The organism is Lysinibacillus sp. ZYM-1 (assembly GCF_001308875.1).
Classification (GTDB): domain Bacteria; phylum Bacillota; class Bacilli; order Bacillales_A; family Planococcaceae; genus Lysinibacillus.
Genome location: NZ_KQ465116.1, coordinates 1 through 57,671, shown reverse-complemented (window position 1 = coordinate 57,671; position 57,671 = coordinate 1). Strand labels below are relative to the sequence as shown.

Here is a 57,671-nt window from a genome sequence, read left to right as displayed (position 1 = left end):
CAATGCAAACCGAGAAATATATGCATGAGTTATATCGATTTTATCAACATGAGCTGCATTCATTATACGCAAGTCAAAAACGTCATGATCAATTTATGAATCAGTGGGTGCATCAGATGAAAACACCTATTTCTGTGATTGAGTTACTTTTGCAAGACGATCGGCCTCTTGATAAGAAGAATGTGCAGGAGGAAATTGATCGTTTACGTAGAGGCTTAGACATGGTGCTTGTGAATGCGCGATTAGAAAACTTTGAAGATGATATGCAAGTAGAACAGGTAGCGTTAAAGGCTATCGTGACTGCAACTGTTAATGAAAATAAACGTTTATTTATTACGAAAAGAGTTTTCCCTGAAATTCATATAGAGGATGATCTTATTGTTGCTAGTGATTCGAAATGGCTTCGCTTCATTCTCGGTCAGTTTGTAACCAATGCGGTGAAATACACATTTGAAGCCAATAAAAAAATAGTCATTTCTGCCATTGAAAAAGATGACTATGTACAACTAGCCATTTGCGATGAGGGAATTGGTATTCCAGCTTCCGATCTTTCACGTGTTACGAAAGCCTTTTTTACTGGTGAAAATGGGCGGAAAACAGGGGAATCTACTGGGATGGGCCTTTATTTAGCCAAGGAAATTTGTGAAAAGCTTGGACATGAATTGGTTATTACATCAGAGGTAGGAAAAGGGACAATCGTTACAGTGACATTTACAAATTAGGGGGAGCTAGGATGACAGAAGTAAGCATTGATGGTTGGCTATTAAATATTGATAAGGAGCAAACAAGGTCTCTTTATATGACACATATGCAAGAGGGCGATCGTTTATCCTATCAAAATTTCGTCATGGCAAATGAAGTACTAGATGAAGAACTATTACATTTTTCAAATATCCTTGGGTTAAACTTACAACAACCAACATTATTGAATGCATTTCCCGTCGAAGGTCAACAGATTATGTATAGTGGTCATTACACTGTATGTGGTGAAATTATAGAGGGGGAAATGGATGCTTGGGATGTCATTATAGGTGAGCATTGTTTTAGTTTGGTAGAGGAAGAGTCCATTTTAGAATTTACTGAGCCCCATTTTCAAATCGGCTTTGAGGTTGTATTACAGTGGCTTTTACCACAATCCTTAGAATTAATGAAGAAATAAGGTGAATGAAGTATGCCTATTTTACAAATTAAAGATGTGACAAAAGTTTATGAGGGCAAGGTCACACATCGTGCCTTAAATCAATTGAGTTTTGAGGTGGAGGAGGGTGAGTTTTTAGCAGTAATGGGACCTTCCGGAAGCGGCAAAACAACATTATTAAATATTATTTCTACTATCGATGAACCAACGAGTGGTGAAATAATTTTAGATGGTATGAACCCACATAAGCTCAATGCTACAGAGCTAGCTTATTTTAGAAGAAGGCAGCTAGGTTTTGTGTTTCAGGACTTCAATCTTTTGCATATGCTGACGGTTGAAGAAAATATCGTGCTACCATTAACATTAGACCAACAGCCATTAGAGGTAATGGAGGAACGTCTAGCTAGTATCGTCGAAAAGTTAGACCTAACGCCCTTCTTGCACAAACGTCCAAATGAAATTTCTGGTGGCCAAGCACAAAGAACGGCCATTGGTCGAGCGCTTATTCATAATCCAAGCCTCATTCTGGCAGATGAGCCAACAGGTAATTTAGATTCGAATTCTTCACGTGACGTCCTTGAACTTTTGACGAAAGTAAATAAGGATAAACATACGACGATTGTGATGGTCACACATGATCCAATTGCAGCAAGTTACTGTGATCGAGTGTTATTCATCAAGGATGGCGAATTTTTCAATGAAATTTATCGAGATGACCGTCGTCAAATGTTTTTCCAACGTATATTGAATGTATTGAGCTTACTAGGAGGAGGGCAAGTAGGTGACCTTTCGACAATTCGCTTACCGTAATGTCGTACGGAACAGCCGGATATATGGTGCCTTTTTCATGGCGAGCTTTTTTTCTGTGGCTGTATTTTTTATCTATTCAATGCTGATGTTTCATCCTGATATTGAACGCGGGATATTAGGAGAAGTATCACTTATTGGCATGGTGGGTGCTGAAATTGTACTCGTGCTTTTTACGTTATTTTTTTTATATTATTCCATGAGTGCCTTTTTAGAGGCTAGATCACATGAATTTGCGATTTTATTGCATTTAGGAATGGAAAAGCGTCAGATGAATAAACTTGTCTTTCTAGAGACAATGATTATTGGGGCGGGTTCCATCATTGTGGGAATTGTTTTTGGTTTCTCCTTTTCGAAATTCTTTTTCATGATTGTGCGGGAAATTTTGCATTTGGATGAGTTACCACTGTATGTTTCTTGGCAGCCATTCCTACTGACAATAGGTGTTTTCACAAGTGCCTTTGTCGTGATTTCCTTTATTAGTGTGTATTTTACAAGAGAGAGAAAATTGCGAGATCTCATTAAAGGCAGTGATTATTTAAATAGTTTAACAACCTATTCCAAAATTCGTGCTGTATATGGAATTACTTTAATATTAACGACGTATATTCTAGCATTTGTTGTGGGACATACTTCCTTGATAGGACTCACGCTATTGATACCATTTTCAGCAACATTTGGGACTTATTATTTTTTTAGCGACTCTGTTCCATGTTTTTTAGATTTAGCACGTGGCAAACGTAAATTTCATTGGCAACGATATCGTCTTCTTTCACTTGCCGAGCAAACACATATTATGATGGATAATGTGAAAATGTTTTTTGTTGTCACTATGGTATCCACACTCGCTTTTTTATCTGTAGGTGTATTAGCAACAATGTCCTCCTATACAACCCAATATGATCGTTTAAATCCACTAGGATTAGTTTATAAGGGAGACATTGATAATCCTTATGAACGGGAGCATATCAATTCATTGCGGCTACAATTAGAAGAGAAGGGTTTATCTTATCAGCTGTCCCGCTTTGTTGTTGTTAAGCAAACATCTTCTTTCACACAAAATGAAGTGGAAGTTTTTCGAGAGTCCGATATGAATGTCTTGCTATCTTCCTATAGTTATCCATTATTAAATATGGATTCTGGAGAGGCAGTTTTTATTCCTTATTCAGAGGATTCCCTAAAAAAATTAAAAGATAGAGTTGTGCATACTGTACTTGAAGAAAATTCGATACCGATTACGATCGATAGTGTCTATCCGAAGATAGTGTTTCCTGGTTCTATTGTAAGTGTTAATTCTATCGTTATTAGTGATGAGGATTTTGCAAATCTTATTAATCCGATTTCTGAAAAGAACATCATTCAACCAAGCTATCATTTATTTACATTTGTGATTCCACAGTGGATGGAAACAAAAGAAATCGGTAAGGATATAGATTATTTAGAATCCAATTTATATTTTCTTAAGAAGGATAAATTTAGTCCATTCTACTTTGAAAATGCTGGTTTAAATTATTCTTATATATTAGCTACCTACTCATTATTTACATTAGTGGGTGTTTTAGTAGCTACCGTATTCTTACTAGCTGCGGGAAGCTTTATCTATTTTAAATTGCATACTTCACTAGAACGAGAAAAGCGTAAATTTGATGTGTTAAAGCGCATGGGTTTAACAGATACAGAGTTAAAGAAGCTTGTTAACCGCCATTTATTTCCACAATTTTTCTTACCTTGGGGCGTTGCTATGATGCATAGTGCCTTTGCTTTTCTGATGGTACAGGGCATTTTGAAAGATATTGCGAATATTTCCATAGTTAAAGAGGTATTCTTTGCTTTTGGCTTTTTTGTTTTAATACAGGTAGTGTATTTTTATTTAATTCGTTGGCGATACATTTCTCATATTCGTTCGTGATGTATTTGTTTGAAAGAGAAAAAAATGAATTATTTGACGTAATTTATGACATGAAATAAAAAGACTCATTGTTTTTTAGATATATTTCTTATATAATATTACTGAATAACGATTCATTTTATACGATAAGGGGATGGTGTAATTGAATTTAGTTTCACGTGTTCGCCAACAGGCAACAGAACAACCGGATAAAGTTGCGTATCATTTTATGGGGAAGGATACGACATACGGGGAATTCGAGCATACAGTTGGTCGCTTTGCAAAGGGGTTACAAGATTTAGGGGTTGAAAAAGGGGACCATGTGGCGTTTTTACTCGGCAATACACCACATTATTTAATTGCGTTGTATGCAACAATGCGTTTAGGGGCAACGGCAATTCCAGTTAACCCAATTTATACACCAGATGAAATTTCTTATATTTTGCATAATGGGGATGTAAAAGCGGTCATTGCGCTGGATCTTTTGCTGCCATTGGTAGAGAAAGGTGTACAAGCATTTCCACAAGTAAAAGCATTTGTAGTCTGTGAAACAACGGCGGATATCGCGGAAAAAGTAGCATCTTTATCACCAACAGCACAAGAAAAAACACATTTATTTACACAAATCGTCGCCAATACCTCTCAATCTTTACAACCTGTTGAAGTGGCAGATGATGAAAATGCTATTATTTTATATACTTCTGGCACTACGGGCAGTCCAAAAGGGGCTATGCTGACACATGGGAATGTGTATTCAAATGCTCGTGATGTTGCCCATTATTTGGGAATCAAAGAAGATGATCGTGTCATTGCCACATTGCCAGTATTCCATGTCTTTGCCTTAACAGTTGTAGTAAATGCGCCATTATTAAGTGGAGCAACGATTTTACTAGCACCAAGATTTAGCCCTACAGAAATTTTTGCTTTAGCACGAGAGCAAAAAGCAACAGTATTTGCTGGGGTTCCAACTATGTATAATTTCTTATATCAATTACCTGAAGGCAATCCGGAAGATTTCTCGACAATTCGTTTAGCTATTTCAGGGGGTGCCTCTTTACCTGTTGCACTATTACATAATTTCGAGCAGAAATTTAATGTGCGTGTATCAGAAGGATACGGGCTTTCAGAAGCTTCTCCCGTGACATGCTTTAATCCATTAGATCGTGATCGTAAAGCTGGATCTATTGGTACATCAATTAGCAATGTAGAGAATAGAGTAGTTGATGTGAACGGTCAGGAAGTACCTGTTGGTGAGGTTGGGGAGCTAATAGTACGTGGTCCTAACGTTATGAAGGGTTATTATAAAATGCCAGAGGAAACGGCGATGGCGATCCGCGATGGCTGGCTCTATACAGGGGATTTAGCGAAAGTTGATGACGAAGGCTATTTTTACATTGTCGATCGTAAAAAGGATATGATTATTGTAGGAGGCTATAATGTCTATCCTAGAGAGGTTGAGGAAGTATTGTTTGCCCATAATAATATTGTGGAGGCAGCAGTGGTTGGGTTCCCTGATCCTAACTTAGGGGAGGCTGTTCATGCATATGTTGTATTAAAAGAAGTTGCAGCCACTACGACTGAAGATCTTTTATCATATTGTGGCAAGCATATGGTGAAATATAAGGTGCCAAAGGTGATTGAAATTATGGATGAACTACCTAAAAACACGACTGGAAAAATACTTCGCCGCTCTTTAAAAGAAAAGGTATAAACGAAAAAAGCTACTATTGAAAAATGGTAGCTCTTTTTTTGTACATTATTCGTATAATAGTAAAATGAGTTGAGCGTAGCTATCTGTAAGTGATAAAATCAAACTTGTGAAATCTTCTACATACTTTTCAAGAGCTTGCCATATAGTGAGGAAGTAATGTAAAAAGACGTACAAAACTGGAACCCTTTGATGTAAGGCTACGTCAAAGCTTTTAGGCAAAAATACTATTGAAAGAGAGCATACAAAAACATGATAGAACTCATTAAGGAGTTAATAAGCTTTATTATGCATATCGATGTGCATTTAGAAGAAATTATTCGTGATTTTGGCAATTGGAGTTATCTTATTTTATTTGCAATTGTTTTTGTAGAAACAGGAGTCGTTATTTTCCCATTCTTACCGGGTGATTCATTGCTATTTGCAAGTGGTACATTGGCTGCTGCAATGGGGGCCTTTGATATGTGGATACTAATTCCAGTATTTTTAGCAGCGGCCATTCTAGGTGATACAATGAACTACCATATTGGACATAAAGTCGGAACATCCATTCCTCCAAAGAGTCTTCTTGGAAGAGTTGTTAAAAAAGAACGTATGGAAGCAGCTGAAAAATTCTTTAATACACATGGTGGAAAAACGATTGTTATAGCTCGTTTTATGCCATTTATCCGTACATTTATCCCATTCGTAGCGGGTGCAAGTAAAATGAATTATAGCTACTTCTTACTTTATAATATTTTAGGTGCAGTATTATGGGTATTCAGCTGTACATTACTTGGTTACTTCTTTGGTAATATTCCTATTATTAAAGATAACTTCTCTGTTGTGCTCATATTGATTATCTTTATCTCTGTCGTGCCTGCAGTAATTGGTGCGATTAAAGCCAAGGTTGGCAAATAATTAGGACAGTCCTAAAGTGGTGCAATATCACTTGGACTGTCTTTTTTTATGAAAAATAAGGATCTAGTAAATCCTAAATGGTGATGATAAATTATATTGAAGTATAAGCATCAGGTCGTAAAAAATGTTATACTATTAATTACTAGAATATGGAGAAGTGGGGGCAACGAAATGGAAGTATTTATTGGCAGGCAGCCTATTTTTAATCTTCATGAACAGGTCGTTGCGTATGAATTATTATATCGTGGCAAAAACGTAAATGCCTTTCCAATGGTTGATTCAGATGCAGCAACTATTGATGTACTTGTGAACTCATTTCTTTCAATTGGTTTTGAAGAGGTAACGAAAGGTAAGCCAGGCTTTGTTAATTTTACTGACAACTTACTCATGAGCTCCATTCATGAATTTTTAAATCCTTCACAGGTTGTAATTGAAGTTTTAGAGGATGTTCCACTGACATCTCAATTAGTGGAACGAGTGATGGAGTTAAAAAAATATGGTTTTCAAATTGCATTAGATGATTTTATTATGGATGAACAAGTTGAAATATATGATGAATTATTTAAACATATTGATTATATTAAAGTAGATTTTCTAGCAACATCTATGGTCAAAAGAATGGAGATTGAAAATAAGGTAAAGGAAAATTTTCCACACATTCAATTGCTCGCTGAAAAAGTAGAGACTCGTCATCAATTTGAAGTGGCTAAATCTTCAGGTTACGTACTATTTCAAGGCTATTTTTTTGAACAACCTCAAATTATAAAAGCAACAGACATCCCTGCTAATGCGATTCAGTATATTCATATAATCTCTTTGTTAAAAGAAGAAGAACCTAATATTCAATTATTAGCAGAAAATATCGAACGAGATATTTCTTTGACGTATAAATTATTACAAATGATTAATAATTCTTCTAAGCGTTCAAAATCTAAAGTACGCTCCATCAAACAAGCAATTGTGTTATTAGGAATATCCAATTTACGAAAATGGATTTATCTATTAGCAATGCGAGAAATTGATATCGATGCAGATTCTGATCTTTTTAAAGAAGTGATGTGTACTTCGTTATTCCGAGCAAAAGTTTGTGAGAAGTTAGCCAAGCTATCTTACAAAAAGAATTTCTCAGAATATTTCTTAGTAGGCATGTTCTCGCTTATTGATACATTGCTACAAAGACCAATGTGTGTCATATTGCAGCAGCTACCATTTTCAGAAGATATTACAAATACAATCTTAGGTAATGAAACGGACATGACGCCTTTTCTAGAATTTAGTATCGCACTTGGTAAATTAGATTGGGTACGACTAGAGGAGTTAGGTGCACAATTGAATATCCCACTTGTCGATATGGATCTTTTATATTATGAGGCAATGGAGTGGGCAGAAAAGTCATTTTAAACCCCTAAACTTAGAACAATAAGCTATCTTACATTCAGTTGAAGATAGCTTATTTTTTATCTTCCGCAATAGCAGATCCCTTCATCAAGATGAAGTTCTCAATGGAGAAAGGATTTGCTATAATCATCTAGTCTTTAAAAAATTCTGATAGTTGAAGTGGGCGTGGGGAAATGAAACATGATGTTAGGGAAAACATTGTGGAGTATGTATATGTTATTGTAGGGGCGGCAGTGATTGCTATTGGTTTTAATGTCTTTTTATTACCAAATCAGGTTGCTTCAGGTGGGGTAAGTGGAATAAGTACGATTTTGCATGGCTTATTTGGTTGGAATCCAGGTATTGTTCAATATGCTTTTAATGTTCCGTTATTTATAGCGGGTGTCTTATTTCTCGGCAAAAAATTTGGCATAAAATCATTTATTGGGACGATTACTTTACCGTTTATTGTCTTGCTAACAAATAGCTGGGAGCCTTGGACTGATAATCCTTTGCTTGGAGCTCTTTTTGGCGGAATTGTTGTTGGATTAGGAATAGGACTTGTCTTTAAAGGGAATGCTTCTACTGGTGGCACTGATTTACTAGCGCAAATCATTACGAAGTTTACTGGATTATCGCTTGGTACAAGTGTACTGTTAATAGATGGCATCATTGCGATTAGTGCAGCAGTTGTTTTTGATTTAGAAAAAGGTTTGTATGCCCTAATTGGACTTTATGTAACAACTAAAACGATTGATATTATTCAGCTAGGTTTTAGTCAATCTAAAATGGTCTATATCATTACGTTGAAACAAGATGAGGTACGTGAAGCCATTTATGCTGAAATCAATCGTGGTGTAACCAAGTTGCAAGCATTTGGAGGCTATACAGGAGAGGCACGACCAGTTCTTATGGTTGTTGTTTATCAGACAGAATTCACAAAGCTGAAACAACTCATTAAAAGCGTTGACCCATCAGCGTTTGTAATCGTTTCGGATGCCTATGAGGTATTAGGAGAAGGTTTCAAACGTGCATAATTTTGGTATAATGGCGGCGTAAGGTTTTTATCGATTATGAGGAGGGGTACTAATGAAAAAAGCAATGTTAACATTAGTGTTCGGTTCAGCAATTTTCTTAGCAGCATGTGGTGGCGGAAATAAAGAGGCAACTAACAATGAAAGTGCTACTGCTCCAGATGGAGAAGCTATCGCAATGAAATCATGTGTTACATGTCATGGTGGCGAACTACAGGGTGCGAATGGACCAGCATTAAACAATGTAGGTTCTCGTTTATCGGAATCGGAAATTTTAGATATTATTAATAATGGTAAAAATGGTATGCCTAAAGGACTTGTAAAAGGGGCAGATGCTGAGGCAGTTGCTAAATGGTTAGCTACTCAGAAATAATACTTTAAAAACTAGCGGGCTGGAGAGCCGCTAGTTTTTTTGTTAAGAGTAAATACATTTCTTTTATACATAGACATGCTAAAATAAGGAGAACCTTATCCATTGATTGGAGGCTTTTTCATTGGTCGTAGTATTAACGAGAGATGTTATGGAGAAATTTAAGTTAGAGTTATTAGCTGGTGAGGAAGGAATCGGCAGAACGATTGTAACAAGTGATATTTCAAGACCAGGACTTGAAATGGCAGGGTATTTCACGCACTATCCAGCCAATCGGGTACAGTTGCTTGGCAAAACGGAGCTGTCCTTTTTTGAAATGCTACCAGCAGATGTCAAGCTTGATCGGATGCGTTTACTTTGTTCCCAAGATACACCTGCTATTATAATTTCTCGGGATTTAGTAGTACCTGAGGAGCTGATTCAAGCTTCCAACGAAAAGCATGTTCCTGTTTTTAAAACACATATGACAACAACTAAATTTTCAAGTAGATTGACAAATTATTTAGAGGGCCGCTTAGCACCAATGACAGCTGCACATGGTGTACTTGTCGATGTGTATGGTATTGGTATTCTGATTATTGGTAAAAGTGGTGTGGGTAAAAGTGAAACAGCCCTTGAACTCGTCAAAAAAGGTCACCGTTTAGTAGCGGACGATTGTGTTGAAATTCGACAAGAATCAGAAAATTTATTAATTGGTAGTCCACCTCCTCTTTTAGAGCATCTATTGGAGATACGAGGCATCGGCATTATTGACATTATGACACTATTTGGTGCTAGTGCGGTACGTCCGTATAAACGTATTACACTCATTATTGAACTAGAAATTTGGGATCCGCAAAAAGTTTATGATCGATTAGGCTTAGAAGAAGAGAAAATGAAAATAATTGATACAGAGTTGACAAAATTAACAATTCCAGTAAGACCGGGACGAAATGTATCGGTTATTATCGAAGTAGCAGCGATGAATTATCGATTAAAGAAAATGGGCGTAAATGCGGCTGAAGAATTTTCAAGACGTTTAGATGAGGTCATTTCGTCAAACGATGTGTTAGATGATTAAAAGTTAAACGTTCTTTGGTAACAGATAGTTGGAGAGGAGTAGAAGATGGATTTATTACTTTTACAGATTAACCCGATTGCCTTTCATTTAGGGCCAATTCCAGTTCGGTGGTATGGATTGCTCATCGTATCGGGTATTATTTTAGCTTATGTGGTGGGGCAAAGAGAGGCAGTAAAACGAGGACTGCCTGAAGACTTTCTTGCAGATTTATTATTGTGGGCAGTTCCAATATCCATCATTTGTGCGCGTATTTATTATGTGTCAATGCGCTGGGATTACTATAGTGAAAATCCAGGCAAAATCATTGAGATATGGAATGGCGGTATTGCCATTCATGGTGCACTCATCGGAGCATTTGTCACAGCTTACATATATACTCGTATAAAAAATGTAAGCTTTTTACGAGTAGCGGATATTGCAGCACCTAGTATTTTAATTGGACAGATTATAGGTCGCTGGGGCAACTTTATGAACCAAGAGGCTTATGGAGGAGAAGTATCAAAAGCATTTTTAGAAAATCTAATGCTCCCAGATTGGATTATTAATCAAATGTATATCGAAGAATTGGGTTCGTATGTACATCCAACATTTTTATATGAATCCGTTTGGAACCTAATTGGGCTTATCATTTTATTAGTTTTACGTAAAGTAAACCTAAACCGTGGTGAAATTTTCTTTAGCTATTTAATTTGGTATTCTATTGGTCGCTTCTATATTGAAGGCATGCGTACAGATAGTCTCTACCTAGTAGGTGATTTACGCTCTGCACAGGTTGTATCTATTATTGGTATCGTAGTTGGATTAGGTGCCATTATCTATCGTAGAATAAAGGTGAAACCAGCCGTAAAATACTTGGATAATAAATAAGGGGATGTAAAATATGGCTGTTAAAGCACTATTGTTTGATTTTGATGGCACGTTACTTAATACGAATGATCTAATCATTCAAACATTTATGCATGTATTAAATGAGCGATTTCCCGGGCAATATTCGCCAAAAGATTGCTTGAAATTCATTGGACCATCACTCAAACAGACATTTAATGACATTGCTCCTGGTGAAGAGGAAGCTTTGATCGCAAATTATCGCGCTTGGAATATAAAGCACCATGACGAACTTATTAGCGAATATCCTGATGTTGTATCAACATTAGAGCAATTAAAAGCACAAGGTATTCGATTGGCTATTGTTTCGACGAAACGAAATGATACCATTGATCGTGGACTTTCTATTATGGGAGCGACACATTTATTTGATGTGCGTATTGGCACAGATGATGTAACAAATGTGAAACCTGATCCAGAGCCAGTATTACTTGCATTGAAGCGTTTAGGAATAGACAAAGAAGATGCCATTATGATTGGTGATAATTCGCATGATATTGAAGCGGGACATCGTGCTGGTGTAAGAGCAGCAGGTGTTGCTTGGGCAATTAAAGGTGAGGCATATTTAAAACAGTATCAACCAGAATATATACTGCAACATATGACAGATTTATTGGATATTGTGAAAGAGGGGTAATGGTAGATGGCACGTAAAACAGAACGCTACCGTGTTGAAGGAGCCAACTCACTTTGGAATATATACGACACGGTGTCCTTTTGGAAGGTGATGAAGTGTTTCATTGTCATTCAAATTGGACGCTTCACACCATTTTTACGTGTGAAAAACTGGCTGTATCGTACATTTTTAAACATGACAATCGGCGAGCGAACTTCGATAGCCTTAATGGTCATGCCAGATACCATGTTTCCCGAACGTATTTTCATTGGCAAAAATACGGTGATTGGTTTTAGTACTACAATCTTAGCACATGAATATTTAATAGAGGAATATCGCTTAGGTGATGTTCATATTGGAAATGAAGTAATGATTGGTGCAAATTCAACGATTTTACCAGGTGTAACAATAGGAGATGGTGCCATTGTTTCAGCCGCCACCCTTGTACATAAGGATGTGCCAGCTGGCTGTTTAGCAGGAGGCAATCCTATGCGAATTATTTATACTGCTGAACAAATGGCAGAGCGTAAGCGCAATGAGGTTGTAGAATGGTGTACACCAAAAAAATAATAAAAACGCACGTTGTATGGTTACATACTTTCGTGCGTTTTTTTTGTAGTAAAAGCTACCACAATTTTGGAGTAGCATTTTTTTTTATGGTTTATGCAAGAGCTGTGTCATAGTCTGATTTGAATTCGCAATTGTCATGATTGCCTAAGCAAGTTGATTCGACAAAGGTTGATTTAATTGCAGTCCCATCAATGTCTTCTGTTGTGTGAAGTGTTACTTTGTCACCAGGATAAAACTCACCTTTACAAATACTAACGATCATTTGCTCACTAAGTTGTACGAATGGACATGCCATCATAAATCCCTCCAATGTGTAGAGTATATGCTGTTTTATTATTAATGTTATTCTATATTAAGCTTTTTGAATTGTAAAAGAAAAAATAGAATGAGAGTAATAATCAATGAAAATATTGATATTATAGTGTTTATATTGATAATGAGATTGAGAATCATTTTAATTGCTTGTCCCGTTTTAATTATTTTAGCATAATTTATATTTTGTGTTATTGAGAATAGGTAACGGAATAATCAGTATCTTTGTCAACTCGAGAATCATTATCAATTTTTTACAGAGAATCTTATACAGCTATTAATTCGCTTGTCACATTTTAGACATATTCTCATTCTCATTTAATAAATTCGGTAGAATTTCATGAGTAGAATACTTATTGAAAGTTATGCTATGTATATAATTGACAGAATAATAAGTATTTAAAGATTTAGATAATTACAAGGATAATATTGACTGTTTAAATGAAATAAGTTAGAATTCTTTCATAATCTAATTCTCTAATACTCTAGTGAATTAAAGTGAATTGTAAGGAAGTGTTCAGATGTCGTCGATAAAAATGTTTGAAAAACCTCTTGGAATGCGTGATACATTTCCGCAAATCTTTGAAAAAGTTGAAGCAGTAAGACAGGCTGGCAGAGATTTTTTATGCAAAAGAGGATATGAGTTTATCAAAACACCTGCTGTGGAGTATTTCGATACAGTCGGAAAAGCTTCTGCGATTGCTGATACTCATTTATTTAAACTTGTGGATAGTCAAGGAAATACATTAGTGCTGCGACCAGATATGACTACCCCTATTGCTCGAGTGGCTACTTCGAAATTATTGAAAGAAATGATTCCTCAACGTTTAGCTTACTTCGCAAGTGTTTTTCGTGCACAAGAAGCAGAAGGTGGTAGACCAGCAGAATTCGATCAAATGGGTATTGAATTAATAGGCGACCAATCTGTATTTGCCGATGTAGAAGTCATAGTGACGGCAATGGAGCTTTTAAAGCATTTACAATTAGAATCATTTAAAATGACGATTGGCCATGCAGGAATACTAAACTGCATTTTACAAGATTACACAGAGAGTATTGACCAGCAAGCCACACTTAGAACATTGCTTGTACAGCGGAATTATGTCGGATTTGAAGAGGCTGTGGAGTCATTTGATTTGCCTAAAGCTAAATCAGATACGCTCTTACAATTTATTGAAGAAGCAATGGACGTGAAGCATATCCGCGATATCGAAAAATATGTACGTAAAAATGATGCATTAGAATACATGCAACAGCTTGCTCAACTATTAGAAATGGCCGACTTAGCAGATTATGTTGCGTTTGATTTTACACTATCTAGTCATATGAGTTATTACACAGGTATGCTTTTTGAAGTATTTGCCTCAGGCAGTGGTTTTCCATTAGGAAATGGTGGCCGTTACGATGGATTATTAGAAGTGTTTGGGTCAACTGTTGGCGCGACAGGTTTTAGTATTCGAGTCGATCGTTTATTGGAAACATTAAATGGACAGTCAGAGAAGCAACAAGACGCAACTGTTGTGCTCTTTGAGGAAGAACAATTCGAGGTAGCTTTATTAAAGGTAAAAACATTACGGGCAGCAGGGAAATTAGCTACATTACAGTTACGTAGTAGCCTTGTCGATGAAGAAGCCTTTTTAGCATACTTTACAGAAGTAGTTGTAGTTAGACAGGAGGAAGTTGGCAGTGAATGATTTAACGATTGCAATGCCAAAGGGGCGAATCTTTGAAGAGGCCTATCAAGTGCTGTTAGAGGCAGGTTTTAATTTACCGGAAGAGGTAGAAATGTCGCGTAAATTAATGATTGAAATACCAGAAGAAAAAATTCGCTTTATTCTATCAAAGCCAATGGATGTGCCTGTCTATGTTGAACATGGTGTAGCCGATATCGGTATTGCTGGGAAGGATGTATTGTTAGAGCAACAGCGAGAGGTGCATGAATTACTTGATTTGAAAATTAGTAATTGCTATATCGCGTCAGCAGGTTTACCAGATACTGAGATGAATGAAATTGCTCCTAGAATTGCTACGAAATATCCGAATATTGCGATGAAATACTATAAAGGCATAGGGGAGCAAGTCGAAATAATTGAACTTAATGGATCTATTGAATTAGCACCAATGATTGGTTTAGCTGATCGAATTGTCGATATCGTTTCTACGGGACGTACATTAAAAGAGAACGGGTTAGTTGAATATGAATTCATTACGGCTGTTTCCTCTCGGTTAATTGCCAATCCAGTAAGTTATCGCATGAAGGGTGAACGCATTATGGACCTTGTGAGGCGGCTAAAGAAGTGTGTGAATGAACAAAAAAGTAATCGAGTCTAGCTACATTTGAGTAACTGAAGGGGTTTAATTCAATGAAAATAAAAAAACTGGTAAAAGGCATTTCCTTAAAAAGACCACTTGAAGGAGGAAATGAGGAACAGCTAAAAATTGTGCGACAGGTGCTATCAGATGTGAGAGCACAGGGAGATGTAGCGTTACGTGCCTATACAGAACGTTGGGATGGATATATTCCTACAAACTTGCGTGTCACGAAGGCAGAGATACAAGAAGCAGTAAATGCCCTTGACCCCCAACTCTATCAGGACTTATCAGATGCGGCTAAAAATATTCGCCTTTATCACGAACAACAGGTACGTTCTGGTTATCGCTTAGAGATAGGGGATGGTTCTTGGCTGGGACAACGCATTACAGCTTTAGATGCAGTAGGGCTGTATGTTCCAGGTGGTACAGCCGCATATCCATCATCTGTGTTAATGAATGTGATTCCAGCACAGGTAGCAGGCGTGAAGCGCATCGTGATTACTTCTCCAGCAGGACGCGATGGGAAATTGCCAGCAGGTGTGCTAGTGGCCGCTCAGCTATTGGGGGTTGAAGAAATCTATAAAGTTGGTGGTGCACAAGCGATTGCCGCTCTTGCATATGGCACAGAAAGCATTGCGCCAGTCGATAAAATTACAGGCCCCGGAAATATTTATGTGGCACTTGCCAAACGGGAGGTATTTGGGGAGGTTGCGATTGACATGATTGCAGGACCGAGTGAAATTGCTGTGCTAGCTGATGACACAGCATTTCCGGACGAAATCGCTGCAGATCTTTTATCACAAGCCGAACATGATCCATTAGCTTGTGCCATGCTTGTCACGCCATCAGAGCAATTGGCCAAAAAGGTAGCTGAAGAGGTAGAAAAGCAATTGAACACTTTGCCACGTCAAGAAGTGGCACGTGCTTCAATCGAAAATTTTGGGGTCATTTATCTAGCTGAAACGGTTTCAGATGCAGTAGAAGCGATTAATTCATTGGCACCTGAGCATTTAGAAATTGTGACCAAAAATGCTGAGGCTATTGCAGAGCAAATAAGGCATGCAGGTTGTATTTTTATGGGTCGTTATAGTTCAGAGCCTGTGGGTGATTATTTTGCGGGGACGAATCATGTGTTACCAACTAATAGCACAGCCCGTTATGCAAGTGGCTTAACTGTAGATGATTTTGTGAAAAAATCAAGTATTGTTTACTACAGTGAAAAAACCTGGAAAGACAATGCACCAAAAATTGCACGTCTTGCACGGATGGAAGGCCTAGAGGGGCATGCACGTGCAGTGGAATCTCGTGGATGGGAGAAGGAATAGCACAATGATTGAAAAGAAACGATATGCAAAAGTAGAGCGTTCAACCAATGAAACGCAAATTTCAGTAGCCATTGATTTAGATGGTGAGGGGAAGGCAGAGATCAAAACAGGCGTGGGCTTTATGGATCATATGCTAGATTTATTTATCAAGCACGGTCTTTTTAATGGGATCATCCATGCAAATGGAGATACCTATGTAGATGATCACCATACAACAGAGGATCTTGGCATTGTCTTAGGACAAGCAATTCGAGAGGCTCTTGGTGATAAGAAGGGCATTAAACGCTATGGAACGGCATTTGTGCCGATGGATGATGCACTTGCACAGGTGGTAGTAGATTGCTCGAATCGTCCACATTTAGAATACCGTGTGCCTACTTTAAAAGAAAAAGTGGGAACTTTTGATACAGAGTTAGTGCATGAATTTTTGTGGAAATTTGCACTTGAAGCAAGAATGAATGTACACGTGATTGTACCTTATGGACATAATACACACCATATCATTGAGGCGATTTTCAAAGCATTAGCAAGGGCGATTGATGCTGCGGTAGAAATTGATCCACGTGTTAAAGGGGTACCATCGACTAAGGGGCTGTTAACGTGAAAATAGGTGTGATTGATTATGGCATGGGGAATTTATTTAGTGTAGAACAAGCATTAAAACGATTAGGCTGTGAGGTGATTGTGACAGCTGATGAAAAAAAGTTAGATGTTACGGATGCGCTTTTATTACCAGGAGTTGGTGCATTTCCGGATGCTAGAAGGCGTTTAGCTGAGACAAAATTAGATCATTATTTAAAAAATGCCCAAAGCCAAAATCGCCCTCTTTTAGGAATCTGTCTGGGGATGCAATTATTATTTGAGCAAAGTGATGAGGTTATACCAACAAATGGTTTAGGTTTCTTTAAAGGACGTATTAAGCGTTTTAGCGGAACGAATGACGGTCAAGTATATCGAGTACCACATATGGGCTGGAACGAATTGATGATGAAGAATCCTCCTGCTTGGTTAGAAACTAGAGCACCTGCGAAACATGTCTATTTCGTTCATTCGTTTTATGCGACAGGTATAGAGGAGTCAGAGCTTGTTGCCTATGCAGACTATTATGGCATTCAAGTACCGGGCATTGTAGCCAATGGTTCCGTGACTGGGATGCAATTTCACCCTGAAAAATCGGGAGAATTGGGCGTATATTTATTAGAGCAATGGTTGAAAGGTGTGAAAGCATGCTAACTAAACGGATTATTCCCTGCTTGGATGTGAAGGAGGGGCGCGTTGTAAAAGGTATACAATTTGTATCCATTCGAGATGCGGGTGACCCGGTGGAACTTGCAAAATTCTATGATGAACAAGGAGCAGATGAGCTTGTTTTTTTAGATATATCTGCTTCACATGAAGGTCGGGAAACAATGATAGATGTTGTTCGACAAACAGCAGCTACGCTTGCGATTCCTTTTACAGTTGGCGGCGGTATTCGGACGTTAGATGATATGAAACGTATTTTACGCGCTGGTGCTGATAAAGTGTCAGTGAATACATCCGCTTTAGAGCGTTCTGCCCTTATTCAAGAAGGCGCCGAATTCTTTGGTGCCCAATGTATAGTTGTGGCTATTGATGCTCGTTATAGTGAAGAGGACAGCACGTGGATGGTTTACACCCATGGTGGGCGCAACAAAACTACTTGGTCAGCTATTGAATGGGCAAAGGAAGCGGTGCGCTTAGGAGCAGGTGAAATTTTGTTAACCAGTATGAATCAAGATGGAGAAAAATCTGGATTTGATTTGGGGTTAACGAAAGCGGTACGAGAGGCCGTGACAGTCCCTGTGATTGCAAGTGGCGGTGCAGGACATGCCGAACATTTTTATGAAGTATTAGCAGACGAAGTTGATGCAGATGCAGCGCTTGCAGCTTCTATCTTCCATTACAAAGAAACAAGCGTAGCCCAAGTGAAAGAATACTTACGTGAAAAAGGAGTGGCGGTAAGATGATAGAGCGTATTCAATTTGATGAGAGAGGTCTTGTTACAGCAGTAGTACAAGATGCCAATACGAAAGAAGTGCTAACAGTGGCCTATATGAATAAAGAGTCATTGGCCAAAACAATTGAATCAGGTGAAACTTGGTTTTATTCTCGTTCACGTCAAGAGCTTTGGCATAAGGGTGCTACAAGTGGCCATAAACAAAAAGTAGTGTCGATTAAAACAGACTGTGATCAAGATGCATTAGTTGTGGAAGTTTTACCTGCTGGCCCAGCTTGTCATCATGGTACAACTTCTTGCTTTACGGAGATTGTTCAACAAAATGCTGAGGTTGGCTCTGTAGAGATGATCGCAAAACTTGTCCAAGTTATTGAAAAGCGAGAGCAGGAAATGCCAAAAGGAGCTTATACTACATATTTATTTGAGAAGGGCATCGATAAAATCTGTAAAAAAGTTGGTGAGGAAGCGACAGAGGTGGTCATTGGGGCCAAAAATCGCGATGCAGAAGAAGTAAAATGGGAGGCAGCTGATTTAATTTATCACCTTCTAGTTTTACTGCAAGAACAGAAGGTAAGTATTTTTGATGTCTTGTATGTGTTGGAAAAACGTCACGAGGAGAAATAACAGCATATTATTAATTGTATGGTATAATAGGGTTTACTGTGTAAAGGAACGTTTAATACGTTCCTTATTTCTTGTTTCGGAGGAAATGTATTGGAAAAGAAACGTCAAAATGAGAACCAATCGAATGTAGTATCGTTCATTCCAACAGGCGACTATTATTATAAAAAATCAATTCAAGCTATGAACAGTGGACAAATGAATAAAGCCTATAAATATTTGCAGCGTGCAGTAGATCTTAGTCCCGATGATCCAATGATTATCTTGCAGCTAGCCATTGTAGAGTTAGAAGGTCAACGTTTTGAAGAAGCGTATGATCTGCTTCGTCATGCATATCAAATTGATCCGGATAATCCAGAAATTATTTTTTATATGGCAGAAGTGTCAGGTTGTGTGGGAATCATGCAGGATGCTAAACGCTTTGCTGAGGAGTATTTGCAGCTTGAACCTGAGGGTGCTTATGCGGATGAAGCAGCAGAAATATTAGAATTTGTCGCATTCGAGCAAGATGATTTTGAGGAGCTTGAAGGATCTGGTGAGGATTTATATCGTCAGGAACAAGCTCGCCGCCATATGGAAAAAGGCGACTTTCCTGAAGCTATTAATATTTTAGAAGATTTAATTGAAGATCGGCCAGCCTTTTGGTCAGCCTATAATAATCTTGCACTTGCTTATTTTTATGTTGGGGAAGAGGAACAGGCGAAGGCTCTCTTACATACGGTACTGCGTGAAAATAAGGGAAACTTACATGCACTTTGTAACTTAACGGTAATTGCCTATTACGAAAAGAATGAAGAGGATCTACAGGAACTATTAAATATCCTTGTTAAAATTCAGCCATATACATGGGAGCATCGTTATAAACTAGGTGCTACATTAGCCTTAATAGGGCAATATGAATTAGCCTTTAAATGGTTGCGTAGTATGCAAAAAAGAGGGTATGTAGGAGATGCAGGATTTTACTTCTGGTTATCACATGCTGCTTATTTTTCAGGGCATGAGGAGATTTCCAAAAGTGCTTGGGGTCAACTACTAGAGTTAGACCCAGATAAAGAAGGCTTTGAACCTTGGCGCCAACATGACAATGAATTTGCGCTTGACGCATTAGAACATGATCGCGATTTTATAGTTGGAAAATTAGAAAGTAGCTATTCAAGTGAGCGTATCTTTGGATTGTTTTTATTGAAGGAAACAGCTCATAAGCAAGAAATAATCGCCCATCCTAAATTGGTCAATATTGAACAATTAGGTTCATTTGAGAAATTATTTTTAGCTTATGCACTTGGTCATGAATTTGATAAGAAAAACAAAATAGAGGCAAGCTTTTTACGTGCTGTTCATGTGCCGGAAATTTTATTAGAGCAGTATGGCAAATTATCAACAATGATTGTACCAATGTTTCAAATGTGGTTTGTCCTGTGCGAACAAGCTCTAAATAAAAATTACCGTTTCACAAATCCTGTAGCGATTGCAGGTGCAAATGATTATTTATTTAGATCTTCACAGATGCTTAAAGTGACAAAAAAGGAAATAGCTCAACAATATGGAGTATCTGTTGCCACTTTAACGAAGTATATTGATGAAATGTTAGCCTTTTTACCAAACAGTCATAATTAGTGTGTGAGCAACATAGTTGAATAACTTTATACTTTCACATACGATGAACATACTAACGTTATCATTAATTTGCCCTGGCGGCATTGCATTTGAATTTTTATCCTTGCTAGTTGCCAAGGGTTTATCTTCATCCCCTTTATTGTAAGTTGGGATCTTAAGTAGGTGACGTTACACTTTCACTACTATTTGTTGAATGAAGATAAAAAGTATTCTGTTTAGGGGGAAGTATTTATGTCGGAAGAAAAAATTTATGATGTAGTAATCATTGGTGCAGGTCCAGCTGGGATGACTGCTGCTGTCTATACATCACGTGCCAATCTGTCAACACTTATGATAGAACGAGGAATCCCTGGTGGGCAAATGGCCAATACAGAGGAAGTAGAAAACTATCCTGGTTTTGATACAATTTTAGGGCCAGAGCTTTCTACTAAAATGTTTGATCATGCTAAAAAATTTGGTGCTGAATATGCCTATGGTGATGTAACAGAAATCATCGATGGGGAAGAATATAAAACAATTAAATCAGGTACAAAAGAATATAAAACACGTGCCATTATTATTACTACTGGTGCAGAGTATAAAAAAATGGGTGTGCCTGGTGAAAAAGAACTTGGCGGCCGTGGTGTCAGCTACTGTGCAGTTTGTGATGGTGCGTTCTTTAAACAAAAAAATCTTGTAGTTGTTGGTGGGGGAGATTCTGCTGTAGAAGAGGGCGTATATTTAACACGCTTTGCTGATAAAGTAACAATTGTCCACCGTCGTGATAAATTACGAGCACAAAAAATTCTACAAGATCGTGCCTTTGCAAATGACAAAATTGATTTCATTTGGAATGCAACAGTAAAAGAAATTAATGAAGCTAATGGTAAAGTTGGCAGTGTAACACTGCAATCTACTTTAGATGGAACTGAATCAGAGTTTGAAACAGATGGTGTGTTTGTGTATATTGGTATGCTACCTTTAACAAAACCATTCGAATCTTTAGGGATTTTAAATGATGCTGGGTATATTTTGACAAACAATAATATGGAAACAACAATCCCAGGTATTTTTGCAGCTGGAGATGTACGTGAAAAATCACTTCGTCAAATTGTTACAGCGACTGGTGATGGCAGTATTGCTGCACAAGCTGTACAGCATTATGTAGAAGAGCTATTAGAGAAAATTAATGCATAACATGGCTATTTTTAGGAAAAAAATACAATTTTAATGTGGTTTTAATATTGTTGTAACTTGAATGACATATAAAAGGTGTATGATTAAAAATGTAATTAGCAATCCCCCTTTTATTTTGTTTAGTAGGTTGTTTCCACCTCAATTGGGTGGGAGCAACCTACTTTTTTATTTGTATGGATCGTGAAAAAAACGTGAGCTTTGCACCCAATTAATGTGTAGCTCTTGAATAAAACTAAATTGTTAAATGTCTAGGTATGAGAGTTGTAAATGAGGACAAATCTTGCAAGGTCTTGCTATAATGGAGAGTAGAATGCAAAAGTGATTAGAGGTGTGCCTATGCAAAGAATTGCAAATTTAATTGCCGTAAAAGACGGTAAAGTATTATTACTCCAAAAACCAAGACGAGGTTGGTACGTTGCTCCTGGTGGAAAAATGGAAAGCGGAGAGTCAATCTTTGAAGCAGCTATACGTGAATTTCAAGAAGAGACAAATGTTATACCTCTAAATGTTCACCTAAAGGGTGTTTATACGATGGTCATTATAGAAAATAATGAAGTCGTAGATGAATGGATGCTTTATACATTCGTTGCTAAAGATGTAGAAGGTATACCATTTGTAGAAACTAGAGAAGGTAAACTTGCATGGCACCCAGTTGAGGATTTAGCACATTTGCCAATGGCTGAAGGAGATCGCACTAATTTACAATTTGCTGTTTCGCAATCAGGTATTCAGTATGGCACGTTTGACTATACAACGAATTTTGAATTACTACATCAAAAAATACAAATATCAAAAGAACAATAAAGGAGTTGCATGACAGTGGTGGTTGAAGGCCAACAAAGTACACATGAATTGGTTATTATTACAGGAATGTCTGGGGCTGGAAAGACCGTAGCTATTCAAAGCTTTGAAGATTTAGGGTATTACTGTATTGATAATTTACCACCGGCGTTACTTACAACTTTTTTAACTCTGCTAAGAGATTCTGGAAAAAATAGTACGCGTATTGCGGCTGTAATGGATATGCGTGGAGGCAACTTTTTTGATGCGCTTATAGGGGCATTAGACCATATACTAAAAGAAGGCGATATTGTTGCTCGTATTTTATTTTTAGATGCTGACGATGCCACACTAGTAAGACGCTATAAAGAAACAAGAAGGGCCCATCCATTGGCAGTAAACGGTTTACCTTTAGATGGCATTAAACAAGAACGAGCGCTTTTATCGGTAGTAAAGGGCCGTGCTAATTTTGTTTATAACACATCTAACATGAAACCAAAGCAATTGCGTGAAAAGATTGTCAAGGAATTTGCTAGTGATGCAGATACTATTTTTACCGTTAACATCATGTCCTTTGGCTTTAAGCACGGTATGCCAATTGATGCAGATTTAGTATTTGATGTTCGTTTTCTTAAAAATCCATATTATGTGGAAGAGCTACGTCCAAAGACAGGTCTTCAAACAGAAGTATCCTCTTATGTTTTAGCTTTGGAAGATACGCAAATACTCATACAAAAACTAACAGATTTGTTCGACTTTATGATTCCTCTTTATCGACAAGAAGGTAAATCGCAACTTGTCATTGCTTTTGGTTGTACAGGCGGTCAACATCGTTCAGTAACCTTAGCAGAATTTTTTGGGGCCTATTTAGCCGGCAAAGAAAATACGGTTATTACGCATCGTGATATTAATCGTAGAAAGGAATGAGTGAATGGGGAAAAAGCAAACAAAGCTTGTGGTAATAGGTGGTGGCACAGGTCTATCTACATTACTTCGTGGACTGAAGCACCACCCGTTTGATATCACTGCCATTGTGACAGTAGCAGATGATGGGGGCTCTTCAGGCCGTTTACGCGATGACTATGATATCCCACCACCTGGTGATGTTCGTAATGTCATTGCAGCATTATCAGATATTGAACCGCTAGTGGAGCAGATGTTTCAATATCGTTTTTCAGCATCAGAGGATTTACGTGGTCATTCCTTAGGAAACTTAATGCTAACGGCACTTACTGATATTACCGGAGATTTTAGTCATGCTATAAGTGAGATGGGGAAGGTTTTAAAAGTGCATGGCCGCGTGATACCAGCAGCCAATAAAAAAATAAACTTACATGCTGTGCTAGAGGATGGTTCAATCATTGAAGGTGAATCAAAAATTCCAACAGCGACAAAACGCATTGATCGCGTTTTTTTAGTACCTGAAAATGTGAAACCGTTACCAGAAGCTATTCGGGCAATTCAGCGTGCAGACTATATATTAATTGGACCAGGAAGCCTATACACAAGTATTATTCCAAACCTGCTTGTGAAGGCGATTGGCGAAGCTGTTGTAAAAGCAAAAGGAAGAAAAGTGTACGTTTGTAATTTAATGACACAAAAAGGTGAAACAATCTCTTATACAGCAGGTGACCATGTAACAGCCATACATAAGCATGTTGGCGCTTCCTTTATTGATTCGATTTTAGTAAATGATGAAGAACTGCCGAATCCTGTTAAAGAATTGTATAAAGAGGAAAGAGCAGAGCCAGTGACATTTGATGTGGCAAAACTTGAAAGTATGGGATTAGAGGTTATTAGACGTGATATTGCAACAATTCGTCCGGATGGGACGGTACGACATAATGCTACGAATGTTGCAGAGTGGCTGGTAGATTATGCTGGTCTTTACCATCAACCAGTAAGAGGACCAATAATAGAAACATAAAGTGTTAATTGTATATGGTAAGATGAACATATACATAGAAATTATGATTGAAAGGGGGGCGTGATATGTCTTTTGCTTCTGAAACCAAAAAAGAATTAACCCAAATAGAAGCGGACGATCATTGTATGAAAGCAGAAGTATCTGCCCTAATTCGTATGAATGGTTCATTATCCTTTGCTAATAAACAACTAAGCTTGGACGTGCAAACTGAAAACGCTGCAATTGCAAGAAGACTATATACGATTATGAAAAAGTTGTATCCGTACAATGTAGAATTACTAGTTCGCAAGAAAATGCGATTGAAAAAAAATAACGTATATATTTGTCGTGTAAGAGAAGGGGCACGCGAGCTGTTAATTGATTTAGAAATCATCTCAGACGACTTTCAATTTAATCATACGATCTCTAGAAAGCTCATTAAAAAGAATGGTCAAAAAAGAGCCTATTTAAGAGGTGCATTTTTAGCAGGAGGCTCTGTCAATAACCCAGAAACATCAGCCTACCATTTAGAGATCTATTCTTTATATAAAGAACATGGTGAGGCATTGATGGATTTAATGAATGAATTTGAACTCAATGCCAAAACAATCGAACGCAAAAAAGGCTTTGTTACTTATTTAAAGGAAGCGGAAAAAATTTCAGATTTCCTTAATATTGTTGGTGCCCATCAGGCAATGATGAAATTTGAGGATGTTCGGATATTGCGAGACATGCGCAATAGTGTTAACCGTATTGTGAACTGTGAAACGGCCAATTTAAACAAAACAATAGGAGCAGCATTACGACAGGTAGAGAATATTCGATTTATTGAAAATTCAATTGGTCTTGACCAACTACCAGAGAAGCTTCGTGAAATAGCACGATTACGTGTAGAGTACCAAGATGTTACGCTAAAAGAGCTTGGTGAAATGGTTTCCAGTGGTACTGTCAGCAAATCAGGTGTAAACCATCGATTAAGAAAAATCGATGAAATTGCGGATGCATTAAGACGCGGTGAAAAAATAGGTGGTTAAGTTTTCATACTTTTCAGGTATGAATGTCATGCGTAATCGCTTATTGTTCTTTTGCTAGTAAGTAAGGTAAGATAAAACTAATAGATGAACGGTAGTGAAGGGGAGTTTTGAGAATGATCGAGAGAAGAGTCCAGGTTAAATTAAAATTAGGACTACAAGCTAGACAAGCGGCACTATTTGTGCAGGAAGCAAATCGTTTCAGTGCGGATATCTTCCTAGAAAAAGATGAAAAAAAAGTAAATGCCAAGTCGATTATGGGTGTCATGAGCTTAGCTGTTGCTAAAGGTACAGAAGTTACTTTAAGTAGTGAAGGCAATGATGCTGAGCAAGCGGTTTCAGCGTTAGCAACCATTATTGAAAATGAAGATTAACCATCAATCGTATGTTAATCAAATAAAAAAGACCTCACAGAGCTATTCTGTGAGGTCTTCTACTATTATTTAGTATCGCTACGGTGCATAATGTGATCGATTAAACCATATTCTTTTGCACGTTCAGCTGTCATGAAGTTATCGCGGTCAGTATCTCTTGCAATGACTTCAAGTGGTTGACCAGTGCGTTCAGATAAAATGCCGTTTAATTTTTCACGTAAGAATAGAATACGTTTAGCAGCAATTTCAATTTCTGTTGCTTGACCTTGTGCACCACCTAGTGGTTGGTGAATCATTACTTCCGCATTTGGTAATGCAAAACGTTTACCAGGTTCACCTGCAGCAAGTAGGAATGCACCCATAGATGCTGCCATACCAATACAAATTGTTTGTACTTGTGGCTTAATAATTTGCATTGTGTCATAAATAGCCATACCAGCCGTAATTGATCCACCTGGTGAATTAATGTAAAGAGAAATGTCTTTATCTGGATCTTCTGCTTGTAGGAAAAGGAGCTGTGCGACAATTGAGTTAGCAACATTGTCGTCAATAGCACTTCCTAAAAGGATAATACGGTCTTTAAGTAGACGTGAGTAAATGTCATATGCACGTTCACCACGACTTGTTTGTTCAATAACTGTAGGAATTAAATTCATGTTAAATCCTCCTTCAAAAAACTAAATTCGAATACCTTTGCTGAAATTTTCATTGTTATTTCAGCTGTAACCTTATCATACACATTATAGTCAGGGAAGGTCAAATATTAACCCTGCTAAAGTGAAATTAATTAAATAAAAAAAAATCCATTCTTTTTGCATTCTATGGTTGAATTATATGTGATACGTTTGTATAATGAGTAAGGTTATAAGTTTAAAGTACAAGTCACTGTTTTGCAGGTATGCTTCAAAATGAGGATTATCTACATCATGCTTTTTGGAAGCCTAGAGTGAGTACTTTTTTTTTTGCCCTCGTGGTGTAATGGATAACACGTAAGATTCCGGTTCTTGCACTGGGGGTTCGATTCCCTCCGAGGGCGCCATTTTACTGAATATTTATATACTGTTATAGCTCAATCTCCTAATAAGTAGTTTAGCAGCCTGCTTAGTGGGGATCGAGGGGAAAAGTAATGGGAATGCTGCCCTAGTTGGCATTATTCCCCTATTTATTCCTTTCAAACCTTCAAAAAAGCAACAACTCCAAATTATTTTTTAGTGAACATACTGTACGTGGTGGCTAGTAATAGTCGAAAAAAGGAATCCTTTCTGAGGGGATTCCTTTTTTTTTGCCAAAATTTATCGAATTTCGGCATTGTTTTAATTGTATATATATTAGTTTTAGGTTTAATTTCTTGTTATTTATACTTATTTTTTCTATTTAAATGATTTAATCATTAATTAATATGAAAAAATATTTAGTTTTATGCGAAAAGTTGTTGTGTAAATACTATAATGTTAATATAATTGACCTAATAGTCTAACATTTCCGAATTGCGAAAAATAATACGCATGTTGGAAAATATCGAAATAGGGGGAAATGCAATGAAAAAAACAGTATGGATGTTACTTATGGTTATAGCAGCTCTAACTTTAGCACTTGCAGGATGCGGCACAAAAGACAATTCATCTTCGGGTAGTACACCTTCAGAAGATGGTGGAGATGGCAAGAAAGTTTATAAAGTAGGTACAGAAGCAACTTTTGCACCGTTTGAGTCTGTTAACGATACAGGTAAAATTGTGGGGATTGATGTTGATATTTTAAATGCAATCGCTGATGAAATGGACTTTGAAGTAGAATGGAAAAATATTGGCTGGGAGCCAGTTTTCCAAACAATTAAAAACGGTGAAACAGATATTGGTGCTTCAGGGATTACAATTACAGATGAGCGCAAAGAATCATTTGACTTTACTGACCCTTACTATGAATCTCAATTACTAATTGTTGTGAAAGAAGATTCAAAGATTAAATCATTAGATGAATTAAAAGATAAAAAGGTTTCTGTACAAATTAATGCTACTGGTCATATGGCAGCTAAAAAGCTACAAGGTGAAGCAAGTACAAATATTATGGCTTTTGAAAGCCAACCAATCGCGATTCAAGAGATGTTAAATGGTAACGTTGATGCAGCTATTGGAGATAATGCAGTAGTGTACGAATATATTAAAGCGCATCCAGATCAAAAAATTAAAATCATTCAAGATGATGCATTCGAAAAAGAATACTATGGCTTTATGGTTCAAAAGGGGAACAAAGAACTATTAGACAAACTAAATGAAGGTCTAAAAAAGATTAAAGAAAACGGTAAATTAAAAGAAATTACAGGCTCTGATTTCGAGTAATAAAATGGTGATGTCCTAGCATAGGTCACTATGCTAGCGGCTCATTTAATTTACGTAACTTTAAAGGGGAAATGGGGTTTTCGGATGGACATCTTTGACCTACGCTGGGACATTGTCTGGAACTACCGAGATATGTTTATACGAGGTATTGGCGTAACACTTATTTTGACACTTAGTGGTTATTTTGGCGGTATTCTTTTAGGACTATTTTTAGGACTAGGAAAATTATCAAGTAAAAAATGGATATATTGGCCATCAAAGTTATATATCGATTTATTCCGCGGAACACCAATGCTTGTTCAAATTTTATTAATACACTTAGCCGTTATTCCAACAATTTTTGGTCATTCTTTAGGGTATATGGTTTCAGGGATTGCAGCGCTTATTTTAAACTGTGCTGCTTACAACGCGGAAATTTTCCGTGCAGGTATTCAAAGTATTGCAAAGGGACAAATGGAGGCTGCTCGTTCTCTTGGACTAACACATAACCAAGCGATGCGTAAGGTTATTTTACCACAGGCATTTAGACGTATGATCCCGCCATTAGGGAATGAATTCATAGCATTATTAAAGGATTCCTCACTAGTAACAGTTATTGCAGCACCAGATATTTTATACGCTAGTAAAGTAGTAGCAGGTGCAAGCTTCCGCTTCTGGGAACCGTACATTGTTGCTGCATTATTATATTTAATATTAACTTATGGTGTAACGAAGATTGTCGCATTTATTGAGAAACGATTTAGCAATAGTTATGTCCCTCGTAAGGCAGAAGGGCGGGAAGCAAGATGATAAAAATTGAGAACCTACACAAATATTTTGGTAAGCTAGAGGTATTAAAAGGAATCGATTATGAAATCCAAGAAAAACAAGTTGTTTGTGTAATTGGACCTTCTGGTTCAGGAAAAAGTACTTTTTTACGTTGCATTAATATGCTAGAAGAAGTAACGGATGGTGCTATTTATATTGAAAATGTGAAGATCAATGATCCGAAAACAAATATCAATGCGATTCGAGCAGAAGTTGGTATGGTGTTTCAACAATTTAACCTCTTCCCGCATATGAACGTCATCGATAATGTCACGATGGCACCTATGCAAATTCGTAAAATGAGTCGTTCAGAAGCTGAAGCGCTTGGACATGAGCTGTTAAAAAAGGTGGGTCTCGACAGTAAAGCCTATAATTATCCTGAACAGCTGTCAGGTGGACAACAACAACGTGTAGCCATTGCACGTGCTTTAGCGATGAAGCCAAAGGCCATTTTATTTGATGAGCCTACTTCTGCACTTGATCCTGAAATGGTAAAAGAGGTGCTAGATGTTATGAAAAATCTAGCTGCTGAAGGGATGACAATGATCGTTGTCACACACGAAATGGGCTTTGCTCGTGAAGTTGGTGATCGAGTAGTCTTTATGGATGGTGGCTATATTGTGGAAGAGGGTTTGCCTGAGGAACTATTCGGAAACCCACAAAATGAACGTACTAAAGCATTTTTAGGAAAAGTACTATAATTAGAAAAGGCAGTCCATGATGAGAACTCATCACTATGGACTGCCTTTTGATGTTTAATGAAGGGGATTAGAGGTTGTATCGTATGCATTAAGCATTGTTTGCATATCTTGTTGAGAGTACTGAGGCACTTGATAATAGCCATTTTTATTTTGGTAAATGGATAGTTCGTATGCCATTTCAATACAGTTGGGAATACTATCAGCAACAACACGACGAACAACAGGGTTTGTCGTTTCTGTTGCAGCAGCCGTCATACATTTTGCTGCTCCTTTTTGAGCGCCTAGTAAGAAGCCGGAAATTGCTTCATCATTTATTTCATTGGCATTTTGCATCGGCTTTTTTGGTTGTCCCGGAGATAAGCCGTATTTGAAGTCATTCCCTGTTTCCATTTGGTAACGCCCTGTAGGAACTGATGGATCATGACCCGTTTTAAAGGACTCAACTATTGTGTTATACATGCCCAATGTAAAATTATATTGGCGATCCAAAATGCTGAGTAATTCTTGATCCTTTACATGTGGACGTAAAATAATGGCTTGGTTCATACCGGCGATAATTTCGCCAATTACTTCATGCATGTCCATCATTTCGTGGCCACCATGATTTAGGCTATGTTGTTGATTGAAATTTGTTTGATTTGATGATTCGTTGTAAAACGATTGTGACAAAAAAAACGCCTCCTCATTTAATTTTTGTTGCAGTATTTAGTATGTCAAGCCAAACGAATTTCATACGGTATAAATTCAAAGTCGAAATTGTAGACTAACTATAGGAAATGCAAGTCAAGGAGGTTTTTAAAATGAAGAAATGGTTTGGACCAATTGGGATAATTGTCATCATTCTTATAGTATTTGCACTACTATTGATCCCTAAATATAACAGTTTAGTAACTGGAGAGGAAAATGTAGATTCAAAATGGGCACAAGTTGAAAATCAGCTCCAACGCCGCTATGATTTAATTCCTAATTTGGTTGAATCTGTGAAAGGCTACACGAGTCATGAACAACAGGTGATTGCAGATATTACAGATGCACGAGCTCAAATGGGCAGTGCGAATACACCAGCGCAGCAAGCTGGAGCGAATGATGCTTTAACTGGTGCACTAAGTCGTTTACTGGTAGTCGTTGAAAACTATCCAAACTTAAAAGCAGATGCTAATTTCCGTCAGTTAATGGATGAACTTGCAGGCACTGAAAATCGATTGGCAGTGGCACGCGAAGATTACAATAATGAGGTACAACAATTTAATAAACATGTCAAACGTTTTCCTGGTAATTTAATTGCAGGAATGTTTGGTTTTGAACAAAAAGAATACTTTAAAGCCGCAGCGGGTGCTGATCAAGCACCATCTATTGATTTTAGTCAATCGGGTACACAGTGATGAAGCGTTGTATTATACAGTTAATTATCGTTTGTTCAGTGCTTCTTTTTTGCACGGATCAGACGAAAGCGGCAATGCCGTCACCGATGAAAAATACGTATATACATGATTTTGCTAATGTCTTATCTACAGAGGTAAAACAGGAATTAAACCATTATTCGGAGCAGCTAGATAAAGGTACAGGTGCTGAAATCATGGTCGTAACCATTGACAGTCTTCATGGGCAGGAGCCGAAGATGTATGCTACAAAATTGCTTCGCTCATGGGGCATTGGCGATAAAGAGAAAAATAATGGGGCACTTATACTCGCTACATTTGGACAGGGTGAAGGGAAAAATGATGTGGTGATAGCTGTTGGTCAAGGTTTAGAGGGTCCGTTACCAGACGGTAAATTAGGGCGTATTTTAGATAATGCTTTTTACCCTTTTGCAAGTGAAGGTAATAATGATCAAGCCTTTCAAGCTACATATGCTGAGCTATTTCGTGCTGTCGCAGAAGAGTATAATTGGAATGGTGAATTACCAGCAGGCGCAAATGAGGATGAAGGGATGCCAGTTTGGCTTATGATTGTCATCATTATCATTGTCATCATTATTTCTTCATTCTTTTCGAAAGGTGGCGGAGGACCCCGGGGTAGAGGATACGGTGGTTACCCTGGCGGCTTTGGCGGAGGACGTTCGAGTGGAGGCGGTTTTGGAGGGTTTGGTGGTGGATCTTCAGCAGGCGGAGGGGCAAGCCGGAAATTCTAATACAAATCACAAGCGAGCTAATTGTTTAGTTCGCTTTTAAATATGGATATGAAAATATTGACAATAATACTAAAATTGGTATAATTTAAATGTATCGACCATCGATATAGCGTAAACTGATATAGGGAGGGATCATTTTGAAAAAAAGATTTTTAACTGCATCATTAGCAATTATTTTAACAACTTCTACGGTTATTCCTGCAACCATGCAAGAAGTACGTGCTGCAAATGAAACAAATATCGTCATAGCACAAGAGGAACATCTTTCAGCGCAAGAATTTCTAAATTTAGCAGTAACAGCTTTAACATTCCAGCACGGCTCTGATTCAATGCGTCAACAAATTAAGGATCAATGGGTAAAGGCTGGGGAGATTACAGATTTAAGCTCTTCTATTAAACGTGATCAAGCAGCTCGGATTTTAGTAAGAGCTGTCGATAAAGAAGAAAAAGAAACGTCACTGGAAGAGTATTTAGAAAAAGCCAATAAGCTTGGTTTCTTTAATGGAGTAACATCAAGCACAGATTTTATTACGAAACAAGATGTTGCTAAACTTCTTAACAATGTTAAAAATATAAAAAATGGTTCCAATAATGAAGGGGTAAAAGAAATTTCCGTCGAAGATTTCATGAAAAATCCAGGGAATTTTGGCTACGAGCTTTCCCCTGATGGTAATTATATTACATTTGCCTCTGCATGGGAAAACCGCTCGAATGTATTCGTGAAAAAAATGAATGATGATAGTGAGCCAGTTCGTGTCTCAGGATCTAAAGATCGAGATATCGCAGGTTTTTTCTGGAAGGATGATGCTTTACTTTATTTGAAAGATAAAGGTGGAGATGAAAACTTCCATATTTATTCTACAACATTTAACGGCTCTGAGGAAAAAGATTTAACGCCATATCCTAACGTGACAGTAGGAGTATTGGACAGCCTACAGGGTGTGAAAGATGAAATTCTTATTATGATGAATAAAGAGGATGCGACCGTTTTTGATGTGTACAAGCTGAATATAAAAACGGGTGAAATGACTCACGTTGCCAAAAACCCAGGCAATATTACAACTTGGTTGGCAGATCGTAATGGCGATGTACGTATAGCTGTTGCTACTGATGGAGTGGAAGGAGCTATCCTTTATCGAGACTCAGAAAAGGATGAATTCAGACCATTTATTGAAATGGGAGCTGGGGATGAAGTACGACCACTATCCTTCTCAAAGGACAATAAATTTATATACGCTACTTCGAATAAAGGCCGAGACAAAGTAGAAGTGGTGAAGTATGATTTACAGGGTAATGAAGAAGTAATAATGTCCAATGATGAAGTGGATGTTTCAGGTGTAATGTATAGTGCTGAACAAGATAAATTATTGTATGGCGCTTATGCTACGGATAAAATTCATTATCAATTCTTTGATCAAGACTTTGAAAAGTTATTCCGTAAAATTCAAAACAAACTTGGTGTTCATGAAAGCGAATTTGGTATAAATGACTACAATAAAGAGATGACAAAATTTATTGTGAGTGTCTCGAGTGACACTGTCTATGGAAAATATTATTACTATGATTCAACAACAGATGAATTAACAGAATTAGCGACATTAAGTCCTTGGTTAAAAGCTGAAGAACTTGCCGAAATGCATCCTATTTCTTATAAGAGTCGTGATGGGTTAATCATAAATGGCTATTTAACTTTGCCGAAAAATAAAGAGGCTAAAAATCTTCCTCTTATCGTAAATCCGCACGGTGGACCATGGGCCCGTGACATGTGGGGCTTCAATCCAGAAGTACAGTTATTAGCAAACCGTGGCTATGCAGTGCTACAAGTAAACTTCCGTTCTTCGACTGGATATGGGAAGGAGTTTCTTCAAGCCGGTAATAAGCAATGGGGTCTAAAAATTCAAGATGATATTACAGATGGTGTCCAATGGGCGATTGACCAAGGCATCGCCGATCCTGAACGAATCGGTATTTACGGTGCATCATTTGGTGGTTATGCAACATTAGCTGGTATTACGTATACACCAGATTTATATGCAGCAGCAGTTGATTATGTAGGAGTGTCTAACATTTTTACATTATTAGATACAATTCCACCATACTGGGAAACTATGCGCGACTTGTTTTATGAACGAGTAGGTCATCCAGAGAAAGATAAAGAATTATTAACAGCTGCTTCTCCTGTCTTCCATGCTGATAAAATTAAAACACCTTTATTTGTTGCGCAAGGTGCAAATGATCCACGTGTCAACAAAGCAGAATCCGATCAAATCGTAGAGGCTTTACGTGCTAGAGGTGTAGACGTAGAGTATATGTTAAAGGATAATGAAGGACATGGCTTCGCGAATGAAGAAAACAGAATCGAGTTCTATAATGCCATGGTGAAATTCCTCGATCAACATTTAAAATAACATAATAGCCAAAAGGCATTGATGTGCTTGTCATTCGCACTCAATGCCTTTAATTTTTTATAAGTAGGTAGATAGTGTTAGTCTTCTTACGGTCGTATGAAGAAATACAATGAGCTAACTCAAAAAGATTCTATTCCTACAACAAAAGCAATCAACGAGTAAAAGCACTTCGTTTATAATGGAGCCAGGAGGTGCGATCAATGATTGTTCAATTTTTTAGTCGGGCGAATTGTCCATTATGTGTGGAGGGCTTGCATACATTAAAGCTTGTACAGGAAGATATAGCATTCGATATTGAGATCATGGATATCGAAGAGGATGATAGCGTTCATGAAAAATATATGTTAATGATTCCGGTAGTAGAAAAAGATGGTGTCGTCATCCAATATGGCAATCTGGATTATGCCACATTAATGGAGCGATTAGGAAGCTAAGTTGCATGCTTTAAAAAGTTATTAACGGTAAAAATCGCTCTATTATTAGCTGTAATTCACACAATTCACAAATTGTTCAATGAAAGCGGTTTGAATTTGAACAGTTTGTGAAGACCTTCACATTAAGCTTTCATTTTATAAAAATCAGAGTAGAATAGGTATCAAGTAAGAAGTTGTTATAAAACAGTTTATCAAAAGTATCACAAATTCAAGTGATTGTTATATTACAAAAAAATGATGTGAAGGAGATTTTACAATGTGGGTTATTACAGTATTTGAAAAAAAGGATGTTCGTATTTTTGAATTTACAAATAAAAATGAAGCAACTAAAGCTTTAGAAGGATTCAAGAAAAACGCAATTTTATCTTTCACAAAATAAATAAATCAATGTCTCGTAGCTATTTACACTGCTATGGGGCTTTTTTTTTAATCCAAATCTATACAATTACTTGCGCTTTCCAATCATGCATATTATAATGAAATCATAAGTGGGACACAAAATAATATGGTGGGATAAAAATAGACCCACTTCTATTAAAAAGGGAGTAGATAAATATGTTAACTATTCCAGAGGCACAGCAAAGGCTACTTCCTGAAATGTATCCGCTTCTGCAATCTAGATATCGAATTTTGCAAACCGTTCAACTCATGCAACCTATCGGACGTCGAACACTCGCAGATTCATTAAAAATGACAGAAAGAGAAATTCGTAAAGAAACTGACATTTTACGTGAACAAGGGTTATTAGATTCACAAAAGTCGGGTATGGTATGTACAGATGATGGTGAAGTAGTTATTGAAAAATTAAGAGCCATCGTTTATGAATGGTCTGGTCTAACCCAACTTGCAAAATTGCTTGAAAATCATTTTGGCATACAACGTGTCGTTGTTGTTCCAGGTGATTACAATGAAGACAATACAATCCTAACCTTGCTTGGCAGAGAAGCAGCTTTGCAATTTATGTCCACTGCTTTCGATGAGCAGGTAGTAGCGGTCACGGGTGGAAAGTCCGTAGCCTCTCTTGCACAATTTTTACATCCATTAGATGTGGAAAAAGACATTACCTTTGTTGCTGCACGTGGTGGAATTGGTCATGAAATGCAAATGCAAGCCAATACGCTTGTTGCAACGTTTGCCATGCAGATGGAGGCACAGTACCGTACATTATTTTTACCTGAGCATTTAAGTGAGCAAGCATATCAAGCCATGTTAACAGAGCCGATGGTAACTGAAATGATGGCATTTTATGAGCGTGCAGATTGTGTCATCCATGGAATTGGGTCGGCAGAGGAAATGGCGATTCGACGCAATTCATCTCTTGAGGATTTGCGCATTCTTGAGGAGAAGGGCGCGGTAAGTGAAGCTTTTGGCTATTACTTTAATGCCGAAGGAGAAATCGTACATCGTATACGCACGATTGGTATTCAGCTTGAGCAGGTAAAAAATAGTCAGCAAGTTATTGCCGTTGCAGCAGGAAAGCAAAAGGTCAATGCGATGCTATCTTATTTTAAAGTTGCACCAAAGCAAACTATATTTATCACTGATGAAGCAGCTGCAAAAGCAATTGCTGCTACTTTATCTTCTGACAACAGCCATCTTGAATGATGGATGTGAGTATTACCATGTCACTCGATCTCAAAAAGTGTTGAAGCACTTTTTGAATGAGCATAAAAGCAAGTTTAATGTCTCTATTTCAACGGAGACAGACATTACAACACATTATTGGAGGAATTAACAATGGCATTAAAATTAGCGATTAATGGATTTGGACGTATTGGACGTTTAGTATTTCGTGAGGCAATGAAGCAAAGTGAATTTGAAGTAGTAGCCGTAAACGACTTAACAGATGCAGGTCAGCTTGCACACTTATTGAAATATGATTCAGTCCACGGTATCTATGATGCTGAAGTCAATGCAGATGAAGATTCTTTCGTAGTGAATGGACAACGTATAAAAGTATATGCTGAAAAAGATCCTTCACAATTACCATGGGGTGAATTAGGAGTAGACGTAGTTCTTGAATGTACTGGTCACTTCCGTTCAGTGGAGGAAGTAGGTAAGCATATTGAAGCAGGAGCTAAAAAAGCAATCCTTTCTGCACCAGCAAAAGGAGCGATGCCTACATTTGTAATGGGTGTCAACCACACAGACTATAACCCTGCAACTGATGATGTTATCTCAAATGCTTCTTGTACAACAAACTGTCTTGCGCCTGTAGCGAAAGTGCTAGATGAGAAATTTGGCATTGAACGCGGTATGATGACAACAATTCACTCTTATACAAACGATCAACGAATCTTAGACTTCCCACACTCTGACCCACGTCGTGCACGTGCAGGTGCGGTATCTATGATTCCAACAACAACTGGTGCAGCAGTAGCGGTATCTAAAGTATTACCACAATTAAAAGGTAAATTGGATGGCTTCTCTATGCGAGTACCAACACCTAACGTATCATGTGTAGACTTAGTACTAGAATTAAAGGCAGATGTAACGAAAGAAACAATTAATGCGGTATTAAAAGAAGCTTCTGAAAATGAATTAAAAGGCATTTTAGACTACAATGAACTACCATTAGTTTCTATTGATTATAACGGTAACCACCATTCTTCTACTGTTGATGGTCTTTCAACAATGGTATTAGAAAACAAAATGGTGAAGGTTCTAGCTTGGTACGACAACGAAATTGGTTACTCTACTCGTTTAATGGACTTAGCTTTATACATTGCTGAACAAGGGTTAAACAATAAATAAGTATCATATTTCGACATTTTGAGTAAAAAGTGTGACATAATACTGCTTTTTATGCACAAAAAGTATAGCCTTTATAATATCGAATAGATATAATATACAAGGGTAAAAGGAGTAAGGGATTTTACCCTTACTCCTTTTTTATCTAGATTCAGCAGAAAACGTCCACCTCTATAGGTGGTGAGATGAATACACAAATTGCTCTCTTTGATTCAGTGGTGTCCAAACACCGACTGAATCAAGGTAAAAGCCCCAGCGGATGTCACAGATTTTGAAGAGGAGCTTTTCGAGCAAGCTCGAAAAAAATCTGGACGCAATTACGCTGAGACGTAATTGATACATGGTGATTGCAAGACATAGCAAGTAACTTTTGCTACTATAAAAACAAGTATTAGGGTTCATTATCAAATGTTGGAGAATCACAAACACTCTAGATGATATCCTAAAAAAGTACCAAAGTGCCTTTTCAATTTAGTAAGCATGGTGTGGAGCCAAGTTGGGTAAAACACAAGGATGTAAGACTAAAATAAACTTTGAAGGGAGTTTCTTCATGTTAAATAAGAAGACAATGAAAGATATTGATGTAAAAGGTAAACGCGTTTTTGTGCGTGTTGATTTTAATGTTCCAATGGCGGATGGTGTCATTACAGATGATACGCGTATTCGTGCAGCTATTCCGACAATTGAATACTTAGTAGAGCAAGGTGCAAAAGTTATTTTAGCTTCTCACTTAGGTCGTCCAAAAGGTGAAGTAAAAGAAGATATGCGCTTAACAGCAGTTGGCATTCGTTTAGCAGAGTTAATGAGTAAACCTGTTACGAAGCTAGATGAATCCATCGGGGAAGTGGTAGAAGAAGCTGTTGCGAACATGCAAGAAGGGGACATTCTACTTCTTGAAAACGTTCGTTTCCATGCAGGTGAAGAGAAAAATGATTCAGCCTTAGCACAGCAGTTTGCGCAGCTAGCTGATATTTATGTCAATGATGCATTCGGTGCAGCTCACCGTGCACATGCTTCTACAGAAGGAATCGCTAAGCACATTCCCGCAGTATCAGGTTTCTTGATGCAAACGGAATTAGATGTACTTGGCAAAGCGCTATCGAATCCTGAACATCCATTTACAGCGATTATCGGTGGTGCCAAAGTTAAAGATAAAATTGGTGTTATTGAAAGTTTATTAGAAAAAGTAGACCACTTAATTATCGGTGGTGGTTTATCATTCACGTTCATCAAGGCACAAGGCTACGATATTGGAAAATCTTTGTTAGAAGAAGATAAAATTGAGCTAGCAAAATCATTTATTGAAAAAGCGAAAGCAAAAGGCGTGCAATTACATATGCCAATTGATGCGGTAGTGGCAAATGAATTTTCACAAGATGCGGAAACAAAAGTAGTGGATGTAGACGCTATTCCAGCCGATTGGATGGGCTTAGATATTGGACCAAAAACAGCTGCTAACTATGCAGAAGTCATTAAAAATTCTAAATTAATCATTTGGAATGGACCTATGGGTGTCTTTGAAATGGATAAATTTGCAAATGGTACAAAAACGGTGGCTGAAGCAATGGCAACAACATCAGGGTATACAGTAATCGGTGGTGGTGACTCTGCAGCAGCAGTTGAAAAATTTGAAGTAGCCAATAAAATGGATCACATTTCTACAGGTGGTGGTGCTTCACTAGAGCTAATGGAAGGTAAAGAGCTTCCAGGGATTGTTGCACTAAACGATAAATAAGCCAAATAAAAAATCGGAGGCAAGACGATGCGTAAACCAATTATTGCAGGTAACTGGAAAATGTTTAAGACATTTGAGGAAGCTATTCAGTTTGTAGATGCCGTACAGGATAAACTTCCTTCCAATGATAAAGTAGACGCTGTAATTTGCGCACCAGCACTTTACCTACCTACACTTGTGCAGGTTGCTAGTGAATCAGAGTTAGCCATTGGTGCACAAACAATGCATTATGAAAATGAAGGTGCCTTTACTGGCGAGATTAGTCCTGCACAGCTAGCAAGTGTGGAAGTGGACTATGTCATATTAGGACACTCAGAACGTCGCGAGTACTACAATGAAACAGATGATGCTATTAATAAAAAAGTAGCAGCAGCACTTGCACATAATATCGTACCGATTATTTGCTGTGGTGAAACGCTAGAGGAACGTGAAGCGGGAACGACAGAGCATAAGGTTGCGGGTCAAATTAAAGCGGCACTTGCTGGATTTGAAGCACAGCAAGTAGAGCATATGGTCATTGCCTATGAACCAATTTGGGCGATAGGTACGGGTAAAACGGCTACAGCAGATGATGCCAATCAAGTATGCGGAGCGATTCGTTCTGTCATTGAGGAACTATATGGTACTGAAACGGCCAATGCTGTTCGAATCCAATATGGTGGTAGCGTGAAACCTGACAACATTCATGAGCTTTTAACAAAAGAACATATTGATGGCGCATTAGTAGGCGGAGCAAGTTTACAACCAGAATCTTATTTAACATTAGTGGAGGCGGCAGCAAATGCCTAAAAAGCCAGTAGCATTAATTATTTTAGATGGCTTTGCATTTCGGGATGAAACATTCGGAAATGCAGTAGCACAGGCCAAAAAGCCAAATTTTGAGCGCTATTGGAGCCAATTCCCTCACGCCACATTAACAGCATCTGGAGAAGCCGTTGGGTTACCAGAGGGGCAAATGGGTAATTCTGAGGTGGGGCACTTAAATATTGGTGCTGGCCGTATTGTGTATCAAAGCTTAACACGCCTAAATAAATCGATTCGTGAAGGAGATTTCTTTACGAATCAAGCATTTTTAGATGCGGTGGCACATGTAAAAGCTCATCAGTCAAAGTTGCATTTTATAGGCTTACTATCAGATGGTGGTGTTCATAGTCATTATCAGCATATGTTTGCGCTATTAAAGCTTGCAAAGCAACAAGGTTTAGCGGACGTTTTCGTTCATGGCTTCTTAGATGGTCGCGATGTTGGACCAACAACAGCATTAGACTATATTGAAGAAACAGAACAACAAATGGCCGAAATTGGAGTAGGTCAATTTGCTTCTATTCATGGACGTTACTATGCAATGGATCGTGATAAGCGATGGGATCGTGTCGCTCTTACTTATAACGTACTTGTAGATGGTGTCGGTCAAACAGCTGAAAGTGCAAAAAGTGGTGTAGCAGCATCCTATGAACGTGAAGTAACAGATGAATTTGTCATTCCATTCAGCATACAAGAGCATGGAGAGCCAGTTGCAACAATTGGCGATAACGATGCAGTCATTTTCTTTAATTTCCGTCCTGACCGTGCTATACAGCTATCAAAAGCGTTCACGAATGAAGGATTTGATGGGTTTGCTGTATCTACAAAACAGCCAAAAAATTTAAAATTTGTTTCTTTCACTCATTATAGTGATGAGGTCAATGCACAGATTGCTTATGAAAATGACAACTTGAAAAATACAATCGGTGAAGTGTTAGCGACGAACGGTAAAACACAGTTACGCATTGCCGAAACAGAAAAATATCCACACGTTACATTCTTTATGAGCGGTGGGCGTGAGGAAAAATTCCTAGGTGAGGAACGTATTTTAATTGCATCTCCAAAGGTTGCCACTTACGATTTAAAACCTGAAATGTCTGCCTATGAGGTGACAGAAGCCTTACTTGCAGAAATTGAGGCTGAAAAATTTGATGGTATTATTCTTAACTTTGCCAACCCTGATATGGTTGGTCATAGTGGAATGCTTGAACCAACCATTAAAGCCATTGAAGTAGTAGATGAATGCTTAGGGAAAGTAGTAGATGCGCTCCTAGCAAAAGGTGGCGCAGCTATTATTACAGCTGACCATGGGAACTCTGATGAAGTAGTAACGTTAGCTGGGGAGCCAATGACAGCTCATACAACAAATCCTGTTCCAGTAATTGTGACAAAACCAAATGTTGTTTTACGAAATGGTGGCATTTTAGCCGATTTGGCGCCAACCATGTTAGAATTATTAGAGGTGTCACAGCCTACTGAAATGACAGGTCAATCATTAATTGAAAAAGAGGAGAATTAATTATGCCATTTATTACACAAGTTTATGCGCGCGAAGTTTTAGATTCACGTGGGAACCCAACAGTAGAGGTTGAAGTATTTACAGAATCAGGCGCTTTCGGACGCTCAATCGTACCATCAGGTGCATCAACAGGTGAATACGAAGCTGTAGAATTACGCGATGGTGACAATTCTCGTTACCTAGGCAAAGGTGTATTAAAAGCAGTTGAAAATGTCAACACAATTATTGCCGAAGAATTAGAAGGTAACTATTCAGTTCTTGACCAAGTTGTCATTGACAAAGCTTTAATTGAGCTTGACGGCACAGAAAATAAAGGCAAGTTAGGTGCCAATGCAATTCTGGGTGTATCCATGGCAGTTGCACATGCTGCGGCAGATTATTTAGATGTACCTCTTTATCAATATCTTGGTGGGTTTAATTCTAAACAATTACCAGTACCAATGATGAACATTTTAAATGGTGGAGCACACGCAGATAATAATGTAGACATTCAAGAATTTATGGTGATGCCTGTTGGTGCAGAATCTTTCCGCCATGCACTACGTATTGGTGCTGAAATTTTCCACAACTTAAAGGCAGTCCTTAAAGCTAAAGGCTATAACACTGCAGTAGGTGACGAAGGTGGTTTCGCACCAAATCTTGGCTCTAACGAAGAAGCAATCACTGTCATCTTAGAAGCAATTGAAAAAGCTGGCTATAAACCAGGTGAAGAAGTTAGACTGGCAATGGACGTAGCATCATCAGAACTATTCAACAAAGAAGATGGCAAATATCACTTAGATGGTGAAGGTGTTGTGAAAACTTCTGAAGAGATGGTTGATTGGTACGAAGAGTTAACAAACAAATACCCAATCATTTCAATTGAAGACGGCTTAGATGAAAATGACTGGGCTGGACACAAACTATTAACAGATCGTATTGGTGGTCGCGTACAATTAGTAGGTGATGACCTATTTGTTACAAATACCAAAAAATTAGCTGCAGGTATTGAGCAAGGTGTAGGAAATTCAATCCTTATCAAAGTGAACCAAATCGGTACATTAACAGAAACGTTTGAAGCGATCGAAATGGCGAAACGTGCAGGTTACACAGCGGTTATCTCTCACCGTTCTGGTGAATCAGAAGATGCAACAATTGCTGATATCGCAGTAGCAACAAATGCAGGTCAAATTAAAACTGGTGCTCCATCACGTACAGACCGTGTGGCAAAATACAACCAACTTCTTCGCATCGAAGATCAACTTGGTTCAACAGCTGAGTATCTTGGTTTAAAATCATTCTATAACTTAAAATAAGCATTTGTTTTAAGCAAAAATGCTTTGAATTTAGTAATACACGACCTTTTTATGCAATTCGAACTTTGTTGTACATTTAGGTGAATTTAGCAATACAACTGTATTGTTACAACCTCTGATTTATAAGTGTGATAAACACTTGTAGATTGGAGGTTTTTTCGTGCTTATTAAAGATTTGTTGAAAGAATTTACATTGGAATTACAGATTAAAAATTATTCAATCAGAACAACAGAAACTTATAACTCAATACATCTCATTTCATTCAATATCTGGATGAGTTTCATGAGGTGAGTGAAATTGAAGACGTTTCTACAGTTCATGTAAAAAAACGTTATGTACCTAGCAAAACGCTAGATACTTTGCGTAAGCAATGTTTACGCATTGAGGTATGTAATCAAAAGTTACACACCTACTACGAACAATGTTCGTATACCTGCTATATACAATGTATATGACAGGTCATAATCTTGAAACATAATACTAATACGAGACAAGATTTTAACCAAATCAGAAATGATTAGGTTGATTTTAACCAACGCAAAATTGCGCTCGTTAACCAACTCAAAGTTGAGGCGGTTAAATATATATTCATTGAACCCAGTTTCTATATTCTGTTATTATTAAACAAATTACAAAAAATAAACCAAATTACATATTGAATACAAATTATAAGTGAGGTTTGATAATATGCAGAGAAAAACAAAGGCGACTATCGTCATCATTGTAATAATGGGTATTTTTGGTGGAATTTTTGGTTACTTCAAATTCACCGAACAAGTGGAGAAACCTGTTCTTGAAGAAGCAATAGGAAAAACAATTGTTGTTGAAAGTGACGGAGAAATTATTGAAAGTAAAACGAAAGAAGAGATACTTTATCCTGACAACTTAATAGAAAGCAAAGTGAGCGAAGCCATTCACAGCATGTCTCACCAAAAGGTTCAATCTGGTGCCCAATGGGGTCATGAGCAAATAACACAAGAAAAAGTTGAACGATTGTTGGCTGTATGTAAAATGAACGATTATGAACATAACGACATTTACATTCCAATATTGGAAAGATGGTCGAAAGGTGATTTTTCAAACGCTGTAGAAGATCATAACGCAATTTGGATAATGCAACAAAACGGAAATGAAGATGCTCCAGGAAGAGCAAGTCGTTTGTCGACTCCAGAGGAAGAAGGATATTATATAAAAGAATATTTCAGCGGAAATAAACCTGACAATCAAAATGAAACATTCGGTGGCGCTCAGAGATGAGCGCTATTTTTCTATTTGTCAGCCATTTACCAGTCTGTTATCATAATGTTAATTACATAAAACCATCCAATTACTAAGATACAAAAAAATATCGGCGGAGGTTTTATATATGACGGACGAAGTAAAACGGCTAACGGATAAAGAATTACATCACTTCAACAGCTGAGTATCTTGGTTTAAAATCATTCTATAACTTAAAATAAGCGACTGATTAGTAGCTACAAATATCGTCCCAAAAGTTAAATATACTTTTGGGGCGATTTTTTATTGGTGTAATAATTGTGATAAATGTTGTCATGAAAAAATGAATAAAGCATCCCTTGGTTTAAATGATTATAATAATATGTAATTAAGAAAGTATCGAAAGGGAAAATACTATGGAGAAAAATATTGAGGTTTTTGCTGGAACAGATCGTCTTCTATTAAGAAAATTTCAGGCGGATGATATAGAGAGCTTTTATGTATATCGGGCTGATCCTGAAATTGCTAAATATCAATCGTGGGAGAATTATCAATATCACGAAGCAAAAACGTTCGTTCATAACCAAATAAACCATGTTCCTAATCAGCCAGGGACATGGTTCCAGTTCGCCATTGCTTTGAAAGAAACCAATGAGCTTATTGGAGATTGCGCACTTCACACGCCTTTAAGTGAACCGCGTATTGTAGAAATTGGATTTACCCTTTCTCCGAAACATCAAGGGAAAGGATATGCGAGGGAAGCGGTTTGTGCGGTAATGGATTATTTATTCCATTCATTAGGGAAACATAAAGTAATTGCTTTTACGGATGTGAGAAATAACAAATCTATTGCCGTACTCGAACGTATAGGGATGAGACGCGAAGGCCATTTATTACAAAACTACATGTCAAAAGGACAATGGGTTGATGAATATCAATATTCCATTTTAGCGTCTGAATGGGAGAGTAGTAAATTTGGCTTTAAGCTTCTAGCGATACCGACGAAAGGAGAGCAGGATGACAATGGAAATTCTTGAAACAGAACGACTCAATCTACGGTTACAAACAATAGATGATGCGAACTTTATCCTTGAACTAGTGAATGATCCTTCGTGGATACAATTCATTGGTGACCGCGGTGTGAAGACCGTAGAGGGGGCGTCTAGTTATATAGAAAATGGTGCAATACGCATGTATGAGCAATTCGGATTCTGCCTATATTTAGTTGAAAAAAAAGAAGATCAAACCCCGATTGGAATTTGCGGTTTCGTAAAAAGGGAAACGTTAGAAGATGTAGATATTGGTTTCGCTTTTCTCCCTGATTATTGGGGAAAAGGATACGCCTATGAAGCAGCGTCAGCAGTATTAGCATATGGTTTAGATATACTAGGATTTAATCGAATTGTGGCCATTACAACCCAGGATAATCAAGCGTCAGCTAAATTACTCGAAAGAATAGGCTTGCAGTTTGAAAGGGTAATCCAATTTTCCAATGATTCGGAAGAACTTAGACTTTTCTCATTAAATTACGATGAAGGCAAATGAACATAAAAAAAGTCAGTCTGTAGTGAGTTAACACTTCAGACTGACCCTCCATCAGCTAATAAATGGATTATTGCTGTGCCCAATATTTATCTAAATTCTGGTCCAGATAGACCCAGCCCTTCCAGCCGATATGAATGGTATCCATTATAAAATAAGGGTCGTACTCATGGTCTGTAAAATCAACATAGTCGACTTTAGCACCCTTTAGTATTTGCGCCATCTTATCATAGTACTGTTGACGACGTTCCTTAGGATAGCCATTATAATCATACCAATAACCGTTAACTGGAATAGAGACGAATAATGGCTTAGCACCTGCATCCTTTAAAACATCCATGACTAACTGAAAATCCTTATACTCAGGAGATTCCGAATAATCTTCATGCTTTCTCATGCCCTTAAACTTTGAAAAATTAGCATTTACAAGTCGCTGATAAGCACGATTTTCAATCATATATTCATTGGAGACACGTTTCTTCCCATATGCTTCAGCATGCTTTACTTGCTGTTCAAAGGTTTGGTTAGCAACGAGCTTATCATTATTTTTTAATGGATGTCCCTTACGTGGGAATAGCGAATAATAGAGATCCTTTTTTTCTAGCAATTCCTTATGAAAGCGTCCCACTACCATAGCCATACGTCCAGTAATTGGATTTTCTTTGCCATTAGACATTTGATATTGATACATCGTTTTTAAGAGACGATCTCGCTCAACAGTATCAAATTCTAACAGACGCTCCATAGCACGTTTACGAAGATCAGCATCCATCTCATGATTAAAAGCTAAGTCATAGGCATGTAACATAGAGTAATTCGGTGAAAAATGAAATTCACCCATGCCTTTTTCCGTAAACCATTGTGGTGAGATAATAAAGACCAATTTTTTGTCCTTTAAATTTCCCTCTTGTGCAGCAAAATTTAAGAAATGAGTAAGGGATTGCATACCCCCACGCCCAATCATAAATGTCGAATATGGAGCATCTGTTGCCCGCGCATAATTATAGGGGTGAAACGGGTCAAATCGGTTTAATTCAGAGGAACCGTATAAAGGCATGGAGGTAGGTTCCTGTAACATCCGCTCCTGTAAGTAGGTTCCTTGAAAGACGAGCGGGGACATGTTTGTTTTGGCTTGCTCCACATCATCTTCTGATATCCAGGCCTTGATCCAAGCATTTGGAAAGAAGACAAAGCCAGTAAATAGAGCAAAGGCAATAAATAGTGAAAGAAAGCCCTTTTTCATCATTGTCTTTCAGCTAATTTCCCTGCAATACGATTTGGCGTGTTCCATTCTTCCCGATCAAAATCAGTAATAGGTACAGAAATATCAAAACGATTTTCAATTTCTACTAATAAATTAATTGTACCGAAAGAATCGAGAAGACCTTCCTCGAATAAATCGATATCCGGGTTTTCTACAATAATTTCATCTTCACATAACTCGACTAACATTTCTAAAACTTGTTGTTTATCCATTAATAATTCTCCTTTATTGAACAGGCTTTATCTGTAGAAAGCCCTTGGTTAAAATAATTTTCCAGAAAAAATATAGAAGCCAAAACAAACGGCATTAAAAGTGATGAATACGCCTATGGCATGTGTCCATTTATTTTTGGGCCAAAGCTTATGCTTTTTGTTCCAGCGTTCGAATTTATCAAAACTAATAATTAATAAGGCATGATAGAGGCCGTAAACTACAAAGTGCCATTCTAAACCGTGCCAAATACCCATTAAAAAGAACAGTAAAAAGAAACCTATATAGGAAATGGTGAATTTATTTTTCAGCCATTTTTTCTTCGTCATCCAAAGCACAAAGCGCATATAGACATAATCTCTAAACCAGAAAGAGAGACTCATATGCCAACGGTTCCAAAAATCTTTAATATTGCGACTGGCGAATGGACGGTTAAAGTTAATGGGTGTCTGAATCCCCATTATCCGGCTCACACCGACAGCAAATGCACTATAGCCTGCAAAATCAAAGAATAAGTAAAAGCTATACATGTACATATACGCCAGTTGTCCTTGGAAAGGTGTCAAATAGTTGTACGTATTGTTTGGCAAATAAATTAGTGTGTAGTTGTAAATTAAATAAGCCAAAATAAATTTATATAAAAAGCCAACAAAGATATAGTTAATGCCACTTAATAACAGCTTTTTATAGTTTTCTGAAGATGGAATTGAATGGAAATCTTTCGTAAAACGACGCCAACGATCAATAGGACCTGATGATACTGTAGGAAAGAACAGTAAAAAATACGCTAGTTCTACGATAGAGATCTTTTCCTTCATTAAACCGTCGCGTGTTTCTAAAATCATTTGTACAGCTTTAAACGTAATGTAGGACACACCTAGGAAGCCAAATAAATGATGCAAACCAAGGATAGGCAAAACCTTTACTAGTACAAGTGGTAATATCGACAAAAGCACGGCTATGACAAAAACAGTACCACTATTTTGCTGTAATCGATAGCGTTGGTAAGCCATTATAAGGACGATTTGAAAGACTGTAAACAAAATTAACGAGATCGACCCATTCAATGAGTGTCCAAAGATAAGGGCTAAGACAATCAACGAAACAAATAGATTATAGTGTTTCGCAGATTTGCTACGTAAACCTAATAGGATAGTAGGTAGCAATAATAGTCCTATAATGAGAAAGAATGCAATATTTCCATAAGGCGTCATACTGTTTCCATAACCGCCAATCCTTTACGATCAACCTTACCATTTGGATTTAACGGTAAAGCGTCCATATATTTAAATGTTTTGGGTATCATATAGGCTGGTAAATACTCTGATAACAGGGCTTTCAACTGCTTAGTCATTTTGAAAGCAGAATCCGTTAATGGCTCGCGCAAAACAATATGAGCACTTAGAGAAACAATTTCCTTATCCTTATAGACTGGTACAACTACACAGCTAGAAACAGGTGGAAGGTTACTAACTTGTTTCTCAATTTCCTCAATTTCTAAACGGTACCCATGGAGTTTAACTTGGAAATCTTTGCGACCTAAAAAGAACAAATAACCATCTTGCTCATAGCCCATATCGCCAGTTTGATAGATGCGATTACCGGCTACGGTCGGAAATGCCTTCGCTGTTAATTCGGGTGCCCCTAAATAACCTGCACTGACAGTTGGACCCGAAATAACAATTTCGCCATCTTCTAGTAAAGAAATGTTTGGGTCAGAAATAGGAGCAATCGGTAATTGCTCAAATCGTTCTATCAATGGTTTAGTTACCTTAACATAGGATACAGCGACAGTCGTTTCCGTAGGTCCGTATAAATTATAAATTGTGGCATGTGGAAAACGTTGCATGAGCTCTTTTATGACAGCTATTGGTAAAACCTCACCGCAAAATAAAAAAATATCTAATGCAGGCATGAGTTTTTGCGCCCATTCCTTGTTCATTAAACACATTTTGGCAAAGGAAGGGGTAGACGTCCAAACGCGAGTATTGGACATAGCTAAAGAATCAAATAACGCTTTCGGGTTGGCGATTTCTTGTTGTGTGATTGCGTAAAGCGTATGTCCTCCTACGAGAGCTGGGTAGAGATCCATTACAGATAAGTCAAAGGAATAAGGTGCTTGATTTAAAAACACACCTTCTTCCTGTAATGGAAAGTGTTCCTGCATCCAAGTGACGAAATGTGCTAGATTGTTGGCAGTTATTTGGACGCCCTTTGGTTGCCCAGTTGAACCAGAAGTGTAAATGATATAATGGATTTCCTCGTTCTGAACCCATCTTGTTGACGCAGGACTGGCTTGAAGGGAGGATGACTCTAAAACATCACTGACTGCTATAACAGGAATGCTCGTTAGCATTTGTAATGGTTCTGTGGTGAATAATAAACCAGCTTTCGAAGCCTCTAAAATTAACTGTAATCTTTCAGAGGGTGTTGACGAGTCAACGGGTACGTATGGATGGCCAGCCTTTACTGCACCTAAAAAGGCAGCAATCTGTAAAGGGGACATATGTCCATAAACGACAATGGGTTGCTGTCTCCGTAAATGATGCGTCATGATATAATCGGCTATACAATCCGAAAAGTGCCAAAGCTCACCATATGTTAAGGAAGCATTGTAGGTTTGATAAGCAGTTTTTTGTGGCTGTTGGATGGCCACACGTTCAATAGCTGCTAAAATACTTAACATCATTAAATCTCCTTTATTTAAAATTCCGTATATATAAATGGTCCAGCGTTCATATCATGGAAGCCATGTATAAGAAACAACAGTACCAAAACGATCAAATAAAATAACGTGAAGCCAATAAAGCGTAGATACTCATTATTTTTGATGGATTGCATTTGTCCACCTCCAATGAAAAAAGTATAGGATTAAACTTTCAAAAAATACTAATTTACTAGTTAAAAATCCTTACCTTATGTTTTTAACACTGTTTTGACGGAATGTGGAGAAAAATGTTGCTGGATTTAGGTGATTTCATTAAATCATAAGATTAATTTAAGGTAAATTTAAGGTTCCGAGGGAAAGTGCTTAAGTTTCAAACCATTGGATGGCTATTTTTATGTAAAAAGAGCGCGAACATAAGGGAATAATCTCAGCTTATGTTCGCGCCATTATTTTTATTTCACTGTATTTATAACTTTTTTAGAAACATAAAATTCAGAGCCGTTGTAGACATTAATGGTATCAAAGGTATGAGTTTTTGACGTATTCGTTGAAGTTTGTTCGTATATCATTGTGTTTTTATTGACTGGAATTTTCACTGTCACATCCGCTTTTTGTGCAATGAAAGTTGGGTTTTCTTTATCTGATAGATCTATTTTTGTTGTAAAGCCTTTCTCTGTAAATGCTTTTGTTGCAGGTACATATAAATCATCTGTCAGTGTTTTAAGGTCGAAGCCCATAAATTGCGCCATTGTATGAGCTAAATCAGTATTTTCAACTAATCCAGTTAATTTAGAAGGACCAAATGAATAAAGAAATACATCTTCCCCAGTATGACCACCTGTTGTGTAACCAATGTTCGCACGATTTGCTAGCATTTTTACCATTTCACTGCCTATATCTTTAGCAGATTTTAATGTAGACAGCTCGTCCTCTGTCAATGGATCTAATCCATAAAGAGCAGCCACCTCTATTAAATTGGAGCGGTCTTCTTTTAGTTGGCTTAATGCTCCTTCAACGGTCATTGAAGCTTTTTTCAATGGATCAATATAAGCTGAAACAGGAATGCTCGAATAGGTACTAGTTGTATTTGCGTTCCCCATTGTAATTCCGCTATTTCCATGGTCAGTTACAGCAATGACTAATGTATTACCATCTTCCTTCGCGAAATCAACTGCTTCTTTTACCGCATCATCAAACGATAAAATATCGCTAATAATACCGATTGTGTCATTGGCATGTGCCGCCCAGTCTACCTTACTACCTTCAACAAAAAGGAAGAAGCCGTCCTCATCCTTTTTCAGCGTATTGATCGCTTTATTGGTCATTTCAGCAAGTGTAGGCTCAGATTTTCTTGTTTTAGCACGATCTAAATCATAGGCCAAGGCACTTGGTGCAAAGCTTCCCCAAATTTTTGATGACTGACTATTTAATAACTCATCACGAGTTTGAACTAAATCATATTCTTTATCTTTTAAAACCTTGTTTAAATCCTCGCCGTCCTTGCGGGCATTTTTAGAAGTACCAGGTGCTAACGATTCTAAACCGCCACCTAAGACAACGTCGATATTTTGGTAAACCTGCTGTTCGGCAATATCTCCATATTGACTTCTATTGTTAACATGCGCAGAGAAACCGGCTGGCGTAGCATGTTGAATTTCAGAGGTAGAAATCAATCCAGTAGCCTTACCCTGCTGTTTTGCACCTTCTAATACATTGGCTACAGGTCTAAAAGCATCTTCTTTAGCTATTTGCACTAAACCAGGAGAATTAATCTCGGATGGTAGCACACCTATATATTTATCATTCGATTTATGCCCCGTTGCTAACGCAGTAGCGGCAGGCGCAGAATCTGTTATAGCTGATTCAGCAGAGTATGTGCGCATCGCACCCGATAAAATGCTATCCATTGCTAAGCTCTCACCTTTATACCAACGAGAGAGTGTTACAGCGTTATTACTGCTTCCATCCATCACCAGCATAATGACATTTGTCGGTTTCTTCACTTCAGCTGCTTGTACCTCTTGCTGTGGGATACTAACTGCGGATAAAGTCACTGCACTTGCTAAAAATAATGAAGTCCATTTTTTGGCGTATTTCATGATTTTCCTCCTTTAGATGAATAGTCAATTGTAAGTGTAAAGGAAGTGTGTAAAGCTACTGTTAAAAACTTGTTAATAAAATATGGTAATACTGTAAATTGGAAGGGTAAAAGTGTGGTTGGCCAACAAAAAGAGAGGGGGAGGAATCTGTGAGGAAGCCGCACAGATTCAACTAGGCATTATAAATTTTGTTGATGCATGGAACCGTCTAATGTTTCGAAATATAAACTGCCATCTTGGATGTGCAAGTTTAGCACCTCGTCTTCGAATAATACTTCCTCAGAACCGTCCTCAATATTAACTTTCGTTAAGTAGCCAGCATTGTCATAGTCACTACAATAAATTGCTTCATTATATGTCACTAAATAATAGCAGGCTGTTGCTGCAATTTGCTTGTTTTCATCTGTGGTTAAATCGTATGAATAAACTGTACTATCGTTCATGCTATTATAATAAATCACATGATCTACGGTGTTGGCATACCACATGTCATGCATAAAATCATAATCATTACTAGTAGCAGCAAAATAGTTTTCACTAATCCATAAATGATCTTGACTTAGTTTTTCATCATTGACCAAAAAATATTCGTAGGAAATCGTATAAGGCTCGGAAGGATCAACATCATTCCAAGTTGTATCAAGATGATACCAATCACCATCAACACTCACTAAATTCCACGCATGTAATTGATCTTCACTATAGCCGTAGACATACTTCGCATCAAGATCAGAGGCTATTAATAGACGGTAGGTAAGTAAGGCATAAGCCTGGCACACTGCAGTTTCTTCATTTATTAATTCAAAAACGGTTTGCCCCTCAGTAGAGCCCTGTTCTGTGTAAGTAGCTAACTGTACTACATAGTCATTAATAACTTTAGCACGATCAAAATCGCTCATGTTTTTTGTCATATGTTGATCCGCAAAAGCCTCCACATATTGATCTACCTTTTGCTCCTTCTTGGCATCTGTTAAATAATGAATGGATAATTCTACTGAATAGCCATTATCAGTTTCCCAAGCCGTCCATTCATAATTTAAAAAATAACCAGCTGTATAAGGGTCAACAAAGGTAATCAAGTTATTTAAGTCATTCAGCTGCACTTCAAAATCCTCGAAATCAAGCTTTCCTGTATAAGGAATCTCAAAGTGCTGTTCAAATTGGGCCACCTGTTTCTCCACTTTTCTCGCAAATTGTAGTAAAGCAGGATCATCCTTAAATAAAGTAGTGGAAAATAAATCGGTCGGTGAAAAAGAAGCAGATAATGCTTTGTTTTCTGGTTTTTTTACATCTGTATTCGTTTCTTCTGTTAAAGTCGTTGTTGTGACATCCTCTTCTTCTTGAAGTAGTATGTCGATTGCCTTTGAACATGCTGTAAGAAAAGGAATCATACAGCATAATAAAAGCAGTGTTATTTTTTTGTTCAAACCTTAAATCCTCCGAGGAAATATCATTTTTTCCATTATAATCTAAATGTGTAGTGGGTGATATCCACAAATAGTAGTATAAGTCGAAGTGTATGAGGCGGAAAAATTCTTACTAAACAGAAAGCTAAGTTTGTCATGGCAACCTTTTTTTGTTATAATATAGTCTGTTGTGATGTTTCAAAGTTCGGGAGGTGCAGTGAATGCATACAGTAGTATTAGTTTCATTAGTTATCGTATCATTAGCGTTAATCGTCGTGGTATTACTTCAATCTAGTAAAAGTGCAGGCTTATCAGGTGCCATCTCGGGTGGAGCTGAGCAACTATTTGGAAAGCAAAAAGCACGTGGTATGGATTTAATCCTTCACCGTGCAACAATTGTGTTAGCTATACTATTCTTTATTTTAGCAATCGCTATTACAAAAATCTAATAGTTGAAGATATTTCGCCTAACCAAATTGGTTGGGCGTTTTCTTTTATCATAACTAAATGGTAAATCCTCTCTACGGAGTAAAAGGTGACATGTAATATTATTCCCAAATGTTATGCTCTAGGCATAATCGAGAGAGCTATAATGGGTATAGTATGTATGAGTGTTTTAGGATGAAGGAGTGCTTTCAATGAACAAATCATTATCACAGCCATTTTTCTTTCAAGCAGGACCACGGGCCGTTTTATTACTACATGGCTTTACAGGCAGCTCTGCAGACGTGCGAATGCTTGGTAGATTTTTAGAGAAAAAAGGGTATACTACATTAGCACCTCACTATAAAGGTCACGGTGTGGAACCAGAAGAACTAATCACAACAGGTCCAGCAGACTGGTGGCAAGATGTCGTAGCCGCCTATAAACAGTTACAGGATGCTGGCTTTCAGGAAATTGCTGTTGCTGGCCTTTCATTAGGTGGTGTGATGGCATTAAACGTTGCATTAAATAATCCTGTTAAAGGAATTGTCACAATGTGTTCACCTATGACCATGCGTACCACAGACGTCATGTTTGAGGGTGTCTTGAAATATGCTAAAGACTATAAAAAGTTCCAGGGTAAACAAGAAGAGCAAATTGCAGCAGAAGTAGCAAGCATTGCTGAAAAAGGTATGCCGTCTCTACAAGAGTTACGTGAATTTATTGCACGTACTCGTCAAGAAATTGACATGATTTATGCCCCTATTTTTGTCGTTCAAGCTACAAATGATGAGGTTATAGAGACAGAATCTGCCAACATTATATATAATCAAACTGAGTCACTTGATAAGCATATCAAGTGGTATGAAAACTCAAAACATGTTATTACGTTAGATCAGGAAAAAGATCAATTACATGAAGACATTTATCGCTTTTTAGAAAGCTTAAATTGGGCACAATAAAATTATAAATAGGATTTTCTCATGAAGGAGGGAATATGTATGAAAGACCAAAAAGATACACTACAAAGTCGTTTACTCGATTTTTTCGGTCAAGATGATTATAAACCATTAACTGTCGGTGAAATCGAAGATGAATTCGGCTTTGAGGATGCGGAAGAATTCAAAGAGCTTGTCAAAACATTAGTACGTATGGAAGGACAAGGCTTAGTAGTTCGTTCTCGCTCCAATCGTTATGGCCTACCAGAGCGTATGAATTTACTAAGAGGTAAATTTATCGGTCATGCGAAGGGCTTCGGCTTTGTATCACCTGATGTTGAGGGCATGGATGATGTGTTCATTCCACCACATGAAATTAATGGAGCCATAAATGGAGATATCGTTCTAATTCGTGTCTTAAAAGAATCATTCGGTGATCGCCGTGAGGGGACTGTAACAAAGGTTGTTGAACGTGGTCAAACAAGCTTTGTCGGCACATTCCAGGCTAACCGTGGCTTTGGCTTTGTTGTCTTAGACGATAAAAAGCTTCCAATGGATATTTTTATTGCAAAAGGGGACACATTAGGCGCGGTTGATGGACACAAGGTTGTTGTCGAGGTGGCAACATGGCCTGAGGATTTAAAATCTGCTACAGGCTACATTACAAAAATATTAGGGCATAAAAATGATCCTGGTGTGGACATTTTATCAATTTTATATAAGCATGACATTCCACCTGAATTCCCAGATGAAGTCATCGCTGCTGCACAACGTGTGCCAGATGAAATTACAGAGGCTGATTTAGTAGGGCGTCGTGATTTACGTCATGAAACGATTGTGACGATTGATGGGGCTGACGCAAAGGACTTGGATGACGCAGTAACCGTAACAAAAAATATGGATGGTACTTATAAGCTTGGCGTACATATTGCAGACGTTAGTTACTATGTAACGCAAGGCTCTGTCATTGACATTGAAGCTTATGACCGTGCGACAAGTGTCTATTTAACAGACCGTGTCATCCCAATGATCCCACATCGTCTATCAAATGGCATTTGTTCGTTAAATCCACAGGTTGACCGTTTAACACTATCCTGTGAAATGATCATGGATGCTAATGGGAATGTTATTTCACATGAAATTTTCCAAAGTGTCATTAAAACAACAGAACGTATGACGTATAAAGATGTCTATAAAATTTTAGAGGAGCAAGATGAGGCATTAATGAAACGCTACGAGCCACTTGTTCCCATGTTTGAAAATATGGCTGAGCTATCCGGCATTTTACGTCGTAAACGTGAATCGCGAGGGGCAATTGACTTTGACTTTAAAGAGTCCAAAGTCATTGTCAATGAAGAAGGTTGGCCAGTTGATATTGAAATACGTGAACGTACTGTAGCCGAGAAATTAATTGAAGATTTCATGCTAGCTGCCAACGAAACAGTGGCAGAGCACTTCCACTGGATGAATGTACCGTTCTTATATCGTATTCACGAAGATCCAAAGCCTGAAAAGCTTCAACGCTTCTTTGAATTTGTCACGAACTTCGGTATTTTAATTAAAGGTACAGGTAATACCGTGCATCCTAAGGCATTACAGGATGTATTGAAGGCAATTGAAGGTATGCCAGAGGAGCCTGTCATTTCAACGATGCTATTACGCTCCATGCAACAGGCAAAATACTACCCTGAAAGCCTGGGTCACTTTGGTTTATCAACTGATTTTTATACACACTTTACATCACCAATTCGTCGTTACCCAGACTTAATCGTACATCGCTTAATTCGTACGTATTTAATTAATAAGGATACTTCTAGAGAAACAGTCGCACAGTGGGGGATGGCAATGGATGAAATTGCTGACCACACATCAGAACGTGAACGTCGTGCTGTTGATGCAGAACGTGATACAGATGCCCTGAAAAAGGCACAATATATGTCTGATAAGATTGGCGAAGAATTCGAAGGGATCGTTTCATCCATTACAAACTTCGGTATTTTCGTGGAACTACCAAACACAATCGAAGGACTTGTCCATATTAGCAATATGACAGATGATTATTACCGCTTCGATGATCGTCAAATGATTATGATCGGTGAACGAACAAATCGCCAATTCCGTATCGGTGATGAAGTAACAGTTCGTGTTGCCAATGTTATTATTGAAGAGTCATCCATTGACTTTGAAATCGTTGGAATGGTAACTTCATATGGACGAACACGCAAAGCAGCGCCTACTGTCATCCATGCACGTAAAAATTATAACGACAACAAAGATGGACGTAGTCGCAGAAGTACGCGCAGTGACGAGGAAAGAGGCGGACGTGGTGGCAACCATAGAGGCGGTCGCCAAGAGGAGGGAAGCGGAAGTCGTAGTAGCCAACGCGGAGAACGCCGTGAAAACGACCGTGATCCACGTGGACGCCGCAAAGATGACTCAAGCCCAGGCCCTAAAAAAGGCGTGAAGCAAAAGCAAAAGTTCTACGAAGGCATCGCCAAGAAAAACAAAAAGAAAAAATCAAAACGTAAATAAGCATGAGCGAAGGTGTCCCTTGAAAGGATGCTTTCGCTCAAGCTCAACCTTTAAGTAGAGGGTGAATAATATGGCAAAAGGTTCTGGAAAAGTATTAGCACAAAACAAAAAAGCTGGACATGATTACTTTATTGAGGACACAATCGAAGCAGGCATGGTCCTAACCGGCACAGAAATCAAATCCATCCGTGCAGGCAAGGCCCAACTAAAAGACTCCTATGTCCGAATTACCAATGGCGAAGCATGGATTAGCAACATGCATGTCAGCCCCTTCGATCAAGGAAACCGTTTTAATCACGATCCATTGCGCGCCCGCAAATTGCTACTCCACAAAAAGCAAATTGGCGAGCTAGTCGGTGCCGTAAAACGTGACGGCTACACAATTGTTCCATTGAAAATGTACATCAAAGACGGCTATGCCAAGCTATTAATCGGCGTCGGCAAAGGGAAAAAAGACTACGATAAACGTAACGACATGCGCAAAAAAGAAGCCAAGCGCGAAATGGAACGTACCTTCAAATCCAAAAATCAATCTTAATAGATTGGGAGAAAGCTCACTGCATAGCGCACTGACCTAGAAAAGTGAGACAAATAAAAACACCTTTCGTTGAAAAACGGGTATAAGCATACCAAACAATCAACGGAGGTGTTTTTCTATGGGAA

58 protein-coding genes and 1 tRNA gene (1 of these 59 running past the window's edge) are annotated in these 57,671 nt (G+C 37.9%); 49 read left to right on the top strand and 10 right to left on the bottom strand.

The features are described 5' to 3' along the window. The 13 genes from AO843_RS10715 to AO843_RS10655 form a co-directional block, all read left to right on the top strand. On the top strand, positions 1–722 hold the 3' portion of the coding sequence (locus tag AO843_RS10715) for a sensor histidine kinase (protein WP_054611118.1). 262 nt of this gene lie to the left of the window's left edge; 722 of the gene's 984 nt are visible here — the last part of the coding sequence; its start codon lies off the left edge, out of view; its stop codon occupies positions 720–722. A gap of 11 nt (positions 723–733) precedes the next feature. Continuing rightward, positions 734–1,159 (top strand): hypothetical protein, encoded by a 426-nt coding sequence (locus tag AO843_RS10710; protein ID WP_054611117.1) that lies wholly within the window; start codon positions 734–736, stop codon positions 1,157–1,159. A gap of 12 nt (positions 1,160–1,171) precedes the next feature. Then, a complete protein-coding gene (locus AO843_RS10705; protein WP_054611116.1) occupies positions 1,172–1,948 on the top strand; it encodes an ABC transporter ATP-binding protein in 777 nt (258 codons plus the stop codon). Next, positions 1,920–3,854, top strand: coding sequence for an FtsX-like permease family protein (locus tag AO843_RS10700; protein WP_054611115.1), 1,935 nt, complete (start codon positions 1,920–1,922; stop codon positions 3,852–3,854). The genes AO843_RS10705 and AO843_RS10700 overlap by 29 nt, the downstream gene beginning before the upstream one ends. Positions 3,855–3,996: 142 nt before the next feature. Then, entirely contained in the window at positions 3,997–5,544 is a 1,548-nt protein-coding gene (locus tag AO843_RS10695; protein WP_054611114.1) for a fatty acid--CoA ligase family protein, read from the top strand. Positions 5,545–5,796: 252 nt separating this feature from the next. Continuing rightward, positions 5,797–6,441 (top strand): VTT domain-containing protein, encoded by a 645-nt coding sequence (locus AO843_RS10690; protein WP_231630122.1) that lies wholly within the window; start codon positions 5,797–5,799, stop codon positions 6,439–6,441. Between the two features lie 171 nt (positions 6,442–6,612). Continuing rightward, positions 6,613–7,842, top strand: coding sequence for an EAL and HDOD domain-containing protein (locus AO843_RS10685; protein WP_054611112.1), 1,230 nt, complete (start codon positions 6,613–6,615; stop codon positions 7,840–7,842). A 170-nt stretch (positions 7,843–8,012) separates the two neighbouring features. Further along, positions 8,013–8,855, top strand: a complete 843-nt coding sequence (locus tag AO843_RS10680; RefSeq protein ID WP_054611111.1) for a YitT family protein — start codon at positions 8,013–8,015, stop codon at positions 8,853–8,855. A 52-nt stretch (positions 8,856–8,907) separates the two neighbouring features. After that, complete coding sequence (cccB, locus tag AO843_RS10675) at positions 8,908–9,225, top strand: cytochrome c551 (protein WP_054611110.1); 318 nt, start codon at positions 8,908–8,910, stop codon at positions 9,223–9,225. Positions 9,226–9,346: 121 nt separating this feature from the next. Continuing rightward, the gene (hprK, locus tag AO843_RS10670; protein WP_054611109.1) at positions 9,347–10,282 is read left to right on the top strand and encodes an HPr(Ser) kinase/phosphatase; all 936 of its coding nucleotides are present in this window, start codon (positions 9,347–9,349) and stop codon (positions 10,280–10,282) included. 45 nt (positions 10,283–10,327) lie between these two features. Beyond that, positions 10,328–11,149, top strand: coding sequence for a prolipoprotein diacylglyceryl transferase (gene lgt, locus AO843_RS10665; RefSeq protein WP_054611108.1), 822 nt, complete (start codon positions 10,328–10,330; stop codon positions 11,147–11,149). A 13-nt stretch (positions 11,150–11,162) separates the two neighbouring features. Continuing rightward, positions 11,163–11,804, top strand: coding sequence for a pyrophosphatase PpaX (gene ppaX, locus AO843_RS10660; protein ID WP_054611107.1), 642 nt, complete (start codon positions 11,163–11,165; stop codon positions 11,802–11,804). 6 nt (positions 11,805–11,810) lie between these two features. Further along, a complete protein-coding gene (locus AO843_RS10655) occupies positions 11,811–12,353 on the top strand; it encodes an acyltransferase (protein ID WP_054611106.1) in 543 nt (180 codons plus the stop codon). A 91-nt stretch (positions 12,354–12,444) separates the two neighbouring features. Here the strand turns inward: AO843_RS10655 and AO843_RS10650 are convergent, their stop codons facing one another. Continuing rightward, positions 12,445–12,648, bottom strand: coding sequence for a hypothetical protein (locus AO843_RS10650; RefSeq protein WP_054611105.1), 204 nt, complete (start codon positions 12,646–12,648; stop codon positions 12,445–12,447). Positions 12,649–13,186: 538 nt separating this feature from the next. On the opposite strand from AO843_RS10650, the gene AO843_RS10645 reads away from it, so the two are divergent. From AO843_RS10645 to AO843_RS10580, 14 genes are all read left to right on the top strand, one after another. Further along, on the top strand, positions 13,187–14,359 hold the full coding sequence (locus tag AO843_RS10645; protein ID WP_054611104.1) for an ATP phosphoribosyltransferase regulatory subunit: 1,173 nt from the start codon (positions 13,187–13,189) through the stop codon (positions 14,357–14,359). Further along, the gene (gene hisG, locus AO843_RS10640) at positions 14,352–14,996 is read left to right on the top strand and encodes an ATP phosphoribosyltransferase (RefSeq protein WP_054611103.1); all 645 of its coding nucleotides are present in this window, start codon (positions 14,352–14,354) and stop codon (positions 14,994–14,996) included. Before AO843_RS10645 ends, hisG begins: the two co-directional genes overlap by 8 nt. A gap of 32 nt (positions 14,997–15,028) precedes the next feature. Further along, on the top strand, positions 15,029–16,303 hold the full coding sequence (gene hisD, locus AO843_RS10635; protein ID WP_054611102.1) for a histidinol dehydrogenase: 1,275 nt from the start codon (positions 15,029–15,031) through the stop codon (positions 16,301–16,303). A gap of 4 nt (positions 16,304–16,307) precedes the next feature. After that, on the top strand, positions 16,308–16,907 hold the full coding sequence (gene hisB / locus AO843_RS10630; RefSeq protein WP_054611101.1) for an imidazoleglycerol-phosphate dehydratase HisB: 600 nt from the start codon (positions 16,308–16,310) through the stop codon (positions 16,905–16,907). Then, a complete protein-coding gene (gene hisH / locus AO843_RS10625) occupies positions 16,904–17,536 on the top strand; it encodes an imidazole glycerol phosphate synthase subunit HisH (RefSeq protein ID WP_054611100.1) in 633 nt (210 codons plus the stop codon). Before hisB ends, hisH begins: the two co-directional genes overlap by 4 nt. Beyond that, the gene (gene hisF, locus AO843_RS10620) at positions 17,530–18,291 is read left to right on the top strand and encodes an imidazole glycerol phosphate synthase subunit HisF (RefSeq protein WP_054611099.1); all 762 of its coding nucleotides are present in this window, start codon (positions 17,530–17,532) and stop codon (positions 18,289–18,291) included. The genes hisH and hisF overlap by 7 nt, the downstream gene beginning before the upstream one ends. Continuing rightward, positions 18,288–18,905, top strand: coding sequence for a bifunctional phosphoribosyl-AMP cyclohydrolase/phosphoribosyl-ATP diphosphatase HisIE (gene hisIE / locus AO843_RS10615; protein WP_054611098.1), 618 nt, complete (start codon positions 18,288–18,290; stop codon positions 18,903–18,905). The genes hisF and hisIE overlap by 4 nt, the downstream gene beginning before the upstream one ends. A 90-nt stretch (positions 18,906–18,995) precedes the next feature. Then, positions 18,996–20,519: a tetratricopeptide repeat protein gene (locus AO843_RS10610; protein ID WP_054611097.1), complete on the top strand. Its 1,524-nt coding sequence runs from the start codon at positions 18,996–18,998 to the stop codon at positions 20,517–20,519. A gap of 231 nt (positions 20,520–20,750) precedes the next feature. Then, a complete protein-coding gene (gene trxB, locus AO843_RS10605; RefSeq protein WP_054611096.1) occupies positions 20,751–21,695 on the top strand; it encodes a thioredoxin-disulfide reductase in 945 nt (314 codons plus the stop codon). Between the two features lie 336 nt (positions 21,696–22,031). Then, positions 22,032–22,499 carry an NUDIX domain-containing protein gene (locus AO843_RS10600; protein WP_054611095.1) on the top strand — a complete coding sequence of 156 codons (468 nt, stop codon included), beginning with the start codon at positions 22,032–22,034 and terminating at the stop codon, positions 22,497–22,499. Between the two features lie 9 nt (positions 22,500–22,508). Beyond that, positions 22,509–23,402, top strand: a complete 894-nt coding sequence (rapZ, locus tag AO843_RS10595; RefSeq protein ID WP_054611094.1) for an RNase adapter RapZ — start codon at positions 22,509–22,511, stop codon at positions 23,400–23,402. A gap of 4 nt (positions 23,403–23,406) precedes the next feature. Then, complete coding sequence (gene yvcK, locus AO843_RS10590; RefSeq protein WP_054611093.1) at positions 23,407–24,402, top strand: gluconeogenesis factor YvcK family protein; 996 nt, start codon at positions 23,407–23,409, stop codon at positions 24,400–24,402. A gap of 65 nt (positions 24,403–24,467) precedes the next feature. Then, on the top strand, positions 24,468–25,415 hold the full coding sequence (gene whiA, locus AO843_RS10585) for a DNA-binding protein WhiA (RefSeq protein WP_054611092.1): 948 nt from the start codon (positions 24,468–24,470) through the stop codon (positions 25,413–25,415). 113 nt (positions 25,416–25,528) lie between these two features. After that, entirely contained in the window at positions 25,529–25,786 is a 258-nt protein-coding gene (locus AO843_RS10580) for an HPr family phosphocarrier protein (RefSeq protein WP_054611091.1), read from the top strand. A gap of 65 nt (positions 25,787–25,851) precedes the next feature. Here the strand turns inward: AO843_RS10580 and clpP are convergent, their stop codons facing one another. After that, positions 25,852–26,442, bottom strand: a complete 591-nt coding sequence (gene clpP, locus AO843_RS10575) for an ATP-dependent Clp endopeptidase proteolytic subunit ClpP (RefSeq protein WP_054611090.1) — start codon at positions 26,440–26,442, stop codon at positions 25,852–25,854. Between the two features lie 308 nt (positions 26,443–26,750). On the opposite strand from clpP, the gene AO843_RS10570 reads away from it, so the two are divergent. The 4 genes from AO843_RS10570 (at position 26,751) to AO843_RS10555 (ending at position 29,630) form a co-directional block, all read left to right on the top strand. Beyond that, positions 26,751–26,825, top strand: a tRNA-Arg gene (locus AO843_RS10570). 499 nt (positions 26,826–27,324) lie between these two features. After that, positions 27,325–28,122: a basic amino acid ABC transporter substrate-binding protein gene (locus tag AO843_RS10565; RefSeq protein WP_054611089.1), complete on the top strand. Its 798-nt coding sequence runs from the start codon at positions 27,325–27,327 to the stop codon at positions 28,120–28,122. A gap of 84 nt (positions 28,123–28,206) precedes the next feature. Further along, on the top strand, positions 28,207–28,911 hold the full coding sequence (locus AO843_RS10560; protein WP_054611088.1) for an amino acid ABC transporter permease: 705 nt from the start codon (positions 28,207–28,209) through the stop codon (positions 28,909–28,911). Continuing rightward, entirely contained in the window at positions 28,908–29,630 is a 723-nt protein-coding gene (locus tag AO843_RS10555) for an amino acid ABC transporter ATP-binding protein (protein WP_054611087.1), read from the top strand. The genes AO843_RS10560 and AO843_RS10555 overlap by 4 nt, the downstream gene beginning before the upstream one ends. Before the next feature lie 54 nt (positions 29,631–29,684). Here AO843_RS10555 and AO843_RS10550 read toward each other — a convergent pair whose 3' ends face one another. Next, positions 29,685–30,299: a spore coat protein gene (locus tag AO843_RS10550; RefSeq protein ID WP_054611086.1), complete on the bottom strand. Its 615-nt coding sequence runs from the start codon at positions 30,297–30,299 to the stop codon at positions 29,685–29,687. A 131-nt stretch (positions 30,300–30,430) separates the two neighbouring features. Here AO843_RS10550 and AO843_RS10545 point away from each other — a divergent pair, with 131 nt between their 5' ends. From AO843_RS10545 to AO843_RS10485, 14 genes are all read left to right on the top strand, one after another. After that, positions 30,431–31,012: a LemA family protein gene (locus tag AO843_RS10545; protein ID WP_054611085.1), complete on the top strand. Its 582-nt coding sequence runs from the start codon at positions 30,431–30,433 to the stop codon at positions 31,010–31,012. Further along, positions 31,012–31,761, top strand: a complete 750-nt coding sequence (locus tag AO843_RS10540; protein WP_054611084.1) for a TPM domain-containing protein — start codon at positions 31,012–31,014, stop codon at positions 31,759–31,761. Before AO843_RS10545 ends, AO843_RS10540 begins: the two co-directional genes overlap by 1 nt. A 137-nt stretch (positions 31,762–31,898) precedes the next feature. Beyond that, positions 31,899–34,169, top strand: a complete 2,271-nt coding sequence (locus AO843_RS10535; RefSeq protein WP_054611083.1) for a S9 family peptidase — start codon at positions 31,899–31,901, stop codon at positions 34,167–34,169. 200 nt (positions 34,170–34,369) lie between these two features. Next, positions 34,370–34,603, top strand: coding sequence for a glutaredoxin family protein (locus AO843_RS10530; protein ID WP_054611082.1), 234 nt, complete (start codon positions 34,370–34,372; stop codon positions 34,601–34,603). Positions 34,604–34,859: 256 nt separating this feature from the next. Then, positions 34,860–34,982, top strand: coding sequence for a hypothetical protein (locus AO843_RS25375; protein ID WP_255250346.1), 123 nt, complete (start codon positions 34,860–34,862; stop codon positions 34,980–34,982). A 176-nt stretch (positions 34,983–35,158) separates the two neighbouring features. Beyond that, complete coding sequence (locus AO843_RS10525; RefSeq protein ID WP_054611081.1) at positions 35,159–36,208, top strand: sugar-binding transcriptional regulator; 1,050 nt, start codon at positions 35,159–35,161, stop codon at positions 36,206–36,208. A 132-nt stretch (positions 36,209–36,340) separates the two neighbouring features. Then, the gene (gene gap / locus AO843_RS10520) at positions 36,341–37,357 is read left to right on the top strand and encodes a type I glyceraldehyde-3-phosphate dehydrogenase (RefSeq protein WP_054611080.1); all 1,017 of its coding nucleotides are present in this window, start codon (positions 36,341–36,343) and stop codon (positions 37,355–37,357) included. A gap of 547 nt (positions 37,358–37,904) precedes the next feature. Beyond that, complete coding sequence (pgk, locus tag AO843_RS10515) at positions 37,905–39,089, top strand: phosphoglycerate kinase (RefSeq protein WP_054611079.1); 1,185 nt, start codon at positions 37,905–37,907, stop codon at positions 39,087–39,089. Positions 39,090–39,116: 27 nt separating this feature from the next. Then, on the top strand, positions 39,117–39,878 hold the full coding sequence (gene tpiA, locus AO843_RS10510; RefSeq protein ID WP_054611078.1) for a triose-phosphate isomerase: 762 nt from the start codon (positions 39,117–39,119) through the stop codon (positions 39,876–39,878). Then, entirely contained in the window at positions 39,871–41,412 is a 1,542-nt protein-coding gene (gene gpmI, locus AO843_RS10505; protein ID WP_054611077.1) for a 2,3-bisphosphoglycerate-independent phosphoglycerate mutase, read from the top strand. Before tpiA ends, gpmI begins: the two co-directional genes overlap by 8 nt. 2 nt (positions 41,413–41,414) lie before the next feature. Beyond that, the gene (gene eno, locus AO843_RS10500; protein ID WP_054611076.1) at positions 41,415–42,707 is read left to right on the top strand and encodes a phosphopyruvate hydratase; all 1,293 of its coding nucleotides are present in this window, start codon (positions 41,415–41,417) and stop codon (positions 42,705–42,707) included. 688 nt (positions 42,708–43,395) lie between these two features. After that, positions 43,396–43,965 carry a DUF6241 domain-containing protein gene (locus tag AO843_RS10495; RefSeq protein WP_054611075.1) on the top strand — a complete coding sequence of 190 codons (570 nt, stop codon included), beginning with the start codon at positions 43,396–43,398 and terminating at the stop codon, positions 43,963–43,965. Positions 43,966–44,342: 377 nt separating this feature from the next. Next, positions 44,343–44,963, top strand: coding sequence for a GNAT family N-acetyltransferase (locus tag AO843_RS10490; protein WP_054611074.1), 621 nt, complete (start codon positions 44,343–44,345; stop codon positions 44,961–44,963). Next, positions 44,950–45,471: a GNAT family N-acetyltransferase gene (locus tag AO843_RS10485; protein ID WP_054611189.1), complete on the top strand. Its 522-nt coding sequence runs from the start codon at positions 44,950–44,952 to the stop codon at positions 45,469–45,471. Before AO843_RS10490 ends, AO843_RS10485 begins: the two co-directional genes overlap by 14 nt. A gap of 67 nt (positions 45,472–45,538) precedes the next feature. Here the strand turns inward: AO843_RS10485 and dltD are convergent, their stop codons facing one another. The 7 genes from dltD to AO843_RS10450 all read right to left on the bottom strand — a co-directional run bounded on the left by dltD (position 45,539) and on the right by AO843_RS10450 (position 53,136). Then, positions 45,539–46,711 (bottom strand): D-alanyl-lipoteichoic acid biosynthesis protein DltD, encoded by a 1,173-nt coding sequence (gene dltD / locus AO843_RS10480; protein WP_231630118.1) that lies wholly within the window; start codon positions 46,709–46,711, stop codon positions 45,539–45,541. After that, a complete protein-coding gene (dltC, locus tag AO843_RS10475) occupies positions 46,711–46,944 on the bottom strand; it encodes a D-alanine--poly(phosphoribitol) ligase subunit 2 (protein ID WP_054611072.1) in 234 nt (77 codons plus the stop codon). Before dltC ends, dltD begins: the two co-directional genes overlap by 1 nt. A 48-nt stretch (positions 46,945–46,992) precedes the next feature. Further along, entirely contained in the window at positions 46,993–48,156 is a 1,164-nt protein-coding gene (gene dltB / locus AO843_RS10470) for a D-alanyl-lipoteichoic acid biosynthesis protein DltB (RefSeq protein ID WP_054611071.1), read from the bottom strand. Further along, positions 48,153–49,628, bottom strand: coding sequence for a D-alanine--poly(phosphoribitol) ligase subunit DltA (gene dltA / locus AO843_RS10465; RefSeq protein WP_054611070.1), 1,476 nt, complete (start codon positions 49,626–49,628; stop codon positions 48,153–48,155). The genes dltB and dltA overlap by 4 nt, the downstream gene beginning before the upstream one ends. Before the next feature lie 17 nt (positions 49,629–49,645). Continuing rightward, positions 49,646–49,783 (bottom strand): teichoic acid D-Ala incorporation-associated protein DltX, encoded by a 138-nt coding sequence (locus AO843_RS10460; protein ID WP_004228095.1) that lies wholly within the window; start codon positions 49,781–49,783, stop codon positions 49,646–49,648. 279 nt (positions 49,784–50,062) lie between these two features. Beyond that, the gene (locus tag AO843_RS10455) at positions 50,063–51,709 is read right to left on the bottom strand and encodes an alkaline phosphatase (RefSeq protein WP_054611069.1); all 1,647 of its coding nucleotides are present in this window, start codon (positions 51,707–51,709) and stop codon (positions 50,063–50,065) included. 179 nt (positions 51,710–51,888) lie between these two features. After that, complete coding sequence (locus AO843_RS10450) at positions 51,889–53,136, bottom strand: transglutaminase domain-containing protein (RefSeq protein WP_054611068.1); 1,248 nt, start codon at positions 53,134–53,136, stop codon at positions 51,889–51,891. A 200-nt stretch (positions 53,137–53,336) separates the two neighbouring features. Here AO843_RS10450 and secG point away from each other — a divergent pair, with 200 nt between their 5' ends. From secG to smpB, 4 genes are all read left to right on the top strand, one after another. Further along, positions 53,337–53,564, top strand: coding sequence for a preprotein translocase subunit SecG (gene secG / locus AO843_RS10445; protein ID WP_008173196.1), 228 nt, complete (start codon positions 53,337–53,339; stop codon positions 53,562–53,564). Between the two features lie 189 nt (positions 53,565–53,753). Next, complete coding sequence (locus AO843_RS10440) at positions 53,754–54,500, top strand: alpha/beta hydrolase (RefSeq protein ID WP_054611067.1); 747 nt, start codon at positions 53,754–53,756, stop codon at positions 54,498–54,500. A gap of 39 nt (positions 54,501–54,539) precedes the next feature. After that, a complete protein-coding gene (gene rnr, locus AO843_RS10435) occupies positions 54,540–57,008 on the top strand; it encodes a ribonuclease R (protein WP_054611066.1) in 2,469 nt (822 codons plus the stop codon). Positions 57,009–57,078: 70 nt separating this feature from the next. Then, on the top strand, positions 57,079–57,546 hold the full coding sequence (gene smpB, locus AO843_RS10430) for an SsrA-binding protein SmpB (RefSeq protein ID WP_054611065.1): 468 nt from the start codon (positions 57,079–57,081) through the stop codon (positions 57,544–57,546). The last annotated feature ends 125 nt before the right edge of the window (positions 57,547–57,671 follow it).

Bases quoted from the DNA above. Each gene is read 5' to 3' on its own strand.
- AO843_RS10710 (WP_054611117.1), top strand. From the start codon at position 734: ATGACAGAAGTAAGCATTGATGGTTGGCTATTAAATATTGATAAGGAG.
- AO843_RS10705 (WP_054611116.1), top strand. From the start codon at position 1,172: ATGCCTATTTTACAAATTAAAGATGTGACAAAAGTTTATGAGGGCAAG.
- AO843_RS10685 (WP_054611112.1), top strand. From the start codon at position 6,613: ATGGAAGTATTTATTGGCAGGCAGCCTATTTTTAATCTTCATGAACAG.
- AO843_RS10680 (WP_054611111.1), top strand. From the start codon at position 8,013: ATGAAACATGATGTTAGGGAAAACATTGTGGAGTATGTATATGTTATT.
- cccB (WP_054611110.1), top strand. From the start codon at position 8,908: ATGAAAAAAGCAATGTTAACATTAGTGTTCGGTTCAGCAATTTTCTTA.
- lgt (WP_054611108.1), top strand. From the start codon at position 10,328: ATGGATTTATTACTTTTACAGATTAACCCGATTGCCTTTCATTTAGGG.
- ppaX (WP_054611107.1), top strand. From the start codon at position 11,163: ATGGCTGTTAAAGCACTATTGTTTGATTTTGATGGCACGTTACTTAAT.
- AO843_RS10655 (WP_054611106.1), top strand. From the start codon at position 11,811: ATGGCACGTAAAACAGAACGCTACCGTGTTGAAGGAGCCAACTCACTT.
- AO843_RS10650 (WP_054611105.1), bottom strand. From the start codon at position 12,648: ATGGCATGTCCATTCGTACAACTTAGTGAGCAAATGATCGTTAGTATT.
- AO843_RS10645 (WP_054611104.1), top strand. From the start codon at position 13,187: ATGTCGTCGATAAAAATGTTTGAAAAACCTCTTGGAATGCGTGATACA.
- hisD (WP_054611102.1), top strand. From the start codon at position 15,029: ATGAAAATAAAAAAACTGGTAAAAGGCATTTCCTTAAAAAGACCACTT.
- hisB (WP_054611101.1), top strand. From the start codon at position 16,308: ATGATTGAAAAGAAACGATATGCAAAAGTAGAGCGTTCAACCAATGAA.
- hisF (WP_054611099.1), top strand. From the start codon at position 17,530: ATGCTAACTAAACGGATTATTCCCTGCTTGGATGTGAAGGAGGGGCGC.
- hisIE (WP_054611098.1), top strand. From the start codon at position 18,288: ATGATAGAGCGTATTCAATTTGATGAGAGAGGTCTTGTTACAGCAGTA.
- trxB (WP_054611096.1), top strand. From the start codon at position 20,751: ATGTCGGAAGAAAAAATTTATGATGTAGTAATCATTGGTGCAGGTCCA.
- AO843_RS10600 (WP_054611095.1), top strand. From the start codon at position 22,032: ATGCAAAGAATTGCAAATTTAATTGCCGTAAAAGACGGTAAAGTATTA.
- rapZ (WP_054611094.1), top strand. From the start codon at position 22,509: ATGACAGTGGTGGTTGAAGGCCAACAAAGTACACATGAATTGGTTATT.
- yvcK (WP_054611093.1), top strand. From the start codon at position 23,407: ATGGGGAAAAAGCAAACAAAGCTTGTGGTAATAGGTGGTGGCACAGGT.
- whiA (WP_054611092.1), top strand. From the start codon at position 24,468: ATGTCTTTTGCTTCTGAAACCAAAAAAGAATTAACCCAAATAGAAGCG.
- AO843_RS10580 (WP_054611091.1), top strand. From the start codon at position 25,529: ATGATCGAGAGAAGAGTCCAGGTTAAATTAAAATTAGGACTACAAGCT.
- clpP (WP_054611090.1), bottom strand. From the start codon at position 26,442: ATGAATTTAATTCCTACAGTTATTGAACAAACAAGTCGTGGTGAACGT.
- AO843_RS10565 (WP_054611089.1), top strand. From the start codon at position 27,325: ATGAAAAAAACAGTATGGATGTTACTTATGGTTATAGCAGCTCTAACT.
- AO843_RS10560 (WP_054611088.1), top strand. From the start codon at position 28,207: ATGGACATCTTTGACCTACGCTGGGACATTGTCTGGAACTACCGAGAT.
- AO843_RS10555 (WP_054611087.1), top strand. From the start codon at position 28,908: ATGATAAAAATTGAGAACCTACACAAATATTTTGGTAAGCTAGAGGTA.
- AO843_RS10545 (WP_054611085.1), top strand. From the start codon at position 30,431: ATGAAGAAATGGTTTGGACCAATTGGGATAATTGTCATCATTCTTATA.
- AO843_RS10540 (WP_054611084.1), top strand. From the start codon at position 31,012: ATGAAGCGTTGTATTATACAGTTAATTATCGTTTGTTCAGTGCTTCTT.
- AO843_RS10530 (WP_054611082.1), top strand. From the start codon at position 34,370: ATGATTGTTCAATTTTTTAGTCGGGCGAATTGTCCATTATGTGTGGAG.
- AO843_RS25375 (WP_255250346.1), top strand. From the start codon at position 34,860: ATGTGGGTTATTACAGTATTTGAAAAAAAGGATGTTCGTATTTTTGAA.
- AO843_RS10525 (WP_054611081.1), top strand. From the start codon at position 35,159: ATGTTAACTATTCCAGAGGCACAGCAAAGGCTACTTCCTGAAATGTAT.
- gap (WP_054611080.1), top strand. From the start codon at position 36,341: ATGGCATTAAAATTAGCGATTAATGGATTTGGACGTATTGGACGTTTA.
- pgk (WP_054611079.1), top strand. From the start codon at position 37,905: ATGTTAAATAAGAAGACAATGAAAGATATTGATGTAAAAGGTAAACGC.
- tpiA (WP_054611078.1), top strand. From the start codon at position 39,117: ATGCGTAAACCAATTATTGCAGGTAACTGGAAAATGTTTAAGACATTT.
- gpmI (WP_054611077.1), top strand. From the start codon at position 39,871: ATGCCTAAAAAGCCAGTAGCATTAATTATTTTAGATGGCTTTGCATTT.
- eno (WP_054611076.1), top strand. From the start codon at position 41,415: ATGCCATTTATTACACAAGTTTATGCGCGCGAAGTTTTAGATTCACGT.
- AO843_RS10495 (WP_054611075.1), top strand. From the start codon at position 43,396: ATGCAGAGAAAAACAAAGGCGACTATCGTCATCATTGTAATAATGGGT.
- AO843_RS10490 (WP_054611074.1), top strand. From the start codon at position 44,343: ATGGAGAAAAATATTGAGGTTTTTGCTGGAACAGATCGTCTTCTATTA.
- AO843_RS10485 (WP_054611189.1), top strand. From the start codon at position 44,950: ATGGAAATTCTTGAAACAGAACGACTCAATCTACGGTTACAAACAATA.
- dltD (WP_231630118.1), bottom strand. From the start codon at position 46,711: ATGAAAAAGGGCTTTCTTTCACTATTTATTGCCTTTGCTCTATTTACT.
- dltC (WP_054611072.1), bottom strand. From the start codon at position 46,944: ATGGATAAACAACAAGTTTTAGAAATGTTAGTCGAGTTATGTGAAGAT.
- dltB (WP_054611071.1), bottom strand. From the start codon at position 48,156: ATGACGCCTTATGGAAATATTGCATTCTTTCTCATTATAGGACTATTA.
- dltA (WP_054611070.1), bottom strand. From the start codon at position 49,628: ATGTTAAGTATTTTAGCAGCTATTGAACGTGTGGCCATCCAACAGCCA.
- AO843_RS10460 (WP_004228095.1), bottom strand. From the start codon at position 49,783: ATGCAATCCATCAAAAATAATGAGTATCTACGCTTTATTGGCTTCACG.
- AO843_RS10455 (WP_054611069.1), bottom strand. From the start codon at position 51,709: ATGAAATACGCCAAAAAATGGACTTCATTATTTTTAGCAAGTGCAGTG.
- secG (WP_008173196.1), top strand. From the start codon at position 53,337: ATGCATACAGTAGTATTAGTTTCATTAGTTATCGTATCATTAGCGTTA.
- AO843_RS10440 (WP_054611067.1), top strand. From the start codon at position 53,754: ATGAACAAATCATTATCACAGCCATTTTTCTTTCAAGCAGGACCACGG.
- rnr (WP_054611066.1), top strand. From the start codon at position 54,540: ATGAAAGACCAAAAAGATACACTACAAAGTCGTTTACTCGATTTTTTC.
- smpB (WP_054611065.1), top strand. From the start codon at position 57,079: ATGGCAAAAGGTTCTGGAAAAGTATTAGCACAAAACAAAAAAGCTGGA.